Origin of the sequence: Streptomyces sp. NPDC056061 (assembly GCF_042266885.1) — a bacterium.
Classification (GTDB): Bacteria; Actinomycetota; Actinomycetes; order Streptomycetales; family Streptomycetaceae; genus Streptomyces.
Genome location: NZ_JBHJWQ010000001.1, coordinates 767,535 through 825,205, shown reverse-complemented (window position 1 = coordinate 825,205; position 57,671 = coordinate 767,535). Strand labels below are relative to the sequence as shown.

The following is a 57,671-nucleotide window of genomic DNA, read 5'->3' as shown; positions in this document are numbered from 1 at the left end:
GTCGAGCAGCGGATAGGCCAGCGAGAGCGCCGCGCGGGCCACGCTGGGGCCCTCGGTGTCCGTGAGCTGCGCGGTGTGCGCGAGGGCGAGGCTCCAGGAAATGGTGAGGAGCGAGCCGCCGATCAGCCAGGAATCCAGTGCGAGACAGAGCCAGCCGGCCCGGCTGACGGGGCGTTTGGCGAGGACGAGCAGTCCGACGATGGCGGGTGGTGCGAAGCAGAGGAAGAGGGCGTCGGCGAGGGAGGGGCTGGGCACCCCGCCCCCTCGCACGACCTCGTACCAGCCCCAGACGGCGTTGCCTCCGGCCGCCATCAGCGAGGAGACCGAGAACAGCAGCCAGGCGGGCCGGCACCGATTGCCGTCGGACCGGGCATACAGGAAGCAGGAGACGGCCGCGACCAGCGCGGCGACGCTGAGGCCGAAGTCTCCCATGAGGAAGGCCATTTCCGGCGATCCCCAGCCGAGGGCCGCCCCTACCGCGTATCCGCCGCAGACGAGCCCGAGCAGAACCTGCGAGACCACCCCGAACGTGCCGCCGACGGCCGATCGCCGGGCGAGGAGCGCCCCGAGGGCATCGGTCGGCGCGCTCACCGGGACGCACCCGGAACCGCGGGACGCGCACCCACCGGGCACCCCGTCGGGGCCTGTCCGTGACGGGCCGGGCACCCGGCGACACCGGGCGGACGGATCCGTCGTGCGGGCGGGGCCGCCGGCGCGACGCCGCGGCGTTCCACCCGCCTCGCGCGCCGCCGTACCGGCGTGCGGCCGGCGCGGGGAGGTGCCGCCGGGCCGGGGCCGCCCTCGGCCGTCGCCCCGCGGACGGACCGCGGATGTCCGGTGGCGGAAACCGGTCGCCCCCGACCGTCCCGTGGTGTCGGATCGTTCGCCCCTCGGCCGTACATCGCCCGTCGCCCCCTCGCGTGTCGCCGTCCTCCCCGGCGCCGTCCCTTCCCCGGCGCAGCGCCCCTTTCGGGACGATACACCAGACCAGTCACTCAGGGACATAGCTCATATACGCTCCGTGACGATCAAGGTCGTTGTCGGGACGGAGTGCAATCGAACCGACCCGTAGCGTGGTCAGCCCGTGGTGCGCACGACGTTCCGCAGCGGCTCCCCGGCAGCGAAACGGCTCAGCTGTCCGGCCATCAGCCGCTTGGCCCGGGGCAGGAACGCCGAGGTGCTGCCGCCCACGTGCGGAGTGATGAGGACGTGGGGAGCATGCCAGAGCCGATGGCCCGCGGGCAGGGGTTCCGGGTCGGTGACGTCGAGGGCGGCACGCAGCCGGCCGGACTCCAGCTCGACCAGCAGGGCCTCGGTGTCCACGACGCCGCCCCGGGCCACGTTCACGAGCAGCGCCCCGTCCGCCATCGCGGCGAGGAACTCCGCGTCCACCAGCCCCCGTGTGGACGGGTTCAGCGGGGTGGACAGGACGACGACATCCGCCTCGGGAAGGAGCGCGGGCAGGTCGTCGAGCGCGTGCACGGGGCCGTGTGCGGCCGTCCGTGCGGAGCGGGCGACGCGTGTCACGCGCGCGCACTCGAAGGGTGCGAGCCGGTCCTCGATGGCGGCGCCGATCGATCCGTATCCCACGATCAGCACGGACTTGTCGGCGAGCGCGGGGTAGAAGCCGTCCCGCCACTCCTCCACGCCCTGACTGTGGACGAATCCGGGGATGCCGCGCAGCGAGGCGAGGATCAAAGTGAGGGCGAGTTCGGCGGTCGACGCCTCGTGGACCCCCTGGGCGTTGCACAGCCGCACCCCGGCGGGGAGCTGGCCGAGGGCCGGCTCGACGTGGTCGATTCCCGCGGTGAGCGTCTGCACGACCCGGATTTGCGTCATGGCGGCGAGCGGGCGGACCGACACCTCGCCGCCCCTCATGTACGGCACGACGTAGAACGTGCAGTCGGCCGGGTCCGCGGGGTAGTCCTGCCCGCCGTCCCAGAAGTGATAGGTGAGCCCCTCGGGAAGGCCCTCGATCTCGTCGGCCGGGAGCGGCAGCCACACGTCGGGATTCTGCTTCGCAATCATGGTCAGCAGGCTAACCATCCGGTGGGCGATGGGGGATGGCCCGGTGAGCGGTGTCTCGCCGCTCCGACCGCCGGGCGCGGGAGGCCGCGCGAGGCCGCGGGGCGCAGGGAACCCACTCCCGCTCGTCGGCGGGACCGCAACTGCCCGGCCCACGAAAGGGCGTGGGAGAAGGAGCGGCACGGAGCGGCCTCCGGTTCGGCGGCGGAGCCGCGGACGAGTGTGCCGGGAGGCTGCGCGAGGGGACGGAGTCGGCAGAGGTTACTTTGGGGTGCGTCGTGGTCCCGTGAGGGCGGGGCCCAGGTCGTGTCGTCACACTGCCGTCTGCCGCACGACGCCCGGCACGCATGCTCGCCGCGCCACCGGACTCGTCCGGGTACGTCCGCACGTGGACGATTCGCCGCCTCGCGACCGCGCGCCGGACGCCGCACGGCACGGCCCTCGACCGGACGACGGCGGTGTGACGGCACGACCTCAGGAAGGGTACGGGGAGTTGGAGCGCAGGAGTCTCGGTGCGGCGGCGCTCGCCGTGGGGGCGGTCGGACTCGGCTGCATGCCGATGAGCTGGGCATACAGCGCGTCGCAACGGCGTGGTGACCGTGCGTTGCGCACGGTGCACGCCGCGCTCGACGCGGGCGTCCAACTCCTCGACACCGCCGACATGTACGGCCCCTTCACCAACGAACTGCTGGTGGGCCGGGCGCTCAAGGGCCGCAGGTCCGATGCCTTCGTCTCCACCAAGTGCGGTCTGCTGGTGGGCGATCAGCACATCGTCGCCAATGGCCGTCCCGGCTATGTGCGGCGGGCCTGCGATGCCTCGTTGCGGCGGTTGCAGACCGATGTGATCGATCTGTACCAACTGCACCGGCCCGATCCCGAGGTGCCGATCGAGGAGACCTGGGGCGCGATGGCCGATCTGGTGACGGCCGGGAAGGTGCGGGCGCTGGGTCTGTGTGCGGTGGGTGCGCGGGCTTCGCGCCGTCCGGGGGCCCGGATGTACGACGAAACGATCCGTCAACTGGAGCGGGTGCAGCAGGTCTTCCCGGTCGGCGCGGTGCAGGCCGAGCTCTCGGTCTGGTCGCCGGAGGCACTGGAGTCGTTGCTTCCGTGGTGCACGACCCGGGGCGTGGGGCTGCTGGCGGCGATGCCGCTGGGAAGCGGCTATCTGACCGGCACGCTGACCCCCGGCCAGGGCTTCGAACGAGACGATCTGCGGGCCAGACACCCACGGTTCACGGCCGAGATGATGGCCGCGAACCAGCCGCTGGTGGTGGGCCTGCGTCGCGTCGCCGAGCGGCACGGGGCGACCCCGGCACAGGCGGCGCTGGCCTGGGTGCTGCGGCAGGGGCCGCACGTGGTGCCGGTTCCGGGGACCAAGCGGGAGTGCTGGGCGGTGGAGAACGCGGGCGCGGCGAGGCTGACACTGACCGAGCGGGATCTCGTGGAACTCGCCCGGCTGCCCCCGGCGCAGGGGTCCTGGGACTGACGGCGGGGCACCTGCCGCCGCCGGTGGGCGCGGTCGGGCGGACACGGCCGTGGTCGTGACGGGAGCGCGATAGCGGTGGCGATTGGGGCGTGCCCGGGGTCGTGGTCACGATTGGGGCGGGGTCGTGGCCGGGCGTACGCGGGCCGGGGGGCGTGGGTGTCGGCCGGGCGAGAAAATCGGCCGGTCCGGGCGTGCCCCGGCGGGTTCGCGGTGTAAGAACGGTATCCGGGCGGTTGTCGCAGGGGTTGAAGGGACCGGTGCTGTGCGCGGTGTTCTGTTCACAACGGTACGAGGCTCTGCCGGTCGTGGCCGGCGGCCGGGAGGTGTGCGCCGCGGAAGGGTTGCCGCGCTGGCCGTCGGCTCGCTGCTGCTGACCGCGGGCTGCGGTCCGGGGAACGGCTCCGGCGACACGGCGGGCGTCGGCGGCAGAACACCGTCCCGGCCCGCCCCCTCGTCCTCGGGCCCGCCGTCGGCCTCGCCGTCCCCGTCGGTCTCCTTGGCACCGGCGAAGGGTTCGGTGAAGGTGGTCACCACGCTCACCGGGGGTCTCGACTCGCCCTGGGGGCTTGCGGAACTGCCGGACGGTGACCTGCTGGTGTCGTCGCGCGACAAGGGCACGATCACCCGGGTCGACGGCAGGACCGGGAAGAAGACGCTGCTGGGCAGTGTGCCGGGGGTGGCGGCCGGCGGGGAGGGCGGACTGCTGGGCATCGCGGTGTCCCCCACCTACGGCACGGACCACCTGGTGTACGCGTACTTCACCACCGCGTCCGACAACCGCATCGCGCGCATGCAGTACGACGAGAACGGCACGACGCCCGGCCGACTGCTCGGTGCACCGGACACGATTCTCCGGGGCATCCCCAAGGGCTCGGTCCACAACGGCGGACGGATCGCCTTCGGCCCGGACCACATGTTGTACGCGGGCACCGGGGACACGGGGGACGGCGGGCTCGCGCAGGACAAGAAGTCACCGGCCGGCAAGATCCTGCGGATGACTCCGGACGGTCAGCCGCTGCACGGCAATCCGGAGGCCGATTCCGTGGTGTATTCGTACGGACACCGCAATGTGCAGGGGCTCGCCTGGGACGAGCGGAAGCAGCTGTGGGCGTCCGAGCTCGGACAGGACACCTGGGACGAGCTGAACCGGATCGTGCCGGGCGGAAACTACGGCTGGCCCGGGGCCGAGGGAAAGTCCGGGAAGAAGGGTTTCATCGATCCCGTGGCACAGTGGAAGACGTCCGAGGCGTCCCCGAGCGGGATCGCCTTCGCCGAGGGATCGATCTGGATGGCGGGCCTGCGAGGTGAGCGACTCTGGCGGATTCCGCTGTCAGGCAAGGAGGACGCGGAACCTCTGGCGGCCCCGCAGCCGTTCCTGGAGGGGAAGTACGGCCGTCTGCGCACCGTGCTCGCCGCGGGCGGCAACAGGCTCTGGCTCGTCACGAGCAATACGGACACGCGCGGCACCCCGAAGCCGGGAGACGACAGGATCCTGGTGCTGGAGGTGCGGTAGCGCAGACGGCGGTGAAAGGGCGTGCGGCTGGTGTTCAACTTCTTCGAGGAGATCTTCGCGCCGGGTCGCAGGCACGCCGCCGAGGAGCGGAAGCGACTGGAGCTGTCCCGAGTCGATCTCGGCGTCGGCGACCCGGGCCGCGGGCCGATAGACCTTGCCTCCGGCAAGGTGGTCGTCCGGGCACCCGGCGCGGACGGCGCCCCGCGGGCGGAGCACGAAACGGAACCGCAGGACGGGACCGACGAGCAGGCCGGTCCCGTACCCGGGAACGGCACCGACGCGATCCCGACCGCGGATCCGGAACCGGCACCCTGCACCCTCGCGGACGGCCCCGCCGGGGAGCCCCGGGCGGACGTCCCACGACCTCCGGGGACCGGGCGGGACGTCCGGCCGTAGCGACGGGACCGGACCGGACGCGCGGTCGGACCGACGGGACCGACGGGATTCAGCTCGTGCGTTCGATGTCGGTTCCGGTGATGGTGGCGGTGTGCCCCGGCCGCTCCTGCTCCGTCGGGAGAACGGCCCGTCGCGGGCTCAGTTGGCCCGGTCGAACTCGGCCCCCAGCCGGGTCATGTAGTCGTCGAGCGCGGGGGCCCAGCAGCCGTAGTTGTGGCCGCCGTCGCACGTCGGCGAGAGTGCCGACCCGTCGCCGTAGTCGACGAGCCGGGTGCGGAGCCCGAGTTGGTCCGCACGGGTCTTGACGTGGTCGGCGGCGATCGCGGTGAAGTGGTCGATGAGCCCCTGGTCGCCGGTGTAGAGCGTGATCTCGGTTTCGCCGAGCCGGGCCAGGTTGGCCGGGGCCGCGGGGTCGACGGCCTTCCAGACCCGGTCGGCGTCGAAGATCGGGTAGGGCGAGCCGAAGATCGCGTCGCTGTCGACTATCGGCCCGTACCCGGTGCACCGGCCGGTGCCCGCGGGAGTGGAGGTGCTCAGGGCGCACCAGACGCCCGTGAGGTTGAGCTCCGTGGCCAGGACCGCGGCGCGGACCTCCGCCATGCCGAAGTCGATGCCCCCGGACAGGGAGCCGGTGTGGCCGAACAGATCGGGCCGGGACTCGGCGTAGTGCAGCGCGCCGGTTCCCCCCATCGAGAGGCCGACGACGGCCCGGTGGGACCGGTCCGCGAGGGTGCGCAGGTTCGCGTCGATGAAGGGGACGACCTGTTCGAGGTGGAAGGTCTCCCAGTTCGCCGCCCCCACAACGGTGTTCTGCATGACCCAGTCGGCGTACCAGCCCTTCAGACCGCCGTCCGGCACCACGGTGATCATCGAGTCCGAGTGGAGCGCGGGCGCGGCCGCGGCGTCGTCCACGGTGCCGCCGCCGCCGTGCAGGAAATAGGCAACGGGCCATCGCTTGCCGGGCGTGGACGCGTAGTCGCGCGGCAGGAAGATACGGATCCGGTGCGGGCCCGCCACCTGCGGTGTGGTCACGGTGATCGTGAAGTCGGTGCTGGAGTGCACCTCGGTGCCGCCCGCGACCTGGGTCAGTCCGAACCCGTCGGTCAGCACGGGCGGGGCGGCGTCCACGGCGTGCGCCGGTGGTACCGCGAGCGTCGCGGCCGCGGTCATGACCGCGGCGACGGCCGTCGCCCTCGCGTGTCGTCGCCAGGCGATCAGCGGTGATGCCATCGGTGGTCCTCTCCGGGAGCGGTCCGCTCCCCGATGCGAAGGGTCGGGCCGGGCCGTCCGTGCACGCGGCGCGGACGGCCCGGCCGGTGCCGGTCCGGCCTTGCGGGGGAAGAGCCTTGCAGGTCTCGGCCGTCAGAGCGCGCAGAACGCGTCCGTCATGGCCTTGCCCGTGTCGGCCTGCCCCTGTGTCCCGGCGAGCATGTGGAACTCGTTGTTCGCGTGCAGTGCCTGCTCGGTGCCGTCCTCGCTGGTCAGCCACTCGCTGAAGTAGCCGAGCACCGCGCCGTTGTGCCCCCAGGCCCACTTCCCGCAGGGCAGCTTCATGTGTTCCAGACCCAGCCCGTAGCCGACGTTGCCCGCGGCGTCCACCGGCACCGTGGTCTTGAGCTCGGCCAGCTGCGCGGGGGCCAGGAGCTTTCCGGTCAGCAGCGCACGGGAAAAGGTCGCCAGATCGTCCAGGGTCGACACGATGGCACCGGCGCTCCCGGAGACCTGGACGTTGGAGACCGTGACATCGTCGATCAGGATCAGGCGGATGGCGTGCCCGTGCAGGTAGTTGCCGTACAGAGCGGGGTCCGCGGTGGGGAATTCGGTGTCGCGCAGACCGAGTGGTTCGATGATGCGCCGCTGGACCTCAGCAGCCGGTTCCGAGCCCGTGACGGCCTTGATCACCATGCCCGCGAGCAGGTAATTGGTGTTGGAGTAACCGAATTTCTCCCCCGGCGCGGACTGCGGTGCCTGCCGGGCGAGCCCGATGTCGACCAGCTTCTGCGGCGGCAGGACCTCCCGCGGGTTGGTGTTGAGGAAGTACGGTCCGGAGACCTGAAGGGTGCTGAGGTAGTCGGGCAGGCCCGAGGTGTGGTTGAGCAACTGACGGATCGTGATCTTTCCTCCGTCGTAGCCGTTGGCGGCGACCGCCCCCGGCAGCCACCGGGCGACGGTGTCGTCCAGCGAGAGCCGGTGCTCGCCCTCCAGTTGGAGCAGGACGGTGGAGATGAACGCCTTGGTGTTGCTGCCGATCCGGAACTTCGCCTTCGGGTCCGCGGGCACCTTGGTCGCACGGTCGCCGACACCCGCGTGCACGTACTGGGCGTTATCCCCCTGGCGCACCATGCCGATCACGCCCGGGTATCCGTCGGCGACGCCCTTCTGCGCGCCGGCCCGGAGGATGTCGGCCGGGGCCGGTTCGGCGGCGCTCGCCGAGCCGACGCCGGTCAGCAGGAGGCAGGCGGCCACGGCGGCCGGCAGCAACCACCGCCGGTGTCCCGATGCCCGCGAGGGCCGCCCGGTGCCCGCCGGGAGGCCGTTCCGGGAACCATCGAGCACGTTCGTCATCTGTCTCTCCGTTTCGACTTGGATGTCAGATTTCGTTCGGGTGACGCAATCCGGATGCGCGCCGCATTCGGTGCGTGTCGGGTTCGGGTGCGGGATGGATTCGGCGCGTGTCGGCTTCGGGTGCGGGGCGGATTCGGTGCGTGTCGGCTTCGGGAGCGGGGCGGATTCGGTGCGTGCGGACTTCGGGAGCGGGGCGGGAGGGAGAATCGATCAGCGGTTGCACGCCGCCGCAATGATCAGCAACAGGGCGAATATTCCGACCAGTTGTATGCATCCGATTCCACCCTCCGGATTCTTCCGGTTCGCTTCCACATGACCACCGGGAGGAATTCCGGGATGGCGTTGGGCGTAGTGCTGCAACTGGCGCTTTTCACCCTCGGACTCACTGAGCCACGGCGTCTTGAAACCGCATTCACCACACCAGTAGCGGTATGCCATGCCGACTCCTCCTGTGTCGTGGCGGGTGGCGTTCATGAGCCCTGATCCGGTTCGGCGCCGGAACGGGTCCGACGGTCGGGATCCACCGCGGCCGCCTGCCGGACGGCCGGTCGGCAGGCGGCCGTGTGGCCCCCGTCGCCGGTCGCCGCGGACCCCCGTCGGTTCCCCGGGAGGGTTGCGCGGTGCGCTCCGTCCCGGGTCCCCGCGCCGACCGGACATCTCCGATCGTGGCGTTCGCGCCGCTCACTGGACAGGTCAACGCACCGGTCACATATGACCGGTCGTCACGATAGGCTCACCGGCGGCCGCACTCGGTGGTGGAGGGATGTCGAAGTGACGGATCGGCTCGGCGTGTTGTTGCGCCGACTGCGTGCTCAGGCGGGACTGACGCAGGAGCAGTTGGAGGCCCGGTCCGGAGTGAGTGTCAGCACCATCCGAAGACTGGAGACGGGTAGATCCGGGGACCATCGGCTCGGAACGCTGAATCTGCTGGCGGACGCCCTGGAGGCCGGGCCCGAGGATCGTCGGCGCATTGCCGCCCTGCTGGCAGGGGCCCGGGGCGAACCGGCACCCGTTTCCCCCGAACCGGATTCCGGCACGCCTCGCCCGAAGACGCTTGCACCCGAACCGGATTCCGGTACACCCCGGCCGAAGGCGCAAGCACCCGAATCGGATTCCGGTATGTCCCGCCCGGACGACCGGGTCCCCGAATCGCCTTCCGCGACGTCCCGACCGGCCTCCGACGCAAGCGAATCGGCCGAGCGGCCATTACCGCGGCGTTCACGAACGGTACGGGCGGGGTCGTCCGCCCTCGGCGCACTCGCCGCCCCCGCCGCCGCATTGTCGACGGAAATCAGACGCCGTTGGCAGCACGAAGAGGAACAACGCCGGGTTCATGACCCGTTCCCCCTGCCGGTGCGCTGGCAGAAGGCGCCCGCGTCCCTCATCGACTACCCGGCGAACGTTCAGCGCCTGCCGTCGGGAGCGACTGCGCGCCCGCTGGATCTCAGCGGTGATGTCCGGAGCGTCACCGAGGTCTACCGGCGCATCCGGTCCGGGCGGCTGGTGGTGCTCGGCCGGGCCGGCTCGGGCAAGTCGATCCTGACGATCAGGTTCGTCCTGGATTTCCTGGAGGCCGCGGACTTCGTCGACCGGGTGCCGGTGATCTTCAGCCTCGGTTCCTGGGACCCCACGGCCGTCGCCCTGCGGGACTGGCTGATCGACCTGCTGATGCGTGATCATCCACATCTGTCCGGACGGGCCCCCGGCGGCGGGACGCTGGCCGCCGCGCTGATCGACGCCGGTGTCGTGCTGCCGGTCCTGGACGGGTTCGACGAGATCGCGGAAGGGCTGCGGCGTGCCGCCCTGGAGGCACTCAACACCACCTCGCTCCCCCTCGTGCTGACCAGTCGGCGCGCCGAGTTCGCCGAGGCCGTCCAGGCCGTGGGGGCTCCGCTGGTCTGGGCCGCCGGCATCGAACTCACCGACCTCACCCTCGACGACCTCGCGGCCTACCTGCCGAGGACGGCCCGGCCCGTGGCCCGGGACGACGGCGGACCCGACGAGTCGGTGTGGAAACCCGTTCTGCAGCAACTGCGGGCCCCGAAGGACCCGGTGGGCGCGCCGCTCGCCCAGGTGCTCACGACTCCGCTCATGATCGTGCTGGCGCGGACGATGTACAGCGAGGCCCCCGACCGGGATCCGATCGAGCTGCTGGACCCCGAACGGTTCCCCGACGCGAACGCGCTCGAGGACCATCTGCTGGCCGGCTTCGTGCCGACGGTCTACCGGCGTCATGCCGCCGAACGCGGCGTCGTCGGCCGCCGTTCCGGAGAACGGAACCGGGATCCGGAGGAGGCCGAGCGCTGGCTCGGCTATCTCGCCCACCATCTGGCCCGGCTCGACCGCGACCAGCAGGACCTCGCCTGGTGGCGGATCGGCGACTCGCTACGGCTCTCCACGCGTCTCCTGACGGTCGTGGTGACCTCCGCGCTGTGCGTGACCGTGGCCGAGTGGCTCGTCACTCTGCTCACCCCGTCGTTCGTCGTCGGCGAGGCGCTGCTGCTGGGGAGTTCGATGGGGGTGGTCGCCGGGCTCGCCTTCGGGTGCGTGCACGGGATCCTGGTCTCGCTCGGCGGCGGGGTCTTCGCGCCGTCCCGGGTCCGGTTGCGGATGCCCGGCACGGCCGCGGGCCTCGCCCGGAGACCGGGCCGCACGTTCGCCGCCCGGTTCGGGGCCGTTCTGCCGGGCGGATTCGTGATGGGCGTCGGCTGCGCGTGCGCCCTCGCCGTCCAACGCCAGGTGTACCACGGGATCCCGCTCACGAACGGCCTGGTGATCAGAGGCACGCTCATCAACATGCTGGTCCTCGGGCTGATCTTCGCGGCGGGCGCCGGGCTGGTCTTCGGGCTCACGGCCGCGCTCGAAGCACCCCTGGACGTGGCCTCGGCGGCCACCCCGGTGAGCCTGCTGGCCTCGAACCGTGCGACGGTGGTCCGGCAGGTCCTCGTCCTCGTGCCGGCCCTCACCCTCGCGATCGCCGTCGGCGGCCGTCTGATCACCGGGCTGCTCAGCAAGATCCTCGGGCCGATGGGCTGGGGGCTGGCGGACGGGCTCGCCATCGGTGCCGTCGGCGGGCTCGGCGGCGGGCTCTCGTACGTGTTGTCGTTCACCGCCTGGGGACGGTGGGCGGTCCTCTCGCGCATCTGGCTGCCCCTGACGGGCAAGCTGCCCTGGGACACGGTGGCCTTCCTGGACGACGCCTACCGTCGGGGAGTACTGCGGCAGACCGGTGCGGTGTACCAGTTCCGCCACATCCGGCTCCAGCATCACCTGGGCCGCACGTACCGCGAACGCCGGGCCGAATACGCACCGGCCAGATTCGGCCGCGGGGCATAGCCGCCGGCCGCGGTGCGCGGCACGCGCCTCACGCCCGCTCCCGGGCCGCCTCCGCCGTCTCCACCGGCTGCGCGGCCTCGCCCGGTTCCGCCGGTCGCCGCGTCCCCGAACGCGGCACACCGCACTCCGGCGGTTCGATGCTGATCCGCGGCAGCCACCGGTCCAGCCGACGCGGCAGCCACCAGTTCGCCCCGCCGAGCAGGTGCATCAGGGCCGGGACCAGCAGCGTACGGAGGACGAAGGCGTCGAGGGCCACGGCCGCGGCCAGCGCGATGCCGAACATCGCGATGACCCGGTCGCCGCTGAGGACGAACGCGAGGAAGACCGAAATCATGATCACGGCAGCCGAGTTGATCACTCGCCCGGTCTCGGCGAGGCCGACCCGGACCGCCCGCCGGTTGTCACGGGTCTCCAACCACTCCTCGTACATCCGCCCCACCAGGAACACCTGGTAGTCCATGGAGAGCCCGAAGAGCACGGACACCATGATCACCGGCAGGAACGGTTCGATCGGACCGGCGCCGCCCAGTCCCAGCAGTTCGCTCCCCCACCCCCACTGGAAGACCGCCACGACGACCCCGAACGAGGCGGCGACGGCGGCGATGTTCATCACCGCGGCCTTGAGCGGAATGCCGACGGACCGGAAGGCCAGCAGCAGGAGCAGGCAGCCGAGCCCGACGACCACGCCGACGAAGAGCGGCAGCTTGCCCATGACGGTCCGGGCGAAGTCGTCGTAGCCTGCCGTCACCCCGCCCACGTGGGCCCGGAGCGAGGTGTTCGCCTCGGCCGCCGGAAGGACGTCGGTGCGCAGCCGGTCGACGAGTTCGCTGGTGTCCCGCGACTGCGGGGAGGACGTCGGCACGACGGTGACGAAGGCCGTGTCGCCGCTGCCGTTGTACGTGACCGGCCCGACCGAGGCCACGCCGTCGGTGGCGCGCAGCACGGCGGGCAGGCCGTCCATCGCGAGCCGGTCGTCGGCGCCGTCGAGCTGCGCCGCGACGGTCAGCGGACCGTTGACGCCTGGCCCGAATCCGTCGGCCAGCAGGTCGTACGCCTGCCGGGTGGTCGACGACGTGGGGTTGTTCCCCTGGTCGGAGGTGCCCGGGTGCAGTGAGAAGGTGGGCAGCGCCAGCACCAGCATCACCGCGGCGGCGAGCACCCCGAGCAGCTTGGGGTGGCGTTCGACGAACGCGGACCAGCGGGCGGCGAAGCCGGTGGGGAGTTCGGGTTGCGGCCCGTGCTCGGCGAGCCGGGCACGTTCGCGGCGGCTCAGTGCCCGCATGCCGATGAAGGACAGCAGCGCGGGCAGCAGGGTCACCGACGCGGCGACGGTGAGGACCACGGTGAGCGAGGCCGCGATCGCCACGCCGTTGAGGAAGTCGAGCCGCAGGACGAGCATGCCGAGCAGCGCGATGCAGACGGTGGCCCCGGCGAAGACGACGGCCCGGCCGGTGGTCGCGACGGCTTCGCGAGCGGCGTCGGGCACGGACCTGCCTCTGCGCAGGCCGCTGCGGTGCCGGGTGACGATGAACAGCGCGTAGTCGATGCCGACGCCGAGCCCGATCAGCATGCCGAGCATCGGGGCGAAGTCGGCGACGGTCATCACGTGGCCCAGCAGCGTGATGCCCGCGTAAGCGGTGCCGACGGAGACGAGGGCGGTGGCGATGGGCAGCAGGCTGGCCGCGAGCGAGCCGAAGGCGAGGAACAGGACGACGGCCGCGACGACGACGCCGATGATCTCGCTGAAGTGGACGGCGGGCGCCTCGGTGAGGGCGACCGCCGAGCCGCCCAGTTCCACCTGGAGGGAATGGCCCTCGGCCGCCTTCGCGGTGTCCACGAGCGCCCGGGCCTGCTGGGCCGAGATCTCGTCGGAGGGGCGGTCGAAGGTGACCGTGGCGTAGGCGGTGCGCCCGTCCTCGCTGATCTGTCCGGTGCCGGAGGCCCCGTACGGTCCGGTGACGGCACCGACACCGGGCAGCTGCTCCACCTCGTGCAGGGTGCGGGTCATCGTCTGCCGGACGTCGGCGGCCCGCACGGTGGAGTCGGCGGTGTGCCAGACGATGGTGTCGGTGTCCCCGCCGAGGTCGGTGAAACCGTCCTTCAGGAGCTCGGCGGCCCGTCCTGCCTCCGTTCCGGGCACGTCGTACTGGTTGGTGTACGCGGAGCCCGCGAGGCCGGCGGCGGTGGCTGCTCCGCCGAGTGCGAGGAGCCACATGAGAACGGTGACGAGGCGGTGACTGATGCACCAGCGGGCAATGGCGGCCAACGGACGTGCTCCCTGACGGCTCGTGGCTCTTCGGCACGACGGGGCCGGGGCCACCTGCGAAGAACACATGTCCTGAGAACACCACTCTTGCAGCCGATAGTGATCCTTTGCCCCTTTCGTGGCAATACTCACAACGCCCGTGCCGCCGTGCCCGCCGGACCGGCCACGGGCCCGGCGGGGTGCTGCGCGTGACCGCCCGGTTCCGGGTCAGCCGGAGATGCTCGCCCTGCCGTTCTCGATGTGTCCCATGAGCCGGCGCCGGAAGACGTCGTCCCCGTCGACGGTGACCTCCAGGTCGTACCAGCCGTGCGCGTCGGCCGCCGAGTGCACCACCGTACGGCTGCGTCCCGGCTTGACCCTGACGGTCCTGGTCCAGTCCCGCAGGTCCGCCTCGTCGACGTAGCCCAGCGGCCGCACCGTGAAGGTGAGCGTGGACCGCCCGTCGTTGCGCAGGGTGAGGTGCAGGTCGCGCTCGTGCGCGTCTGTCCGGGAGGCGACCTCGGCACCGGCCGACGCGCCGTTCCCCGCCGGGCCGGCGAACTCGCGCCGGAAGCCGTTCGGTCCCGTCACCGTGAACCGGTACGCCGCCCCTGCGACGGGCACGGTCCACTGGTCCGTGCCCCTGACGTCCCGGTGCTGCGGTACGGGGAACTCGCCCGCGTACGGGTACAGCGCGAAGTGCGCGGACGAGCGGCCGGTGTTGCTGAGCGTCACCCGCACCGCCCCGTCCACCAGCCGGGCCTGGGCGTCCGGCTGGTACGGCAGTGCGCGGGCCGGACGGTGTCCGGGCTCCTGCACGGGCATGCGCTGCTCGGCCGGGGGCCTGGGCGCCCAGCGCCCGCTGAACGGCGGAATGGCGCCCGGCTGCTCCACATCGGGCCGCCTGCGCGCACGCCCGAAGTCGAAGGCCGAGGTCAGGTCGCCGGTGACGGTCCGGCGCCAGGCGCTGATGTTCGGCTCCTCCACACCCGTCCAGCGCTCCAGGAAGCGGATCACGGAGGTGTGGTCGAAGACCTCGGAGCAGACGTAGCCGCCCACGGTCCACGGCGACACGACGAGCAGCGGCACCCGCATCCCGAGGCCGGTGGGCTTGCCCTCCCACTGCTCCTCGGCCACCTCGGGCGGTGCGACCGGCGGCGGCACGTGGTCGAAGAAGCCGTCGTTCTCGTCGTAGTTGATGATGACGGCGGTGTGCCGCCACACGTCGGGGTGCTTGCCCAGCGCGTCGAGGACCTTGTAGACGATCGTGGCGCTGTGGATCGGCGAGGAGACGCTCGGGTGCTCGGAGTCGACGGCCGACGGCACCAGGTACGAGACCTCGGGCAGGGTGCCCGCCGCCACGTCCTTGGCGAACTCGTCGGCGAGCGTCCCGGTCTCCACCCGGCGCAGCGCCCGCTCGAAGAGGCTGCGCTCGGTCCTGTCGAGGGTGGCGACCCCCTCTTCGAGCAGGCCGAACAGCCGCTCCCGCTCGGCCGCGTCCGCGTCCCGGACCGCCGCGTAGAAGGACTCCATGTACGTGTGGCCGCCGGTCCTCGCCAGGGCCTTGCGGGCGACCGCCTTGAAGGTGGCGAAGAACTCGATCTGGTTGTCGGTGAAGTTCTCCCACTCGGTGTACGTGCGCCAGCTGCGCCCGGCCTTCTCCAGCCGCTCCGCGTAGGTGCCCCAGTCGTAGCCGGGATGCGTGCCCTCGTCGTAGGCGTCGTTGTCGACGGCGCGCCTGCCGTTCGGCTCGTTGCCCGTCTTCCCGCTCCACAGGTGGTTGCGGTTGGGGCTGGTCGAGGAGTGGATTGAGGAGTGGTAGGCGTCGCAGACCGTGAAGGTGTCGGCGAGTTCGTAGTGCAGTGGTATGTCCCGGCGGTCGTAGTACGCCATGGTGGCGGCGGTCTTCGCGCTCACCCAGCCGTTCATCCACCCGCCGGCCCACGCCTTGCCGCCGCCGTTCCAGGAATGGTCGAGCGCGCCGATGTACTGGAGGTCCTTCTTCTGCGTCTCGGCGGCGCCGCGCACCGGGAACGGCAGCACGGACGCACCGAGCGGGGCGGGCTGCTCGAAGACAGAACCGCCGGAGGGCAGCTCGACGGCGTTGCGGTCGCCGAATCCGCGAACGCCCCGGAGCGTCCCGAAGTAATGATCGAAGGAACGGTTCTCCTGCATCAGGATCACCACGTGCTTGATGGCTCCGAGCCCGCCGCGGCCACCTGACCCGGCCGCGGCGGGCTGGGCGGCCATCGCGGCCCGCAGCGACGGCGGCAGCAGCGAACCCGCCGCCGCGGTGCCGAGCGCGCCGCCGCCGAGTGCGAAGAGCCGCCGCCGTGAAATGTCCGTGGTCACGTGATCCTCCCGAGTCGGTGGTACAGCGGGAAATTAATCAAGCCGGGTGGCCCGGGGAAGGACTGCGGACGGCCCGGCGGTGAACGTCCAACACGTCGGCCGGAAAGTCCAACCGCCGCCCGGCCGTCTCCGGGCGCCCCGGCGGCGTCCCGGCGCTTCTCGCGCGTTGACCGGGGCGGGCCCGCGCGGCAGTCTTGCTCCCCAGGTCATTACTGGCCGTCAATTACCTTTGCTGGGGGAACAGTTGAACAGTGGGTCGCACCATATCGGACCGGATTCCGCACCGGACAGATACCGCCTGCTCAATTCCATCGGGAGGGGCGGCGAGGCCGTCCTCTACCGGGCCGAGATCGAGCTCGACGGTGCGCCCGAGACGGTGGTCGTGAAGGTCCTGGACTCCCGGACCACGATCAGCATCGAACAGTTCCAGCGGCTCAGTGCCAAGTGGCTGGACCAGGCGGAGCTGCTGCGGTTCGTGAACCGTCCGGGCGTGGTAGGCGTGCGCGAGCACTTCGAGGGGCCGCCGATCCACGGGCGCGGCGACGCGTCGACCGCGGCCGGGCGCTCCCTCGTCCTGGTCATGAACCATGTGGACGGCCTCGATCTGCGCGACTGGCGGGAGGAGCGCACCCTCGCCACCCACGCCGAGCGCAGGGAGGTGCTGCGGACCCTGGAACAGCTCGCGGACGTGCTGGACTGGCTGCACTCCGGGCGGGCGACCCCCTCCGGCCGGACCGTCGTGCACGGCGACCTGTCCCCGGGGAACGTGATGGTCGACGCGCACGGCCAGGCCACTCTCGTCGACTTCGGGCTGAGCAAGCTGACGGCCGACCACCAGACGGCGGAGGTCTGGTTCACCCCCGGGTACGCGGCGCCGGAGGTCTTCGAGGGCAAGCGGACCCCGAACACCGACCGGTACGCGTTCGGCGCGATCGCCTACTTCCTGCTGAGCGGTCAGGCCCCGCCGGGCACCCCCGAGCAGCTGCGGGCCGCCCTGGCCGCACTCCCCCAGGTGACGGCCGCGGCCCCGGACCGGGTGGAGCGGGTCCTGCGTATCTGCGCGGCCGAGCCCGACCGGCGCCCGGAGAGCCTGTCGGCGTGGGTGAAGGACGTGCGGTCGGCGGTGGTGTCGACGACGGTCACCGGTTCCGCGGCCGCCGCGGTGCACGACGCGGTACCGGGCGCGGCCGCCGTTCCGGCCGTTCCGCCGCCGCCCCTCCTGCCGCCGCCCGGCGCCCCGCCCGCGGTCCCCGGCGAGGACACCCGGCCGGGCTTCCCGCCACCGATCACCGCCTCCGCCGACCCGGGCGTTCCGCTGCCCGCCACGGTGAACCCCGACCCGGCGACGGCGCCCCTCACGACGCCGGAAACCGTGCCGGACCAGGACCAGGAGGCGACGGCCGGGGAGCAGCCGTACGCCTCACCACCCCCTCACCCCGCGCCGGTCCCGCAGTCCGCACACGGTCAGCAGCCTCCGCACGCGCCGAGGGAGAAGCGGAAGCGGCGGACCGTTGTCCTGGCGGTGGTCGCCGTGCTGATCGCCGGCGCGCTCGGCGCGGGCGGGGCGTGGGCACTCCTGCGCAACGACGACGACGGCAACCGGCGGGCGGGCGGAGCCGCCGCCTCGTCGTCCCCGGATTCCGACGCGGCCGAGTCCGACGCCGCAACGCCCGACGCGGATTCCGGGGACCAGGACGGCGCGGGCGACGGCCCGTCGGCGGATCCGACGGCGCCCGGTACCGCCGCCGACGCCCCGGAGGTGTCGCTGACCACGCTGACCCCGATCGCCGAACCCGTCGGCTTCGAGGTGGGGTCCGCGACTCTCGACGCCCAGCAGCATGCGGACGCCTATGTGGCGTCGCCCGACTGCAACGACGGACCGTACATGGAGTTCAATCTCGGCAGGGCCTGGAAGACCTTCGACCTGACCGCAGGCATCGACGACAACTCGAACTACGAGTCGGGTCGGCTGACCATCAAGGCGGACAGAACCACCCTGTGGGTCGGCACCCTCGAACTGGGCAAGCCCCAGAAGCTGTCCCTGAACATCGAGAACCGGCTGCGACTGCGCATCCAGGTCGACGAGAACTGCGACGGCGCGCAACTCGCGCTCGGCACTCCCGTGCTCAGGCGTTAGACCCCTGCCACATCGGTCCGTGTCCCGGGACGGCACCGGCCCTGCTGCCTGGGAACGGAACCGGCCCGGCCGCCGGGAAGCGCCCGGACCGCGCGGGGAAACGTCGCAGACCCCGCACGCACGCGGCGAACGGGGTCTGCGAAACGGTCGGGCGGGTCAGCCCTGGACGCCGAGCTTCTCCAGGATCAGCTCGCGCACCCGGGCCGCGTCCGCCTGGCCGCGGGTGGCCTTCATGACCGCGCCGACGAGCGCGCCCGCCGCCGCGACCTTGCCACCGCGGATCTTGTCCGCGACGGCCGCGTTGGCGGCGATGGCCTCGTCCACGGCCGCGCCCAGCGCGCCCTCGTCGGAGACGACCTTCAGGCCGCGCTTCTCGACGACGGTGTCCGGGTCGCCCTCGCCCGCGAGGACGCCCTCGATGACCTGGCGGGCCAGCTTGTCGTTGAGGTCGCCCGAGGCGACGAGCTCGGCCACCCGGGCGACCTGCGCCGGGGTGATCGGCAGCTCGTCGAGGCCGCGGCCGGTCTCGTTGGCGTTGCGGGCCAGCTCGCCCATCCACCACTTGCGGGCCTGGTCCGAGGGGGCGCCCGCGTCGGTCGTGGCGACGATCAGGTCGACCGCGCCCGCGTTGAGGATGGACTGCATGTCGTGCTCGGAGACACCCCACTCCTCCTTCAGCCGGTTGCGGCGCACCCGCGGCAGCTCGGGGAGGCCGCCCCGGAGCTCCTCGACCCACTCGCGGGACGGGGCGACCGGCACCAGGTCGGGCTCGGGGAAGTAGCGGTAGTCCTCGGCGTTGTCCTTGATGCGGCCGGCCGTGGTCGAGCCGTCCTCCTCGTGGAAGTGCCGGGTCTCCTGCACGACCGTGCCGCCCGAGGACAGCACTGCGGCGTGGCGCTGGATCTCGAAGCGGGCGGCGCGCTCGACGGAACGCAGCGAGTTCACGTTCTTCGTCTCGGAGCGCGTACCGAAGGTCTCGGTGCCGTTGGGGCGCAGCGACAGGTTGACGTCGCAGCGCATCTGGCCCATCTCCATCCGGGCCTCCGAGACGCCGAGCGCCTTGATGAGCTCGCGGAGCTCGGCGACGTACGCCTTGGCGACCTCGGGGGCGCGGGCGCCCGCGCCCTCGATCGGCTTGGTGACGATCTCGATGAGCGGGATGCCTGCCCGGTTGTAGTCGAGCAGGGAGTGCGAGGCGCCCTGGATGCGGCCGGTGGCACCGCCGACGTGGGTCGACTTGCCGGTGTCCTCCTCCATGTGGGCGCGCTCGATGTGGACCCGGAAGACCTCCCCGTCCTCCAGCTGGACGTCCAGGTAGCCGTCGAAGGCGATCGGCTCGTCGTACTGGGAGGTCTGGAAGTTCTTCGGCATGTCCGGATAGAAGTAGTTCTTCCGGGCGAAGCGGCACCACTCGGCGATCTCGCAGTTCAGCGCGAGGCCGATCTTGATGGCCGACTCGACGCCGATCTCGTTGACGACCGGCAGGGCGCCGGGCAGGCCGAGGCAGACCGGGCAGGTCTGGGAGTTGGCGTCCTGCTTGAGCTCGGTCGAGCAGCCGCAGAACATCTTGGTCTTGGTGCCGAGCTCGACATGGACCTCCAGGCCCATGACGGGGTCGTAGGACGCGAGGGCGTCCTCGTACGACACCAGGTCGGTGACAGTCACGGTGAAACTTCCCTCTCAGCCCAGCAGTACGTCGTCGTCGCCGATGCGCTTGAGCTCGCGCAGCAGCAGGGCGATACCGGTGGCGATGGCGGCGGCGGAGACGACGGCGTCGACGAGTCGGAGCGTGTCGTGCTCGTTGCGGGCCTGCTTGGCCTGCCTGATGACGCCGAGTGCCCCGAAGGCGGTGGTGCCGATGGACAGGTACGTACCGGTCCGGGACTTCTTGAAGCCCTTGGCCTTGGTCAGTGCGCTCACAGTGACGGTGCCTCCTCCAGCAGCGGGTGACCCCACTTTTCCACGAAGGCGGCCTCGACGGCGGCGCCGACCTTGTACAGCCGGTCGTCCTTCATGGCGGGGGCGATGATCTGCAGGCCGACCGGCAGGCCGTCCTCGGGAGCCAGGCCGCAGGGGAGCGACATGGCGGCGTTGCCGGCGAGGTTGGTCGGGATGGTGCAGAGGTCCGCGAGGTACATGGCCATCGGGTCGTCGGCGCGCTCGCCGATCGGGAAGGCGGTGGTCGGTGTCGTCGGGGAGACGATGACATCGACGCCGTCGCCCTGCGCGAAGGCCTTCTCGAAGTCCCGGGTGATCAGGGTGCGGACCTTCTGGGCCGAGCCGTAGTACGCGTCGTAGTAGCCGGAGCTGAGCGCGTACGTGCCGAGGATGACGCGGCGCTTGACCTCGTCGCCGAAGCCGGCCTCGCGGGTGAGCGCGGTGACGTCCTCGGCGGACTTCGTGCCGTCGTCGCCGACCCGCAGGCCGTAGCGCATGGCGTCGAACCGGGCGAGGTTCGAGGAGCACTCGGACGGCGCGATCAGGTAGTACGCGGACAGCGCCAGGTCGAACGACGGGCAGTCCAGCTCGACGATCGTGGCACCGAGCGACTTCAGCAGCTCGACCGACTCGTTGAAGCGCTGGACGACACCCGCCTGGTACCCCTCGCCGGAGAACTGCTTGACGACGCCGATGCGCATGCCGTCGACGCTGCCGTTGCGGGCGGCCTCGACGACCGGCGGGACCGGGGCGTCGATGGACGTGGAGTCCATCGGGTCGTGCCCGGCGATCACCTCGTGCAGCAGGGCCGCGTCCAGGACCGTGCGGGCGCAGGGACCGCCCTGGTCCAGGGAGCTGGAGAACGCCACCATGCCGTAGCGGGAGACGCTGCCGTAGGTGGGCTTGACGCCGACGGTGCCGGTGACGGCGGCGGGCTGGCGGATGGAGCCGCCGGTGTCCGTGCCGATGGCGAGCGGGGCCTCGTACGAGGCGAGGGCGGCCGAGGAGCCGCCGCCGGAGCCGCCCGGGATGCGGGTGAGGTCCCACGGGTTGCCGGTCGGGCCGTAGGCGCTGTTCTCGGTGGAGGACCCCATGGCGAACTCGTCCATGTTGGTCTTGCCGAGGATGACGACGTCGGCGGCCTTCAGCCGCTTGGTGAGCGTCGCGTCGTACGGCGGGATCCAGCCTTCGAGGATCTTGGAACCGACGGTGGTCGGCACGCCCTCGGTGGTGAAGATGTCCTTGAGCGCGAGCGGGACGCCGGCCAGCGGGCCCAGCTTCTCGCCGGCCGCCCGCTTCGCGTCGACGGCACGGGCCTGCGCGAGCGCGCCCTCGCGGTCGATGTGCAGGAAGGCGTGGACCTTCTCGTCGACCGCGTCGATCCGGGCCAGGTGCGCCTCGGTGACCTCGACGGCGGTGAGCTCGCCGGAGGCGATCCTCGCGGCGATCTCGGCGGCGGTGAGCTTGATGATGGTGCTGTTGTCCGTCATGGCTTTCAGTCCTCCCCCAGGATCTGCGGCACCTTGAAACGCTGCTGCTCCTGGGCCGGGGCGCCGGAGAGCGCCTGCTCGGGGGTGAGCGACGGACGGACCTCGTCCGCGCGCATGACGTTGGTCAGCGGCAGCGGGTGGGAGGTCGGCGGTACGTCTTGGTCGGCGACCTCGGAGACGCGGGCGACCGCGCCGATGATGTCGTCGAGCTGACCGGCGAAGTGATCGAGCTCTTCGCCCTTCAGCTCCAGACGCGCCAGCCGGGCGAGGTGGGCGACCTCCTCGCGCGTGATGCCAGGCATGCAGCGATCCTCAGGGGTTGGTGTGTGGTTTTGGCCCAATCCTATGGGGTCGCCCGCGACCGCTCCCGCCACCGGGGCGAAGACCCTGGTCGGGCGGGAGATCCGGCCCCTCGGGGGCGCGCACCCGGCCGCGCCGCGGGTGCGCGCCGGACGACGCCCGCCCGCCGGCCGAGGACGTCCCCGCGTCAGGTCGTCGCGGGCCGTGAATCGACCGCCCGCCCCGGCGGCCGTTGCTCCAGCTCGGGGTTCTTGGCCACCGCAGCGGCCGCTGCCGCCGCGGCCGCGGCGGCCAGCTCGGCCGGCCTGCGCCACCCGTGCTCGCCCCGCGCCCGCAGCCAGGCCGTCGTCTCCTGCGGCGGCATCGCCGCGGCCACCAGCCAGCCCTGCACCGCGTCGCAGCGCAGATCGCGCAGCCGCTCCCAGGTCACGTCGTCCTCGACGCCCTCCGCGACCACCAGCAGGCCCAGCGAATGCGCGAGGTCGATGGTGCAGCGGACAATCTCCGCGTCCTCGTTGTCGACGGCGAGACGGGCCACGAACGACCGGTCGATCTTCAACTCGCTGACCGGGAGCCGACGCAGGTGGACCAGGGAGGAGTAGCCGGTGCCGAAGTCGTCGAGGGACATCTTCACGCCGTGCCCGGTGAGTCCGGCCAGGGTGTCGGCCGCACGCTGCGGGTCCTCCAGCAGCACGTGCTCCGTTATCTCCAACTGGAGCGCCCCGGCAGGCACGCCGTGCCGGGCGAGCCGGGCCGCGACGCCGCCCGCGAAACCGGGGGTGTGGACGTCGCGCGGGGAGACGTTGACCGCGACCGGGACGAACAGCCCCTGCGCCCGCCACCGGGCGACCTGGGCCAGCGCCGTCTCCAGGACGTACTCGGTGAGGTGCGGCATCAGCCCGGACGACTCGGCGATGGCGATGAACTCGTCCGGGGGAACCCGGCCGCGCTCCGGGTGCACCCAGCGCACCAGGGCCTCCAGGCCCGCCACCTGGCCGTCGAAGCGGACCTTCGGCTGGTAGTGGAGTTCCACCTCACCGGCGTCCAGCGCGCGGCGCAGGTCACCGAGGAGCCCGAGCCGGTCGGGGGTGTTGCTGTCCCGCTTCGACTCGTACACCTCGACGCCCGTGCGGTCGCGCTTGGCCTGGTACATCGCCACGTCGGCCCGGCGGAGCAGCCCTTCGGCGTCCGGCGCGTGGTCCGGGTGGACGGCGACACCGGCGCTGGCCTCCAGCACCAGGGTCAGGCCGTCCAGGTCCAGCGGGGAGGACAGTTCCGCGACGAGGTGGCGGGCCACCCGCTGGGCGCTGGTGGTGGAGTCGGTGGTCGGCAGCAGCACGGCGAACTCGTCGCCCCCGAGCCGCGCCGCCTCCGCCCCGCGCGGCAGCGCGAGCTTGAGCCGCTCCGCTATCTGGAGGAGCAACCGGTCCCCCGCCAGATGGCCGAGGGTGTCGTTCACCGCGCGGAACCGGTCGAGGTCGATCAGGACGAGTGCGGATCTGGCCCCGATGGCTTCGGCGTCCTCCAGCGCCGTCCAGATGCGCTCCAGCAGCCACTGCCGGTTGGGAAGTCCGGTGAGCGGGTCGCGCAACTGCTCCTCGGCCCGGGCGCGGGCGATCCAGAGGGTGGAGTCCAGGGCGATGAGCGGGACCGCGAAGAGCGGCAGGAGCACGGGCATGGCCGTCGCGACGACGCAGATCAGCGGCGCGATGCCGAGCAGCGCCACCACGACGAGGCCCTGCCGCAGCAGCGCGGTGCGGGCGACGGTCGGCAGTCCGTTGCCCTGGGGCGTCCCCGCGTACCACAGCAGGGCACGGGTGACCAGAAGGTAGGTGGTGGCGGCGAGCAGGACCTCGGGAACGGCGGCGATGCCCCAGTCGAGTGGCTGCCAGGGCGACTCGACGGTCTGGACGTCGCCGAACGCGGCGAGCACCAGGGCCGCCGCGGCTATCCCCAGGATGTCCACGGCGCCGTGCAACAGCCCCTGCCACCAGCGGTGTCTGCGGGCCACTCCGACGAGCACGACGACGACCAGGCTGACCAGACCGGCGGGCACCCAGCCGTAGAGGAGCAGTACGGCGAGCGTCAGGGCGGCCCCGGAACCGGTGCCGCCCCACCAGCGATCGCGTCCGAGCGCCACCAGATGGCCGACGATCACGCCGGTGAGGACGGCGAGGGACCAGCCGACCTCACCGGCGGGAAAGAGTGCGTGTCCTTCGTTCAGAGTCCGGTAGAAACCGGTCGTGATCAGAAGGAAGGCGAACGCCACGACGACGGCACTCACTTTGGGGGTGAGGCCGACGAAACCTTGCAGCCGCGACACCGGTGCGGCGCTCTCGGTCGGTTTCATTCCGTCCCTCTCACAGCCGGCGGTGCCGATGTCACCCGACGATTCAGCCCCATGCCACCGCGCCCCGGTCTCCGCCCGTGGCCGGGCGTGGCAGGCGCACATCTCAACAGTAGGCCGCGAAGGGCCGCCAGGGGCAGCGCTCGGCAGCTCTTGCCCGAATGCGAACCGACCGTCCGTGAGCATCCGATATGCGCTGTTCGGGTGAACTCCCCTTCCCGATGACGACACTTGCCCCCGTACGCGCCTCCACAACCTTTCCGCTCAATTTTGTTCAGGAATCAAACGCGGATCGCCCCCTCCCGATCCCTCCGTCAACGCAGAGCACCCCTCTGCCAGCGGAGACCGCCCTTCCATCCGCGAAGTTTCGCCCCTTCGACCACAAATGCCCATCTCCGGCCGCGAATGCCCGTCCACAGATGTCCGTCCACGACTGCGGATGCCCGTGTCCGACCGGGGATGCCAGTCCCCGGTTGCGCCGCCGTCCGGCGGAGGGCGCGTCCCCTTCAGCGCCCACCCGGCGACGGTCCGCCCCGACGACCCGCCCCCGATGCCCCGCCCCCGACGGTCCGTTCCGGCGGCCATCCGTCCCGGCCGGCCGGACAGTTGACGGCGACTTGTCCTATTCCGTCGGTTCCTCGACGGGGACGGCCGACTCGCGTGCGGCATCGGGCCCCTGTTCGAGCAGCACGGTGAAGCCGTCCTCGTCGAGGACGGGCACCTTCAGCTGCATCGCCTTGTCGTACTTCGAGCCGGGGTTGTCGCCGACGACCACGAAGGAGGTCTTCTTCGAGACGGAGCCCGTGACCTTCGCCCCGCGGCTCTGGAGCGCCTCTTTCGCGCCATCCCTGGTGTGGCCGGACAGGGTGCCGGTGACGACGACGGTGAGCCCTTCGAGCGGGCGCGGTCCCGTGTCCTCCCCCGCCTCCTCGTCGGCCATCCGGACACCGGCCTCCCGCCACTTGCGCAGGATCTCCCGGTGCCAGTCCTCGGCCAGCCACTGCTTCACCGATGCGGCGATGATCGCCCCCACCCCGTCGGCCTCGACCAGCTCCTGCTCGGTGGCCTCGTCGATCCGGTCGATGGACCGGAACTGGCGCGCCAACTCCGCGGCCGCGATCGGCCCCACGTGCCGGATGGACAGCCCGGTGAGGATCCTGGCCAGCGGCGCCTCCTTGGCCGCGGCGATGGCGTCGAGCATGGCGAGGGCGTTCTTCTTCGGCTCGCCCTGCTGGTTGGCGAAGACCCAGGCGGTCTTCTCCTCGCCGGTCTTCGGGTCGCGCCTGGGCAGTCCGCTGTCCGGGTCGAGGACGTAGGCCCGGATCGGCAGCAGCTGTTCGACGGTAAGGCCGAAGAGGTCGCCCTCGTCGCGCAGCGGCGGCTCGGCGGGCTCCAGCGGCTTGGTCAGCGCGGCTGCCGCCACATAGCCGAAGTGGTCGATGTCGAGGCTCTTGCGGCCCGCGAGATAGGCGACGCGCTCCCGCAACTGCGCAGGGCAGGAACGCGCGTTGGGGCAGCGGACGTCGACGTCCGCCTCCTTCATGGGCTTCAGCTCCGTGCCGCACTCCGGGCAGTGCGTCGGCATCACGAACTCCCGCTCGGTGCCGTCGCGCAGATCGACGACCGGGCCGAGGATCTCCGGGATCACGTCACCGGCCTTGCGGAGCACCACCGTGTCCCCGATCAGGACGCCCTTCGCCTTCACCACGTTCTGGTTGTGCAGGGTGGCGAACTCGACCTCGGAGCCCGCCACCTCGACCGGCTCGACCTGCGCGTACGGCGTGACCCTGCCGGTGCGGCCGACGCCGACGCGGATGTTCACCAGCTTGGTGTTGACCTCCTCCGGCGGGTACTTCCAGGCGATCGCCCAGCGCGGGGCGCGCGAGGTGGAGCCGAGCCGGCCCTGGAGCGGGATCTCGTCGAGCTTGACGACGACGCCGTCGATCTCGTGCTCCACGGAGTGCCGGTTCTCCCCGTAGTACGCGATGAACTCCCGTACCCCGTCGAGGGAGTCCACCACCCGGTTGTGCCTCGCGGTGGGCAGGCCCCATTCGTGCAGCAGCTCGTAGGCGTGCGAGAGCCGGTCGATCTCGAAGCCCTCGCGGGCACCGATGCCGTGCACCACCATGTGCAGCGGTCGGGTGGCGGTGACCTTCGGGTCCTTCTGCCGCAGCGAACCGGCCGCCGCGTTGCGCGGGTTGGCGAACGGCTTGTCGTCGGCCGCGACGAGCCGGGCGTTGAGCTCCTCGAAGGCGTGCATCGGGAAGAAGACCTCGCCGCGGATCTCGACCAGCTCCGGGATCCGGTCGCCCTTCAGCCGGTGCGGGATCTCGGCGATCGTGCGGACGTTGGGGGTGATGTCCTCACCGGTGCGCCCGTCGCCCCGGGTCGCCGCCCGGGTCAGGCGCCCGTGTTCGTAGGTGAGGTTGACCGCGAGGCCGTCGACCTTCAGCTCGCACAGGAAGTGGTGGTCGGGGGTACCGACGTCCTTGGCGATCCGCTCGCCCCATGCGGCAAGCTCCAGGTCGTCGAAGGCGTTGTCCAGCGACAGCATCCGCTCCCGGTGCTCGACGGAGGTGAATTCCGTCTGGTACGGACCCGCGACCTTCTGCGTCGGCGAGTCCGGCGTGCGCAGCTGCGAGTACGTCTCCTCCAGGCCCTCCAGCTCGCGCATCAGCCGGTCGAACTCGGCGTCGCTCACGACCGGCTGGTCCTTCACGTAATACCGGAAGCGGTGCTCCTCGATCTGCTCGGCGAGGAGCGCGTGCCGCTCCCGGGCCTCCGCGGGCGCCGTCGTCTGCTGTTCGCCGGCCATGGTCTCGTCCTCCCGTTACCCGTTGCCCCGTCACTCAGGGTTGTCTGCGAGCGATTTCGCGGCCCGGGCGCAGTGGGCGAGCGCGGCGCGCGCGTAGGAGGGCGAGGCGCCCGCCAGCCCGCACGACGGGGTGATCACCACGGACTGCCTCAGCGTCCCCGGATTCAGCCCCAGCCTGCGCCACAGCGTCCTGACACCCATGACGCTACCGCCCGGGTCCGACAATCCGCCCGAGGCCGGGTCGGTGCCCGGCACCACCCCGAGGAAGAGCCGGGTGCCGCCCTCGACCGCTTCCCCGATCGCCTCCTCCTCACGCTCGGTGAGCAGACCGAAGTCGAACGAGATGCCGTCGGCCCCGGCCCTGCGGAGCAGGGCGAACGGCACGTCGGGGGCGCAGCTGTGCACGACGGTCGCCCCGTCCCCGGCCGCGGCCAGGACGTCGCGCAGGGCGCCCTCCACGACCTGCCGGTCCACGGCCCGGTGGGTGCGGTAGCCGCTCGCCGTCCGGATCTGTCCGCGCAGCACACCCGTCAGCGACGGTTCGTCGAGCTGGAGGATCACGTCGGCGCCCGGCATCCGGCGCCGTACCTCCGCGAGATGGGCGCGGAGCCCCTCCGCGAGGGAGGCCGTCAGGTCCCGGCAGGCGCCCGGGTCGCCGAGGGCGGCCTCGCCGCCACGCCGTTCCAGCGCCGCGGCCAGCGTCCAGGGGCCGACGGCCTGGACCTTGAGCGGTCCCTCGTAGCCCTGGGTGAACTCCTCCAGGGCGTCGAGGTCCTCGCCGAGCCAGGACCTGGCCCGGCGGGTGTCCCGGCCGGGCCGGTCGCTGACCCGCCAGCCGCTGGGCTCCACATGGCCGTACAGGTCGACGAGCAGCCCGACGGTCCGCCCGATCATGTCCGCGCCGGGTCCGCGGGCCGGGAGTTCCGCCAGGTACGGCACTCCCTCACCGTTCCCGAAGGACCCGGTGACGGTCTTCGCCGCCTCCCTCGCGTCTCCGCCGGGCATGGAACCGATCCCGGTGGCCGGGCAATCGCTGAACTTGTTCGTCTCGCTCACGGGGGAAGCCTAAGGGCGTGCGCCGAAAGCGGCGTCGTCCGCCCGGAGGGCGGGGCCGGGGACGTCCGGCACACGCCCCAAAGGGCCTCGGGAACGGGAGGCAGCGGGCTCCCGGTGTTCCCGGCTCAGCGGCCGGGACGCACCGTGAGGTCGTTGACCTCCGCGTCGCGCGGCAGGTCGACGGCCATCAGAATCGTGGTGGCGACCGACTCCGGGTCGATCCAGCGTGAGGGGTCGTACTCCTTGCCCTCCTGCTGGTGCACCTTGGCCTGCATGGGGCTGGCGGTGCGTCCCGGGTAGACGGAGGTCACCCGGACCCCGTTCGCGTGCTCCTCGTGGCGCAGCGCGTCGGCCAGCGCCTTCAGGCCGTGCTTGCTCGCGGCGTACGCGCCCCATTCGGCGTGCGCGGCGAGGCCGGCACCCGAGTTCACGAAGACGACGTGGCCCTGGGCGACCCGCAGCTGCGGCAGGAGGAGCCGGGTCAGCTCGGCGGGTGCGACAAGGTTGGCGTTGAGCTGGAAGTGCCATGCCTTGGGCGTGAGGTCGCCGATCGAGCCGAGTTCGACGACGCCCGCGACGTGCAGCAGCGTGTCGACCCGCTCCGGCATCGCCTGCTGGGCGAACGCCCAGGACAGCCGGTCCGGGTTGCCGAGGTCGCCGACGAGCGTGCGGGCACCGGGGTGGAGCACCGCCAGTTCCTTGGCACGGGCGGCGTCCCGGGCCAGCAGCACGGCCTCGTCGCCGCGTTCCAGAAGACGACGGGTGACGGCTGCGCCGATGCCGGAACCGGCACCGGTGATCACATGGGTGGGCATGGCACCCATGTTCTCACCCCGCCGGGCCGCCCGGCCTCCTTGCCCGTCGGGTCACTGCAGGCCGGACCATTCCTCCAGGTAGGCCAGGGCGCCCACGCCGTCCTTCGCGAAGAACACCAGGTCGGTGAGCGGGACGGGCAGGAAGCCCTCGTCCTCCATGCGCTGGAACTGCTGGCGCAGCCCGTCGTAGAAGCCCGCGGTGTTCAGCAGGACCACCGGCTTGTCGTGCTTGCCGTGCTTCTTCAGTTCCAGGATCTCGGTCGCCTCGTCGAGCGTCCCGGTACCGCCGACCATGATCACGATCGCGTCGGCCTTCTCCAGGAGCAGCGCCTTGCGCTCGGCGAGATCGCGGGCGATCACCATCTCGTCGGCGTTGGTGCGGGCCTTCGCGGCGAGGAAGTCGACCGACACGCCGACCAGCCGTCCGCCCGACTCCTGCACGCCGTCGGCGACGACCTTCATCAGTCCGCTCTCCGACCCTCCCCAGACCAGGGTGTGCCCGCCCCTGCCGATCAGTTCGGCGAATTCGCGGGCGGGGCGGGTGTAGCGGTCGTCGAGGTCGGCGGCGGAGAGGAAGACGCAGATGTTCATGCGGCAACCGTAGAGGCAGGCACCGACAGCCCCGCCCATGGGGCCCGGTTCCGGCCATCGGCACGGGAACGCGGCGGGGCACGGGAAGAAACCGGCCCGCGCCCCGGCTGAACCGGACATGACCTCCACACAGGGACACCACATCACCGTAGAGCGCGGCACCGAGCACGTACGGGTGGTCCGCGACGGGCGGGTGCTCGCCGAGAGCCGCCGCCCGCTCGTGCTGCGCGAGACCGGCTGTCCGGTCCGCCACTACCTCCCGCCCGAGGACGTCCGTACCGAACTCCTGACCCCCTCCGCCACCCGGACCCACTGCCCCTTCAAGGGCGACGCCTCCTACTGGTCGTTGCCGGACGCGCCCGATCTCGTCTGGGCGTATCCGGAGCCGAAGCCGGACGTCGCCGCGATCAAGGACCACTTCTGCTTCTACGACACCGAGATCGTCGGCGGCTGACCGCGGCCGGGAGGCCGCCGCCTCCGGCCCGCCACCTGCCGGAACGAGGAATCGCAAAAAATCTTCGACCGGAGCGATGAGTTCGCCCCGCGGGCACGGTCTGCCCTCGCATGGACAAGACTCTCTCCCGCGACGGCACCGTGATCGCTCATCGGCGCCGGGGTGAAGGCCCGCCGGTGATCCTGGTCGGCGGGGCATTGAGCACGGCGGAGACCGAGGCGCCCCTGGCCCGCCTCCTCGCGCCGCGTTTCGCCGTGGTCACGTACGACAGACGCGGCCGCGGCGCCAGCGGCGACGACAGGCCGTACGCGGTGGAGCGCGAGGTCGAGGACCTCGCCGCGCTGGTGACCGCGGCGGGCGGGAGCGCCTCGGTGTTCGGCGTGGGGGCCGGCGGGGCGCTGGCCCTGGAGGCCGCGGCCGCCGGAGTGCCGATCGACCTGCTGGCGGTGTACGAACCGCCGTACACCCCCGGCGCCGCGGGGTCGCATTTCAAGGCAGGCTGCACGGCTCGGCTGGACCGGTTGCTCTCCGCCGGGGACCGGGCCGGTGCCGTGGAGCTGTTCCTCTCCGTGACGGGCGTGCCGACCGACACGATCGCCCGGATGCGCCGCACGCCGCTGTGGCACGGCCTGGTGTCCTCGGCGCACACCCTGGCCTACGACGACGCGCTGCTCGGTGACGGCTCGATCCCGGCCGCGCGCCTCGCCGCCGTCGGGGCGCGCACCCTGGTGGTCTGCGGCGGTTCCAGTCCCGCCCGCGCCGGACTGGCAACCCGCGCCCTCGCGGACGCCGTCCCGCGCGCCCGCCACCGCACCCTGACGGGCCAGACCCGCGATCTGGCACCGCATGCGATCGCCCCGGTGCTGGCGGACTTCTTCGCCGGGGACGCACACCTGGTGCGCCGGGCCTCCTGACCCGGCGGTTCCGTCCCGCGCCGTCACACCCGCACAGCGGTCACGCCCGTACAGGGGTCGGACGTGGCCGCGCGGTACCCGGGGCGCTCGCCCCGCGGCGGTCCGGCCGGTCGCGCCCGGCCGGTCAGCCGGACGTCGCCGCGGTCCGCCGCGCCGTCGTGGCGATGGTCGCCGATCCGACGACGCGGGTGCCGTCGTACAGGACGATCGCCTGGCCGGGGGCCACGCCGCGGACCGGTTCGGTGAAGGTGACGTCCAGGGTGCCGTCGACGAGTTCCGCCGTCACCTCGGTCTCGCCGCCGTGGGCGCGGAGCTGGGCGGTGTACGTGCCGGGGCCGGCCGGGGCGGTGCCGCACCAGCGGGGCTTGATGGCGGTGAGCGCGGTGACGTCGAGGGCCTCGGCCGGACCGACCGTGACCGTGTTGTTCACCGGGGAGATGTCCAGGACGTAGCGCGGTTTGCCGTCGGGGGCGGGGTGGCCGATGCGCAGGCCCTTGCGCTGGCCGATGGTGAAGCCGTACGCGCCGTCGTGGGTGCCGAGCTTGGTGCCCGCCTCGTCGACGATGTCGCCCTCGGCGGTGCCGAGGCGGCTCGCCAGGAAGCCCTGGGTGTCGCCGTCGGCGATGAAGCAGATGTCGTGGCTGTCCGGCTTCTTGGCGACGGCCAGGCCGCGGCGCTCGGCCTCGGCGCGGATCTCGTCCTTGGTGGTGAGGGTGTCGCCGAGCGGGAACATCGCGTGGGCGAGCTGCTTCTCGTCGAGGACACCGAGGACGTACGACTGGTCCTTGGCCATGTCGGAGGCGCGGTGCAGCTCACGGCCGCCGTCCTCGTTCAGGACAACGGTGGCGTAGTGGCCGGTGCACACGGCGTCGAAGCCGAGCGCGAGGGCCTTGTCGAGCAGCGCGGCGAACTTGATCTTCTCGTTGCAGCGCAGGCACGGGTTGGGGGTGCGACCCGCCTCGTACTCGGCGACGAAGTCGTCGACGACGTCCTCGCGGAAGCGTTCCGCCAGATCCCAGACGTAGAACGGGATGCCGATGACGTCCGCCGCGCGGCGGGCGTCGCGGGAGTCCTCGATCGTGCAACAGCCGCGCGCCCCGGTGCGGAAGGACTGCGGGTTCGCGGAGAGGGCGAGGTGCACACCGGTCACGTCGTGCCCCGCCTCGGCGGCGCGGGCCGCGGCGACGGCGGAGTCGACGCCGCCCGACATGGCGGCGAGCACACGGAGGGGGCGCTGGGGAGTCTGAGTCATAGCTCTCCCAGGGTACGGGGCGGCGGGAACCGAACGCCCACGGATATGCGTTGGGGATCACATGGGCAGCAAGGGGTCGGCGGGCGGCGGGCCGTCCGCGGCGGCGAATTCCGGGCACGGCATCAGTCGGCGCGGGCTGCTGATCGGCGCCGCCGTCACGGCCGCCGCGGCGGGCGCGGCCGTGCTGGCACGGGACGAGCTGGAGCGGGCCTGGTGGCGGCTGCCGGGGGTGGAGAAGCCCCGGAAGCCCGGCGAGGTGGATTACGCGAGCGCCGAGTGGATAGCGGCGTCCTCGGCGAACTGGCGGCGGGCCGACCGCCCCGACGACTACGTGATCGACCGGGTCGTCGTCCATGTCACCCAGGGCAGCTATCAAAGCGCGGTGAAGGTCTTCCAGGACCCGGGCCACGGGGCGGCGGCGCACTACGTGGTACGCCGGGACGGTCATGTGGCGCAGATGATCCGTGAGCTGGACGTGGCGTTCCACGCGGGGAACAGGTCGTACAACGAGCGCAGTGTCGGCATCGAGCACGAGGGTTTCGTGGACCGGCCGCAGGATTTCACCGCGGAGATGTACGGGGCCTCGGCCCGGCTGACGGCCGTGATCTGCGGGCGGTACGGGATACCGGTCGACCGCGAGCACATCGTCGGGCACGTGGAGGTCCCGGGCACGGACCACACCGACCCCGGGAAGCACTGGGACTGGGACCGGTATCTGAAGCTGGTCCGCGCGGCGGCGCGCACGTCCACCGCCTGACGGCCCGCCCGGCCTCGTAGGAGTGCGGCCCGGGGCGTTCCGGGACCGGGGGGCGGGCAGGGACCCGGGCCCCGGCCGGACGGGGGCCGTTCCGGCCCGGCGGTCGCGGTCCGCTCAGCTGAGCCCCGCCGTGCGGGCCCGCTCGACCGCCGGACCGATCGCGCGGGCCACCTCGTCGATGTCCTGCTCGGTCGACGTGTGGCCGAGCGAGAAGCGCAGGGTGCCCCGGGCCAGGTCCGGTTCGGTGCCGGTGGCCAGCAGGACGTGGCTGGGCTGGGCGATCCCCGCGGTGCACGCGGAACCGGTGGAGCATTCGATGCCCTGGGCGTCCAGCAGCAGGAGCAGCGAGTCGCCCTCGCAGCCCGGGAAGGTGAAGTGTGCGTTGGCGGCCAGCCTGCCGCCCGGCGCCGGGTCGCCGCCGAGGACGGCGTCGGGGACGGCCGCTCGTACCGCGGCGACGAGGTCGTCCCGGAGCCCGCCGATCCTGTGCGCGAACTCCTCGCGGTTGTCGGCGGCCATGCGCCCCGCGACGGCGAACGCGGCGATGGCGGGCGTGTCGAGGGTGCCCGAGCGGACGTGCCGTTCCTGGCCGCCGCCGTGGAGCACGGGCACGGGGGTGTACTCGCGGCCGAGCAGCAGCGCGCCGATGCCGAACGGTCCGCCGATCTTGTGCGCGCTCACCGTCATCGCGGCAAGCCCGGACCGGGCGAAGTCGACATCCAGCTGCCCGAACGCCTGCACCGCGTCGGCGTGCATCGGGACGTCGAACTCGCGGGCCACGTCGGCGAGTTCACGTACCGGCATGACGGTGCCGATCTCGTTGTTGGCCCACATCACGGTGACCAGCGCGATGTCGCCCGGGTCGCGGAGGATCGCCTCGCGCAGGGCATCGGCGTGGACGCGCCCGTGCCGGTCGACGGGAAGGTACTCGACGTTCGCGCCCTCGTGCTCGGCGAGCCAGTCGACGGCGTCGAGCACGGCGTGGTGCTCGACCGGGCTGGCCAGCACCCGGGTGCGGCGCGGCTCGGCGTCGCGGCGGGCCCAGTACAGGCCCTTCACCGCGAGGTTGTCGGCCTCGGTGCCCCCGGAGGTGAAGACCACCTCGCTGGGGCGCGCGCCGAGGGCGTCGGCGAGGGTTTCTCTCGACTCCTCGACGGTACGACGGGCCCGGCGCCCCGCGGCGTGCAGCGAGGACGCGTTGCCCGCGACGGCGAACTGGGCGGTCATCTCGGCGATCGCTTCGGGAAGCATCGGCGTGGTCGCGGCGTGGTCGAGGTATGCCATGGTGGGGCCGATTCTACGAGCCCGCCCACCCACCCGTGGCGGGGCGTATCCCGGGCGCACCGCTGCCCGGCGTCCGCGCACGGGACGGGTCGCCCGCCCGAGCACGACGATCCGGAACCCGGCGGGGCCGACGGGACGGCGCCGCGGACCGGAACCGGCGCCCCGGACGACCCACCCGTCAGCCGGCGAAGTTCCAGGAGACGGTGCCGGAGGCGGTGAACAGCACGGCCAGCACGACGAGGTCGGCGATGCCGAGCACGAGCCCGAGCAGGGCACGGCCGCGGCGCGTGGTGGAGCGGCCGAGCGCGAGGGCCGCCATGACGATCGCGGCCGGACCGAGCAGGATGTTCATCACCAGCAGGCCGACGAGCCCGAGCACGAAGGAGGCGACGGCAAGTGCGTCGGCGTCCCGTTCGCGGCTTCCGCGGGCATCGCTGCTGCCGCGCCCACCGGACCGGGGCCCGGCTGCGACCCCGGATTCCGCACCGGCACCGGGTCCGGTGTCGCCGTGGGTGTCGCTGCGGGTGGCGGGTTCGTCGGCGGCACCGTCGCCGGTCTCCGCGGCGGGGCATCGCAGGAGCGTGGTGAGGGTCATGGCATGAGCTCCTTCGTTCCTGTGCGTGGTCGGGAGCGGTTCGGCCGCCGCGCCGGGGCCGGACCGGCGGTCATCGGGGCCTTCGCCTGCCGCAGGCCCGTTCCCGCACGGCGAAGATCAGCAGCCAACAGCCGATCACGGCGGCGAGCGCGAAGCTCAGCGGAAGCGGAATCTGGACCACGGCTCCGAGCACGAGTCCGAGCAGGAGCAGGGCGGCGACCAGGGCGATCATGTTCAGCCTTTCTGCGGGCCCTTCACGAGCCTTTGAGATTACGACTGTTCACTGACTCCTCAGTCTAGACCCGCATCGTCCTTCCCCACTCAGGAGAACAGTTGTTTACTGAATGGCATGAGTCACACCGACGGCGTCCGCCGGACCCAGAAGCTGAGGACCCGCCAGGGGCTGCTGGACGCCGCGCTCGGACTGCTGGAGCATCAGAGCCTCAGCAGCCTGGGGCTGCGCGAGGTGACCCGGGCCGCGGGTGTCACCCCCACCGCCTTCTACCGGCACTTCGACGACACGGCCGCCCTCGGCGTGGCACTCGTCGAGGAGGCGCTGGAAAGTCTGCACGGGATGATCGGCGCGGTCCTCGACGACACCGGTGACAGCTCCGAACGGCTCGAACGCAGCGTTGAACTGATAGCTCGTCATGTGCGCGAGCAGCCGGCCCACTTCCGCTTCATCGCCCGCGAACAGCACGGCGGCGTGGCACCGGTCCGGGAGGCCATCGCCGCCCAACTGCGGCAGTTCGGCCGCGAGGTGGCGGTCGCCCTCGCCGCGGAGCCGCAGTCGCGGGGCTGGGGCGAGGAAGACCTGTTGATGCTGGGCGGCTTCTACGTCGACCACATGGTGATCACCACCTCGGCACTCCTGGAGGCGGGGCCGGAGGGCGAACGGCAGGTGTTCGCGATGGCCCGCCGACGGCTGAGGCTGATCACGCTCGGCAGGCTCCACTGGCTGGACGACACGGACGGCACGGGCGGCCCCGGACGCCCGTGACCGCACCTCCGGCCCGGACGCCCACGACACCGCACCCTCCGTCCCGGACGACGGACGTCCGGCGGGCCCCACGACCTTCAGGTGCCGGTGCCGGGACCACTGCCGGCCCCGGCCGCACCCCCTCGCTATCCGAGCAGGCCGGGCCGGTAGCCGCCGGCGGGCTGCTGCGTGATGACGTTCAGACGGTTGAAGGCGTTGATCAGGGCGATGAACGCGACCAGCGCGGCGAGCTGGTCCTCGTCGTAGTGCTCGGCGGCGTCGGCCCAGACCTCGTCGCTGACCCCCCCGGCCGCGTCGGCGATGCGGGTGCCCTGCTCCGCGAGCTCCAGCGCGGCACGCTCGGCGTCCGTGAACACCGTGGCCTCGCGCCAGACGGCGACCAGGTTGAGGCGCTCCCATGCCTCCCCGGCGTGCACGGCGTCCTTGCTGTGCATGTCGACGCAGAAGCCGCAGCCGTTGATCTGACTGGCGCGGAGCAGCACCAGCTCCCGCGTCGAGGCCGGGAGTGCCGCGTCCGCGACCGATGTGCCCGCGGAGACGAGGTGCTTCAGGAATCCGGTGGCGACCGGGTTGGTGAAGAGCTTCAGGCGCGCTTCCATGGTGTCCTCCTTGCCGTGACGGGCGATGACACCTCTCTGACGGAAGCCGCCGGGCAGATGTGACACGAGCGGGATGTGGCCCGCACCTCACGGCGGGCACGAACCCGGTGACGGTCGCACCCGCGCCCGACCGCCCTCACCCATCGAGGGCGAGGGCGGGGCGGACCACGCGTCAGGAGCGCGGCGCCCGGGCGAACTGGCGGGACTGGGCCACCAGCCGGTCGGCGCTGTCCCAGACCTCCGCGTCCTCCTCCAGGAAGCCGCCCGCGAAGTTGCGGGTGGTCAGGGAGACGCGCAGCGGGCCCGGGGCGGGGCGGCAGCGGATGTGCGTGGTGAGCTCCACGGTCGGCGTCCACCCCCGGAAGCCCAGCTCGAACGAGGTGGGCGGCAGGGCGTCGACGGTGAGCAGCAGCGAGAGCGGGTCGGGGTCGCGGCCGTCCGCGAGACCGAACCAGCCGCGCATCTCCCCCTTGCCGGACGGAGCACCCACGGCCCAGCCCACCGTTTCCGGGTCGAGCTTGATGTCGAGCCGTTCGGTGATGGCGGAGCCGCCGGCGATGGGGGTCGGGCCGTCGCCCGTGCCGAGGCAGTGCATGGCCGGCGGGATGGCCGGCGGTTTCGCCGAGGTGCGGACATCGTCGGTGAGGGAGTCCAGGTCCCCGTAGGTGGCGAGGACGCGGATGCGCTCGATCTCGGTGCCGTCGTCCGCGAACTGGTAGAGGGACGCCTGCCCGGTCGAGAGCGTGCGCCCGGTGCGGACGGTGCGGGTACGGATCACCGCGGGTCCGGGCACGGACGCCGTGAGGTAGTGCGCGGAGATCGAGAAGGGGTCCGGATGGGGCAGGGCCTCGCCGAGCGCGCGGCCGAGCATGGCCAGCAGATAGCCGCCGTTGACCGCGCGCATGATCGTCCATCCTGCGGAGAGTTCGGCGTCGTAGACGCCTTCCTCGCGGAGGACGACGGCGGTGTCGCGGTCGAACTCGCTGTCCCCGATGATTGCCTGCGCGGTGAGCGCTGCCTCAGCTGCCTGTGCCATGCGATGCACGGTACACCGACAGTATTACTGAGCGGTAGCTTTTTTGGTCGGCCGGGAACCGGGCGACCTCGCACCCGGCCTCGCCACTCCCGGCCCGTCCCGCCGTCGCCGGGGCCGCTCTCAGGTGGCCGCGGACCCCTCCTCGGCCGTCGACGACCGCCGGTTGTAGGCGCGCGGGGCCCGCCAGTGGTAGCGCATCGCGAGCAGCCGCAGCACGAACGTCACGATCACCGCGGCGCCGCTGGTGAGGGCGTTGAGCACGTCGAAGCGGATGCACAGCACGATCATGGCGGCGCCGACGATCGCGGGCACCGCGTACAGGTCGCGGTCCCAGCGCAGCAGCGACGGCACCTCGTTGGCCAGGACGTCGCGCAGCACGCCGCCGCCGACCGCGGTCGCCAGCCCGAGCGCGGCCGACGCGGTGAGGCCGAGGCCGTAGCCGTACGCCTTGACCGTGCCCGTGACGCAGAACAGCCCGAGGCCGGCCGCGTCGAAGACGTTGACGCCCACCTGGATCCGCTCGACGTGCGGGTGCAGGAAGAAGACCAGGGCGGCGGCGAGCAGCGGGGTGGTGAAGTAGCCGAGGTCCGTGAACGCCGCGGGCGGGACCGCCCCGATGACGATGTCACGGAGCAGCCCCCCGCCCAGCGCGGTCACCTCGGCGAGAACCGCGATGCCGAAGACATCGAAGTTCTTGCGTACGGCGAGCAGTGCGCCGGAGATCGCGAAGACGAAGATCCCGGCGATGTCGAGCGCGTGCTGGACGGAGGGCGTGAACAGTTCGTTGAGCACCGGGCAATTGTGCCGGTACTACTCCTTCGGACCGACCTCCGGCGTATCGGACGACGTCGTCCCGGACGAAGGGGCATCGGACGCCGGGGCCTCGGACGCCGGGGCCTCGGGCGCCGGGGTCTCGGGCGCGGCGCCTTCGTCCGTGGCCGATGCCGATGCCTCGTCGGCTCCCGGCTTCTCCACCGAGACGATCTCGATCGCCTCGCGCGCCGCCGCCGTCACCGTCTCCCCCGGCACCTGGTCCGCCGCGTTCTCCGGGTGGTGGCAGGCCACCTGGTGCCCGGTCCGCAGCGCCACCAGCGGCGGTTCCTGCGTCTTGCAGGTCTCCGTCGCCTTCCAGCACCGGGTGTGGAAGCGGCAGCCGCTGGGCGGCGAGATCGGCGACGGCACGTCGCCCTTCAGCAGGATGCGCTCGCTCTTGGCCGACCGGCGCTTCGGGTCCGGGATCGGGACGGCCGAGAGCAGCGCCTTGGTGTACGGGTGCATCGGCGCCTTGTAGAGCGCCTCGCGGTCGGCGAGCTCCACGATCTTGCCGAGGTACATCACCGCGATCCGGTCCGAGACGTGCCGGACGACCGACAGGTCGTGGGCGATGATCACGTAGGTGAGGCCCAGCTCGGTCTGGAGGTCGTCGAGCAGGTTCACCACCTGCGCCTGGATGGAGACGTCCAGCGCCGACACCGGCTCGTCCGCCACGACGAGCTTGGGCTTGAGCGCGAGCGCGCGGGCGATCCCGATGCGCTGGCGCTGGCCGCCGGAGAACTCGTGCGGGTAGCGGTTGTAGTGCTCGGGGTTGAGGCCCACCACCTCCAGCAGCCGCTGCACCTCCTTCTTGACGCCGCCCTCGGGCGTGACGCCCTGGAGTTTGAAGGGGGCGCCCACGATCGTGCCGATCGTGTGCCGCGGGTTCAGCGAGGAGTACGGGTCCTGGAAGATCATCTGCATGTCCCGGCGCATCGGGCGCATCGCCCCGACGCCGAGGTGCGTGATGTCCTGTCCCTCGAACTCGATCTTCCCCGCGGTGGGTTCGAGGAGTCGGGTGATCAGCCGGCCCATCGTCGACTTGCCGCAGCCGGACTCCCCGACGACGCCGAGGGTCTCGCCCGAGTGCACCTCGAAGTCGATCCCGTCGACCGCCTTCACGGCGCCCACGGTGCGCTGGAGCATCCCCTTCTTGATGGGGAAGTGCTTCTGCAGCCCGGTCGCCCTCAGCAGCACCTCGCGGGAGGAGGTGTCCCCGCCCGCCGATGCCGCGTCCCCGGCGGCCCGCTGCCCGGGAACGTCCACACCCTTGTCCTGGCTCGTCACTGCCTTTTCCTCGCTCACAGCTTGGGCGCAATCTCTTCGGTCCAGATACGCTCCCGCTGCTCCTGCGACATGTGGCAGGCCGCCCAGTGCCGGCTGCCGACCTCCTGGAGCTCGGGCCGTACGGTGCGGGTGACGTCGTCCTTGGGCACGTCCGCGTACGGGCAGCGCGGGTTGAAGGCGCAGCCGGACGGGATGTTGATGAGCGACGGCGGGGAGCCCTTGACCGGGATGAGCCGGTCGGTCTGGTCGCGGTCGAGGCGCGGCATCGAGCCCAGCAGACCCCAGGTGTAGGGGTGGCGGGGTTCGTAGAACACCTTCTCGGCCGGTCCGCGCTCGACGCAGCGCCCGCCGTACATCACCAGCAGGTCGTCGGCGAGCTCGGCCACCACGCCCAGGTCGTGGGTGATGATGATGACGGCGGAGCCGAACTCCTTCTGCAGGTCGCGGATCAGGTCGAGGATCTGCGCCTGGACGGTGACGTCCAGTGCGGTCGTCGGCTCGTCGGCGATCAGCAGCTCGGGGTTGTTGACCAGCGACATCGCGATCATCGCGCGCTGGCGCATCCCGCCGGAGAACTCGTGCGGGTAGCTGTCGACGCGCTTGTCGGGCTGCGGGATGCCGACCCGGTCGAGCATCTCGACAGCACGCTTGCGGGCGGTCTTCTTGTCCACGTCGTGGTGGACGCGGTACGCCTCCACGATCTGCTTGCCGATCGTGTAGTACGGGTGCAGCGCGGACAGCGGGTCCTGGAAGATCATCGCCATGTCGCGGCCGCGCAGTCTGCGCACCTCGTCGGGGTCGGCGGACAGCAGTTCCTTGCCGTCCAGCCAGATCTCGCCGGAGAGCCGGGCCTTGCGCTTGCCGTACTGGCCGGCGGTGTGCAGGCCCATGATCCCGAGGGAGGTGACGGACTTGCCCGAGCCGGACTCGCCCACGATGCCGAGGGTCTTGCCCTTCTCCAGCGTGAAGCTGAGCCCGTCCACGGACTTGACCAGACCGTCGTCGGTCGGGAAGTGCACCTTGAGGTCGCGCACGTCCAGGAACGCGGTGGGGGCGGGCGAGTGGTCGGTGGGCTCGCCCAGCGCGGCACCGCTCTTGTGCAGTTCGGTCATCCCAGCCTCACTCGCGGGTCGATGACGGCGTACAGAATGTCGACGACGAGGTTGGCGAGGGCGATCGCGAGCGCCGCGAACAGCGTGACGCCGAGGATCACGGGCAGGTCCTTGTCGCTGATGGCCTGGACGGCCGCGAGCCCGAGACCGGGCAGGTTGAACGTGGACTCGGTGAGGACGGCGCCCCCGAGGAGCACGCCGATGTCCAGGCCGAAGACGGTGAGGATCGGCGTCATCGCGGAACGCAGCGCGTGCCGGGTGATGACGGTGCCCTCGCCCAGGCCCTTGGCGCGCGCGGTGCGGATGTAGTCCTCGCCGAGCACGTCGAGCATGGTGGCTCTGGTGAGGCGGGCGTACATGGCGGCGTTCAGGAAGGCGAGCACGATCCACGGCAGGACCAGGGTCTGGAACCAGACGCCGATGCCGTCGTCCGTCGAGAGGTTGTCGGCGATGTGCACCCAGCCGAGGGTGTGCACGAAGAGGCCCATCGCGACCATGCCGGTGAAGAAGATCGGCAGGGAGACGCCGCCGAGGGCGGTGGTCATCGCGGCCCGGTCCCAGATGGTGCCGCGCTTCAGCGCGGACACGACACCGGTGGCGACACCGCCGATGAGCCACAGCACGCAGGCGCCGGCGGCGAGCGCGCCGGTGACCGGCAGGGCGTCCTTGAGGGTGGTCCAGACCGGCACCTCGGTGCGGAAGGAGTAACCGAAGCAGGGCGCGGCGCAGTGGGTGATGTCGTCACCGTTCGCGTAGTCGCGTCCCATCGGGATGCCCTTGACGAAGTCCCAGAACTGGACGAGAAGGGGCTCGTCGAGCCCCAGCTTGATCCGGATGCCCGCGAGCTGCTCGGCACCGGATGCCTTGCCGGCGAAGAGGACTGCGACGTCCTGACCCGCCCACTTGGGCAGCATGAAGAAGATGGTGAAGGTCGCGAGCAGTACGACGAGCACCATGATGACTACGGCGAACAGGCGCCGGATGAGATAAGCAAGCACTGTGCGCGGCCCGGCGGTGGCCGGAATCCCTCGTGGGGCTCCCGGCCACCGCCCCGGCCATCACCTGCCCTTCGGACTGGCGGGTTTCGGCGGCGGTTTGGCAGTCGACGGGGTCGACTGCGGGTGCTGTTGACTACAGCGACTACTTGACGACGCCGAGCGAGACGTAGTCGTAACGGCCGTTGTAGGCGTCGGACATGTAGACGTTCGTGAGCCGGTTGCCGCGCCAGGTGATGTTCTTCTCGTAGATGAACGGCAGCCAGTCGGCCTGGTCGAGGATCAGCTTGTCGAGCTGCTGGTAGATCGCGCCGGCCTTCTCCGGGTCGGTCTGCGCGATCGCGTCGTCGAAGAGCTTGTCGATCTTCGGGTCCTTGAGCTGCGACTCGTTGTAGTTACCGGTCTCCGAGAGGAACCGGCTGTCCCACAGCGGCTGTCCGTAGCCCTGGCCGGACGGGAAGTCCGGGCCCCAGCCGCTCATCGTCATGCCGTAGCCGCGCTGCTTCACGACGGAGGGCGAACCGGTGATGCTGGCCACCTCGGTACCGTTGATCGCGTCGACCGAGATCTTGATGCCGACCTTGCCGAGCTGCGCCTGGAGCGCCTCGGCGGTGTCGACCTCACCCGGGTTGTTGTTGCGGGCGGTGAGCTTGGTGGAGAAGCCGTCCGGGTGACCGCACTGCTTCAGCTCCTCCTTGGCCTTGGCCACGTCCGGCTTGCCCTTGCGGGCGAGGACGCCGTACGGGTCGTAGTCGCTGTGACCCTTGATGGAGGCCGGGAGGGTGCTGTTGGCGATCCCGCCACCGGCGATCTCGCCACCGCGGGTCTGCTGCAGGGCGGCGAAGTCCGTGGCGTAGAAGACCGCCTTGCGGCAGTGCACGTCGTCGAGCGGCTTCGCGGTGTGGACGAGCGCGACGTAGCGGACGAAGGACGTCTGCATGTTGTCGACGCTGTCCTTGTGCTTCTGGATGGCGGTGACCCGGCCGGACTGGGTCATGCCGGTGCCGTTGAGGTCGACGTCGTAGTCGCCCTCCATCAGCTTCTTGTCGTTCTCCTCCAGGTTGGCGGAGATCGTCACGGTGATCTTGTCCGGGAGCGCGGCGCGGACCGGGTCCGAGGACTTCTGCCACTTGTCGTTGCGGACCAGGACGATGCTCTTGTTCGGCTTGTACGACTCGAACTTGTACGGGCCCGAGGAGAACGGCCGCTGGGTGTACTTGGCCTTGGTGTCCTCCGACGCCTTCACCGGCGAGCCGGACGGCATGGCGAGGAACTGCTCGAAGTCACCGTTGGGCTTGGGCAGCTTGAAGATGATGGTGTTGTCGTCGGGCGTCTCGATCGCCTTCAGGCCGAGCTTGTCCGGGGACGAGTCCTTGTACGGGCCCTTGTACTCGCCCTTCGGGTCCAGCGTCTGCTTCAGGTACTGCGGGCCACCGGTGATGGTGTCCGTCGCCCAGACGCGCTCGATGCCGTACTTGACGTCCTTGGAGGTCAGCTTGGAGCCGTCCTCCCAGGTGAGCCCCTCGCGCAGCTTGTAGGTGTACGTCTTGCCGCCGTCCGTGATCACGCCGGGACCGGTGGCGAGGTCGCCGACCAGCTTGGTGGAGGCGACGCCCGGCTTGGTGTCGTACGTGACCAGCTGGCGGGTGTAGAAGCGCATGAAGTCCCACGCCATGCCGTAGTAGGCACGCTGCGGGTCGGCGGAGTCCAGGTCCTGCTTGCCGACCATCTTCAGCGTTCCGCCCTTTTTGGCGGACGGGTTGGCGATCTTGTTGAACGCCGCGTTGTAGCCGGCGGCCTTCGCCTTGCTGTCGCCGCTGTCGCCGTCGCCGCCGCACGCCGTGGTGGTCATCAGCGCCGCGACCACGAGGGCCGCACCAGCGGTGAGCCGTCGTTTCGTGGAAACTGTGGACATTTTCTCGCAACCTCCGAGATCGAGGTCCCAGGCCGTTGCTTGCCGGAGAACCATGGGAAGAGCCACCTGACAGTGCGGCAGGGGCAAGTCGTGGGCTATCGGGTCCCCTTGGGGTCCAGGGCGTCGCGCAGCCCGTCCCCGAAGAGGTTGAAGGCCAGTACCGTGATGAAGATCGTCACACCGGGGAAGACCATGAACATCGGGTCGTGCTCGTACGTCTCCAGGGCGTCCCGCAGCATGCCGCCCCAGGAAGCCGTCGGCGGCCGGACACCGGCGCCGAGGAAGCTCAGCGCCGCTTCGGTGAGGATGTTGGTGGGGATCATGAGCGTCGCGTAGACGGTGATCGGCGCCACGAGGTTCGGCAGCAGTTCGCGGAAGAGGATGTGTCCGCGCCCGCCGCCGAGGCTCCGCGCGGCCTCCACGTACTCGCGTTCGCGCAGCGACAGCGTCTGGCCCCGGACGATGCGTCCCACATAGGGCCAGCCGAAGAAGCCGATGACGGCGACGAGTACGGCGATCCGCACCCCGCTGCCGGTGAGGCCCAGCAGGTCGTCGGGCAGGACCGAGACCAGGGAGATGATGAAGAGCAGCTGCGGGAAGGAGAGCAGCACGTCCATCACCCGGCTGATCACCGCGTCGATCCAGCCGCCGAAGTAGCCGGCGACGATCCCGAAGAGGGTGCCGAGGGCCACGGCGACCACTGCGGCCAGGAAGGCCACCAGCAGCGAGATCCGGGCCCCGTAGACGATCCGGCTGAAGACATCCCGGCCCTTGTTGGGCTCGACGCCGAAGAGGAAGTCGCTGCTCATGCCGCCCAGCGACCCCGTGGGCAGGTTGGTCAGCGGATCGAGCTTGTCCTGGTGGAAGTCGTTGGGCGGGTGCCCCAGCAGGCCGACGATCAGCGGCGCGAAGATCGCCACCGCGATCAGGACGAGGACAACGATGCCACCCGTCAGAGCGACCTTGTCCTGCTTGAGGCGGTTCCAGGCGATCTGCTTGAGGGACCGGCCCTCGACCTTCTTCGCCCCGGAGTCGGCCGCGGGACCACCGGTCGTCTGCGGATCCGCTTCCGTGGTCGGCTCGTGCAGTGGTGCCGTCATCGTGGCAAGGACCCCTCTCAACCGGCGGTGGCCGGGCCGAACTGGCCGCTGTGGCGGCGCGGATCAGTCAGTCGTACGCGGAGGCGGCAAGACGCCCTTGCTGCGGGAGTCTTCATTGCGGGCGCGCGACGTAGCCATACCGACAGGCGAATGGATGCCTAACCGTGATGCGGTCCGGTGTGTTCCGTTATCCGGACGCGCGTGAACGCCCGTCGAACACAGGTCACTTGAGGTTCAACAGGACGCCGAACCACATATGTTTCGCTTTCATCGCCCAACGGCACCAGCACGGAGATACCCGACATGCGGGCCGTGTGGCACCCGATCCGGGCATCATCGACCCGTGATCGCGTTCCGGGTGCCGCGACCGGCGCAACGTCCCGCCGGGCAAGGGGCCTTGTGGCAGCCGTAAGGGCCGGCCGAAGAAACCGGGGCGTGTCCCGCAGGACGGGGGGTCCCGCAGGCCCGGGGCGCGTCCCGGCGGGCTCAGTACGCGCCGGGGGACGGCGGGTAGCCGTACCCGGGCGCCGGGGCGTGGGCCTCGCGGTCGTAGAACGGGCGGGAGTTGGCGCGCAGCCACATCGCGACGGGGTCGTACTCGTCGGACATCGCGACGGTGGAGACGGGCAGCCCCTCCGGGACCGCCCCGACCGACTGCCGCATCATCGCGCGCACCGCGTCGACGGAGGGCCGGCTGGTGTCGTACAGATCGAGGCCGATGGCGAGGTACGCCGTGCCGAGGGCGGGCTGCACCCAGACGCGGCGCAGCGAACGGATCGCGGGGGTGCGATGGGCGTTCTGCGCCAGCAGCGCGTAGAACTGCGGAATCTCGATGGCCGGCTCGGTGAGGCGGAGCGGACCGGCGGGCATCCGGTCGAGGCCGGTGGCGATCCGGCGCAGGTCCAGCCAGGGGATGCCGACCCCACCGCCCGGAGCGTGCGGGTTGATCCAGATCCCCCAGCGGTCGGGGAACAGGGCGCGGGCGATGTCACGGCCGGTGACCACTTCGTGGGACCGGTTCCAGCCGCTGGCCGAGAGCTCCTGGGCGGAGGTCACGCAGGGGGCGTAGCCGAGGCCGTCGATCTCCATGTTCCCGTACTGGGCATCGGGCGAACCGGCCCGGCCGTGCCAGAGGAGCATCCAGATGCGGCCGTCCGCGAGGGCCTGGAGCAGCGCCTCGTACGCGTCGTAGCGTCCGGGCGTCACCTGGCGCAGCATGTGCTCGACCTGTCCGGCCGCCGCGGTGCCTGACGCTCTCACCTGGTCCCGCCCCTCCTCGTTCCACTGTGCCGGCGCGCCGCTCCCGGGGCACACGGGTGCGGCGGATGCCGTGGCACCCGCCATCAAACCAGCTTAGGTGCCGGTGCTGACACCGACTTGACGCCTCGGGCCGGTACGGTGCCCCGCCCCGGCCGCCCGCGGCACGGTCCGCGCGCCCGTGCCCGTGCCACCGTTCCGGGCCCGGCTACCGCTCCCCGCGCCGGTAGAACGGGCGGAGCTTCTCCCGCATCCAGTCGCCGACCGGATCCTGGGCCACGTCGAGCAGGACCAGATTGACCGGCCAGGGCACCGCCACGCGGCCCAGTGCCCGGCCCAGCGCGTCCATCGGGGCGCTCTGGACGGTGCCGTCCCGGTCGGACAGCTCGACGCCGACGAAGAGGGCGGGCTCGGCGCCCTCGACGCTGGCCAGCGCCCGGCGGGCGGTGATCACGACGCCGCTCTCCTCGAACTCACCGGCCGCGGCGGAGAGGAAGTCGATGGGTTCCTCCTGCCAGTCCGGTTCGTACAGGCGGACCCGGCCGCCGCTCGCGGGCCCGTCGAGCGGGGTGCGCCCGGCGCGGCAGAGCTCGGCCACGGCGGGCGGCGGCAGCGGCATCCCGACCGCGCCGCCGGGGTTCACGGCGATGCCGAGCTGCGGGGGCAGGCCGCGGGCGAAGTCGCGGGCGGGTGCGACGGCGAAGGACATCCGGTCGCCGACACAGCTGAGGAACTGCTGCTCGGAGCTGTACACGGGGACGAACGCGGCGCCGTCGATCTCCAGCGTCGGCAGGTCGAGGTCGGTTGATTCGGGACCACCGCCGTTCGGCAGGGGCACCCAGACCTGACTGCGTCCGAGTACCTCGACGAGGCGCCCGCCGGCCTCCGCCACACCCACCGAGGCCATCAGCACCTCTTCGAGCTCGTTGGCCGGCCATCCGTGCTGCGGATGGGGCTGGACCTGTGCCGGAACGTCCACTGCTTTCCCTTCTCGTCCGAGCCTGTTGGCAGAAGGTTAGCGACCTCGTCCACGGCGGGCGGCGGAGCAGTCGCCGGACACCGCGACGCCGCCGCCCGTCGGGGGCGGGGACGGGGCGTCCGTCCCGGGCGGACCTCCGGGGCCTGGCGGAACCTGCGCGAAGGCGATCCGGCGCAACAGCCCGGCCGCCTCCCGGTCCAGCAGCACCACCGAGGCGCAGCCGGGCGGCGGCAGTCCGTCCCCGGCGTCCCGCAGCAGCCTGCCGACGGCCCTGCGGTGCCGGGCGAACGCGTACCCGGAGACGCCCCGGCCGCGTTCCCGCTGCCCCTCCCGCGCGGTCTGCGGCGTGACGTCCAGCAGGAGCAGATGGAGGGCCCGGCCCCGTCGCCGCGCGTGGCGGGCCAGCCAACTGCGTACCCATGCCTGGGTTCCGCAGTCGTGGACGACGACGGACTCGCCGGAGCACAGGCACTTCCACAGCCCCGCGTAGTGGGCGAGGCGGACGAGCGGGCGGTAGAGGGCGTAGGGCAGCGGGCGGGGCATCAGCCGCGCCCAGCGGTCCCGGGTGTCCTGGGAGTCGACGGCGCGGACCGTGGCCACCCGCCGGATCAGTGTCGACTTGCCGCTGCCGGGGAGGCCGGAGACCACCACCACGTCGCCCACGGCGAAGCGCAGGGAGTGCGGCTCCCGCCCGCCGCCCCGCCGCAGGTCGCGCACGACGGGCGGGGGCCGGTCGAACGATTCCGCGGCCGGTCCCCCCGGCTGTGCGGGCATCGCGCCAACGGGCCCCGGGCTCGCCGCATACCGCCGTAACGTCATCGCGCTCCCCCTGCCGGGTGTCCACCCATGCATCGAAGTGTAAAGAAAAGGTAATGCGGCACAACCGTCCACGCCGCCGGATCCGGTAAGGGACCACCTGCCGATTTCCGTCCGGGACCGACGCCCCGCTCCGGCGCGATGCGTGCGATGATGACCCGGCCAACTGCATAACGGCCGTTTGAATCCGCGCGGGAGAGTTCCGGTCACTGCATGTGCCGGGCGCCGAAGGAGCAAGTTCCTCCCTTGAATCTCTCAGGCCCCGTACCGCGCGGATGAGGCAGATCTGAAAAGCGGGCCGCTTCGCGGCTCCACCCAAGGTGCAAGCCGAACCCTTCGGGGGCTCTCGGCGAACCTCTCAGGTTCCGATGACAGATGGGGAGGGTTCGTCCTCGTCGTCATGCCCCGGGAGCCACATTCATGAGCACCGCACCCCGCCAGACCGCACTCGATGCCCTGCACCGTTCGCTGGGCGCGACCATGACCGACTTCGCGGGCTGGGACATGCCGCTGCGGTACGGCAGCGAGCGCGAGGAGCACCAGGCGGTCCGTACCCGGGCCGGTCTCTTCGACCTGTCCCACATGGGCGAGATCACCGTCACCGGCCCGCAGGCCGCGGACTTCCTCGACTACGCCCTGGTCGGCAACATCGGCACCGTCGCCGCCGGCCGCGCCCGCTACACGATGATCTGCGCCGAGGACGGCGGCATCCTGGACGACCTGATCGTCTACCGGCTGGGAGAGGCCGAGGCCCCCGAGTACATGGTCGTCGCCAACGCGGGCAACGCCCAGATCGTGCTGGACGCGCTGACCGCCCGGGCCGAGGGTTTCGACGCCGAGGTGCGCGACGACCGCGACGCGTACGCGCTGCTCGCCGTCCAGGGCCCCGAGTCCCCCGCCATCCTCGCCTCGGTCACCGACGCCGACCTGGACGGTCTGAAGTACTACGCCGGTCTGCCGGGCACGGTCGCCGGGATCCCCGCGCTGATCGCCCGGACCGGCTACACCGGCGAGGACGGCTTCGAGCTGTTCGTCGCCCCCGAGCACGCCGAGCGGCTGTGGAAGGCCCTCACCGAGGCGGGCGCCGGGCACGGCCTGGTCCCGTGCGGCCTCTCGTGCCGGGACACGCTGCGCCTGGAGGCGGGCATGCCCCTCTACGGCCACGAGCTGACCACCGAGCTGACCCCGTTCGACGCCGGGTTCGGCCGGGTCGTGAAGTTCGAGAAGGACGGCGGCTTCGTCGGCCGCGAGGCGCTGGTGGCCGCCGCCGAGCGCGCCGAGACCGCCCCGCCCCGCAAGCTGGTCGGGCTGATCGCCGAGGGCCGCCGGGTCCCGCGGGCCGGCTACTCCGTGGTGGCCGGGGGCGAGGTCGTCGGCGAGGTCACCTCGGGCGCCCCGTCCCCCACCCTGGGCAAGCCGATCGCGATCGCGTACGTGGACGCCGCGTACGCCGCCCCCGGCACCGAGGGCGTCGGCGTGGACATCCGGGGCAACCACGAGCCGCTCGAGGTCGTGTCCCTGCCGTTCTACAAGCGTCGGAAGTGACGTCTTCACAAGCGTCACAGCGACATCCGCGCCACGGGCGTCGGAAGTGACGACGGCACCCACGGGCCCCGCAGGCCGCGCCGGAGCCGGAGATCGACATCCGTACGCCGCAAAAGTGACGCAGTCTCGTCTCACACCGTAAGACCACCGTTCATCAGCACTCCCCCACGTACAGGAGAATTCAGGTCATGAGCAACCCCCAGCAGCTGCGTTACAGCAAGGAGCACGAGTGGCTGTCGGCCGTCGAGGACGGCGTGGCCACGATCGGCATCACCGAGTTCGCCGCCAACGCGCTCGGCGACGTCGTCTACGCGCAGCTCCCCGCCGTCGGCGACACGGTGACCGCGGGCGAGACCTGTGGCGAGCTGGAGTCGACCAAGTCGGTGAGCGATCTGTACTCGCCGGTGACGGGCGAGATCACCGCCGCGAACCAGGACGTCGTGGACGATCCGTCGCTGGTGAACTCCGCTCCCTTCGAGGGCGGCTGGCTGTTCAAGGTACGTGTCGCGGAGGAGCCCGAGGACCTGCTCTCCGCCGACGAGTACACCGAGTTCTCCGGCAACTAAAGACCCCAAGGGACCACCTGATGTCGCTTCTCAACTCATCCCTCCACGACCTGGACCCGGACGTCGCCGCCGCCGTCGACGCCGAGCTCCACCGACAGCAGTCCACCCTCGAGATGATCGCCTCGGAGAACTTCGCTCCGGTAGCGGTCATGGAGGCCCAGGGCTCCGTCCTCACCAACAAGTACGCCGAGGGCTACCCCGGCCGCCGCTACTACGGCGGCTGCGAGCACGTCGACGTCGTCGAGCAGATCGCCATCGACCGGATCAAGGCGCTGTTCGGCGCCGAGGCCGCGAACGTCCAGCCGCACTCCGGTGCGCAGGCCAACGCCGCGGCGATGTTCGCGCTGCTGAAGCCGGGCGACACGATCATGGGCCTGAACCTGGCCCACGGTGGTCACCTGACCCACGGCATGAAGATCAACTTCTCCGGCAAGCTGTACAACGTGGTTCCGTACCACGTCGACGACAGCGGGCTCGTGGACATGGCCGAGGTCGAGCGCCTGGCCAAGGAGAGCAAGCCGAAGCTGATCGTCGCCGGCTGGTCCGCGTACCCGCGTCAGCTGGACTTCGCCGCCTTCCGCCGCATCGCGGACGAGGTCGGCGCGTACCTGATGGTCGACATGGCGCACTTCGCCGGGCTGGTGGCGGCGGGCCTGCACCCGAACCCGGTGCCGCACGCCCACGTCGTCACGACCACCACGCACAAGACCCTGGGCGGTCCGCGCGGTGGCGTCATCCTGTCGACGCAGGAGCTGGCCAAGAAGATCAACTCGGCGGTCTTCCCGGGGCAGCAGGGTGGTCCGCTGGAGCACGTGATCGCGGCCAAGGCCGTCTCGTTCAAGGTCGCGGCGACCGAGGAGTTCAAGGAGCGCCAGCAGCGCACCCTGGACGGCGCCCGCATCCTCGCCGAGCGCCTGGTCCAGCCGGACGTCGCCGAGGCAGGCGTCTCCGTGCTGTCCGGCGGCACGGACGTGCACCTGGTCCTCGTCGACCTGCGCGACTCCGAGCTGGACGGCCAGCAGGCCGAGGACCGGCTGCACGAGATCGGCATCACGGTCAACCGGAACGCCGTCCCGAACGACCCGCGGCCGCCGATGGTCACCTCGGGCCTGCGGATCGGCACACCGGCCCTGGCGACCCGCGGTTTCGGCACCGAGGACTTCACCGAGGTCGCGGAGATCATCGCGGCCGTGCTCAAGCCGTCCTACGACGCGGACGCGCTGAAGGCCCGGGTCGTCGCCCTGGCCGAGAAGTTCCCGCTCTACCCCGGCCTGGGCTGATCCGGCGGAGACCGCGCACACGGCGGTCTCCTGGACGCGTCCGCACGGCGGCTGTTGCGGACGCGTCCACACGGCGGCCTCGGGGACGCGTCCGCACGACAGCCCCTGGGACGCGTCCGCACCGCAGCGATCCGGAGAACACCCGGGGTCATCCGGGAGAAAATCGACACTCTCCGGAAAGCAGACCGGAGCAATCCGGCACAGAATGGACACGGTCCGCCATCCTTCGGACGGGGCATCGCGCACACTGGTCGGTGAGTGCGGTGCCCCATCCCTTGCCCCCCGCACGCCCGGCCCACCGGCCCGTCCCCGCACCACCCGGCAGACAACGGCGTCTACCAACCCCCTGAGGAGTCACCCGTGGCCATCTCGGTCTTCGACCTGTTCTCGATCGGCATCGGCCCGTCCAGCTCCCATACGGTCGGCCCGATGCGCGCCGCACGTATGTTCGCGCGTCGGCTGAAGAACGAGGGCCTGATCGCCCATACCGCCTCGATACGCGCGGAGCTGTACGGCTCGCTCGGGGCGACCGGGCACGGCCACGGCACCCCCAAGGCCGTCCTGCTCGGCCTGGAGGGCGAGTCGCCCCGCACCGTCGACGTGGAGTCCGCCGACGACCGGGTGGAGCACATCCGCACCACCGGCCGGATCAACCTGCTCGGCATGCACGAGATCGACTTCGACGCCGACGAACAGTTGGTCCTGCACCGCCGCAAGGCGCTTCCCTACCACGCCAACGGCATGACGATCGCCGCCTTCGACCGCGACGGCGCCCTGCTGCTGGAGAAGACCTACTACTCGGTCGGCGGCGGCTTCGTCGTCGACGAGGACGCGGTCGGCGAGGACCGGATCGTCCTCGACGACACTGTGCTGAAGCACCCCTTCCGCACCGGCGACGAACTGCTGCGGCTCTCCCGGGAGACCGGCCTGTCCATCTCCTCGCTGATGCTGGAGAACGAGAAGGCATGGCGCACCGAGGACGAGATCCGCTCCGGGTTGCTGGACATCTGGCGGGTCATGCAGGCGTGCGTCGCGCGCGGCATGTCCCGCGAGGGCATCCTGCCCGGCGGGCTCAAGGTCCGTCGCCGCGCCGCCACCACCGCCCGCCAGCTGCGCGCCGAGGGCGACCCGCAGGCCCACGCGATGGAGTGGATCACCCTCTACGCCATGGCGGTCAACGAGGAGAACGCGGCGGGCGGCCGCGTCGTGACCGCGCCGACCAACGGCGCCGCGGGCATCATCCCGGCGGTGCTGCACTACTACATGAACTTCGCGGCCGGCGGTGCCACCGAGGCGGAGAAGGAGGACGGCGTGGTCCGCTTCCTCCTGGCCGCCGGGGCCATCGGCATGCTCTTCAAGGAGAACGCCTCCATCTCCGGCGCGGAGGTCGGCTGCCAGGGCGAGGTCGGCTCCGCCTGCTCCATGGCGGCGGGCGCACTGGCCGAGGTCCTCGGCGGCAGCGCCGAGCAGGTCGAAAACGCCGCCGAGATCGGCATGGAGCACAACCTCGGTCTCACCTGCGACCCGGTCGGGGGTCTCGTCCAGATCCCGTGCATCGAGCGCAACGGCATGGCCGCGGTCAAGGCCGTCACCGCGGCGAAGATGGCGCTGCGCGGCGACGGCAGTCACAAGGTCTCCCTCGACAAGGTCATCAAGACCATGAAGGAGACGGGCGCGGACATGAGCGTGAAGTACAAGGAGACGGCGCGCGGAGGTCTCGCGGTCAACATCATCGAGTGCTGAGGAAATAGGCTCTGACCAGCGCGTTTCTATCTTTCAGCGCTGTCAGGGCCTTCCCCGCCCACGCGGCGGGAAGTCCCTGGAACCTCCCTGGGACAGACGCGAAATCCCCCGAAAAGTCCCCGGCATCGTCCTGCCACAGCCCGCCCCACAGGGGGAAACCGAACCGCTTCGGACGCTCCTCACGTCCTGGGGCCGCCGGTTCGTGAGCACGGCTGCCGGGAAAGCCGGTCTTGCCACACGTGCTGCGGGGTGAGGTGCCCGAAGTACTTCGGTACCTCACCCCTGACCAGGGGCTGGTACGCGGGAGCACTCAAACTCCCCCTGATTCACACCGGCGTATGGCCGAGGTTGGCGCTACACCGACGTGTCAGCCGTAACGACGAGCGTTCGGACCGGCCCTGCCGCCCTTACGGGACGACCAGTATGCGGCCCAGCTGAGCACGGCTCTCCAACAGCCGGTGCACCGCGCTGGTCCCGGTCAGCGGCAACCGGGCGCGGACCGCCGTGCGCAGCAACCCCTGGGCCGCGTACTCCGTAAGCCGGGCGCGCCCAGCCCCGGATGGAGACGCGGGCGCCCTGGCGTACGGGCCGAGTCAGGCGACATCGGGCTCTTCCAGCGCCACCACGACCATCACCGGAAGATCGGCGTCCTGCTGGATCACACCGGCGGTCAGGATCCGGCCGTCGAGGGTCCACTTCTTCACCGCGATGAACTCGTCCCTGTCCGCCGCCGTCTGCTCGGCCTCGACGAGGTGACCGGCGAGAGAAGATTCCTCGATCTCGGGCAGGAAGTCGGCCAGCGCCTGCTCCCCCTGCTCGTAGACGGCATCCACGTCGTCGAAGTAGCCCGACTCGTCGACATCGCGGATCCAGACGTAGAACTTGACGCTGACCGCCCCGCCGGTGAACGTCTGGATCCAGCCCCCGACGCCGTCCTTGTGCCACGACGTCTCCACGCCGTCACGGCGCTTACCCCTGGGCGTCCACTCCTGGGCCGAGAACCGCGCCGCCGCACCCTCGGCCCTCAGCGGCGTGATACCCCTGAGCCCTTCCAGCATTGTGATCACTACAGCCATGAACTCATTCCACTCATGCCGTTGCCGGGCACGTGATACGCCCTCAGCTGCCCGCCGACACGGGCCTCCGGGAAGGCATTGGACAGCACTTCGTTCACATGCGCGGCACCCCATTCATTGGGCACCGTATAACGGACCCCCTTGCCTCCGAGATCCTCGTTGAGGGCGAGCAGCTTGTCCGTCAGCCGGCACGGTGAACGGGTTGTGCACAGGGGCGACCGGATTCGACGCGGGCGTCGGTGGCGCTCCTCGGCGTTTGCGCCCTTGCTCGCCTACTTCAGGTAGCTGCCGACGAAGGCGCCGTCGAAGCCGAGCGCGACGAGGCACTGCTCGACGCTGGGGTAGTTCGTGACGTCCGGGCTGTCGATCAGGGCGTCGACGTCGGCGCGGCCGACCTCGGGTTCGAGCCACTGGTTGCTGCACCGGCAACGGGTCCAGACGTTGCGGCCGTGGTTGATGAGTGGCCAGTCACGTCGGGCCCGACAGTTCGAGCACGTCGCGGGGATGCCGTCGAAGGCCGGCTCGCGTGGGTGACCGAGGCAGCGGGTCGCGCCGGGACCGGTGGCCGACTGCACCTCGTACTTGAGTTGCACAGCAGGGAATCGGTGCCGACGGGGAGGACGGGCAGGACGGGTGCCGGCTCCGCGGTGCGGTGATGGTTCTGAGCACGAGCGTCCTCTCCCGGCCGTGGGCTTCCTGTTTCCGCCCGTGGCAGCCGGTGGAACCGGCTGCCACGGCATTTCGTGGAGCCCCGGTGCCGATCACTGAGTACGGCACGGGCCCTGACGACCTGGGGGACGACTCCTCCTGCCCGCCAGGTCGTCAGGTGCGGCTGCCGCCCTTCCTGCGCTCCTTGGCCGCCGCGCGACGGATCTCCTCCTGGTCCCACAGCTCCTTGAGTTCAAGGGTTCGCTCGTCGAACTCGACCGGCTCGTCGTCGTTCGGCTCCTTCCACAGCCCCTGTTCCTTCAACTGCCGTGTGTGGACCTCCACCGGGGGCTCCGGGTCGTAGTCACTGGGCCGCGGCCCCTCCGGCCCGTCGGGACCGACGCGAACCAGCCGCTCGACCCGGGTGATGCGGTACCTGACTCCGTCCACGACGAGGTTGTTCTTGCGCTTCTCGTCAAGTCCGTCGGCCGCCCGCGCATACTCCGCCCGCTTCTCGTCCGAGAGCCTCAGCGTGAACGGCGCCATCACGCGCAGCCACGACCCCAAGCTGTCGCGGGCTCCCTGCGGCGTCGCGTCCGAGGCCCCGGGGTTGTGCGCCTTCCACTGCCCGTCCTCCCGCTCGGAAATCATGAAGACGGCCGGCAGCAGCACACCGCCCGGATAGTCCTGGGCCGCCCGCACCGCGTCGTCGCGCACCTCCACCGGTGCGCCGGGGGAAGATCCGACGAACTGCACGAGATCGAGTTTCAGCAGGCTGTCGGACAATCCGGTGCTGACGTACGGGTCGACGACGAACCCCTTGGTCCGGGACCGCACCCGATATGCCTCGCCGACCTCCGCCTGGTCGGGGTCTGAGGGGCGCGGCCCCTCGGGGCCGCCGCGACCCATGCGGATGAACTTCGAGGCGCGCACGATCCGGAAGCGTTCGCCGTGGACCCGGAGATCGTCGACGACCTCGCGGTCCATACGCAGGGCGGCAGCCATCCACGCCTTCTGCCCCTGCGCGTCTTCGGCCTCCTGGGCCTCCGCGGCGCGCCTGCGGAAATACGATCCCAGGGAATCCCTGGCGCCCTGTGGCGTGTCGGTGCCGTACTCGGACAACTCCCAGCCGCCGGCGTCATGTTCCCTCGCGTGGAAGAACTCCCCCAGCCCGACCCCCAGCAGGTGGGGATAGAGCTCCCGCGCCTGCCACGCCTCCTGCTCGGCGAAGGCCGCGATGGGGCCCTCCTGCGGGGAAACCCGGAAGGTGAGGTATCCGGGGATCCTGTCTTCGTAACCGGTCATGTACTCAATGTGCCCGACACGGGATGCCCTCGCCGGGGAACCAGCAGAAGTGATCAGTTGACGCACACAGTCGGTCGGATTGGGTCATTTCGGCCACCTCCTGCCGGGCCGCCCTGCGCCCGGCTGTTCCCTGCCCCGGCCACCCCGCACCCCGGCTGTTCCCTGCCCGGGCCGTCCGCGCCCCGGCAGCCCGCACCCTGACCGCTCCGCCGACACGCAGGTCGGGGGCCGGTGTTCCCCACTCCCGCGCCGTCGCCCACTCCCCGCCGCACCGTCGCCCTCGCCCTCGCCCTCGCCCTCGCCGTCACGCTCGCGCCGGAACGAGCGCGTCCGTGCGTGTGCCTCACCGCCCGTCGCCGGTCAACCGGTCCCGGCGTGGCTCCGGGCAGCGAGGAGGGCCGCCGCCGAGCGGACCGTCGCCCCGTCCCCGCGGCCGAGGCGTTCGGCGGCACGCAGGACCTCCGCCAGCACTTCCGGGTCATGTGCCTGAACCGCCAGCACCAGCAGCGGGTCGAGACAGGCGGCAAGTTCCGCGCGCACTGCGGCCGGGGCCGACCCGGCCGCGTCGGCCGCCCGCCGTGCCCACCGCCGGACCTCCTCGGGACGCGCGCGGGGCAGCGGGAAGCCGACGGGGCCGGGGAGCCTCCCGGCCGCCGGCCCCGACACCTGCCGCGGCACGTCCCGCGACGCGGCGTCCGGCCTTCGCGCGGCGGCGGCGAGCGCGGACGCGAGCGTGGTGTGGTAGCAGGTGCCGAAGAGGTAGGCAGTGGCCTTGTCGCCCGTCAGGCCGCCCAGGACCCGGGTGCGGTGGACCGGGCCGGGCACGGCGCCGTCCACGCGCTGGGCGGCGGCGAGCGCGTGCCAGCCCGCCCGTCTCCACGCTCCCGGCCGGAACTCGCGCCCGTCTCCGCCTTCTCCCGTCCTTCCTCTTCCGTCTTCTCCTGCGCCTTTCCCTTCGTCCGCTCCTGCGCCGGCACCTTCGCCTTCTCCGCCGCTCGCACCTCCGCCTTCTCCTGCACTCGCACCTGCACCGTCTCCTGCGCTTCCGCCTTCACCTCCGTCGTCCAACGCCTCGTCGCAGAGCAGCAGTTCCGCCAGGAGGTCGAGACTGCTCCGGGCGAGGTGGACGCCGAGCAGGACCCGTACGGTCTCGCGCACCTCGCTCACCGCACCGCTCCGGCAGGGCAGCAGACGCCGGTGGCCGAAGTCCGTCGCGTAGAAGAGGGCATGGGTCAGCGCGTAGGTCTCGCTCGCGGTCAGCTGGAGCACGTCCGCGCCCGTGGCCGCGACGCTCTGCCGGTAGAGCGGACCGATGCCGGGCAGCAGGTCGGGGGCGGTGAAGCCGCCCCGGTCGACGAAGTAGCGCAACTCGATCCGGGAGAGCACCGGTTTGTACGGCCGGCAGTGGCCGCCCGCGTCCGCCTCCAGCAGCGCCTGGCAGGCCGCGCGCAGCGCGGGGTGCGGGCGGCCGAGCAGTTCCAGGAGCGCGGTCAGGTTGAGGTGGTAGGGGAAGAAGCCGTCGCCGCGGTGCAGTCCACGCACGAACTCCGGCTCGCCGACCGCCTGTTCGGCGAGGTCGAGGGCGCGGCCGGGCAGCGACGCGGTGACGGGGACGATGCCCGACCGGTCCAGCACCCGGATCAGTCCCAGGAGTTCGAGGAGTGGCCCGGGCCGGAAGGGGCGGCGGGGCAGGAACTCCTCCCAGCGTCGCGGTGCGAACCATTCCAGATGTGCTTCGATCCAGCGCAGCGCGCCGGTCAGCACCCGTCGGGCGGCCTCGCCCTCCTCCTCCGGGGGTGCGACCGGGTGCCCGCCGTGCGCGGGGAGCTCCGGCCAGTCGGTGTCCTCGGCCCCGGATGCGCCGCTCATCGTCCGCTCCGCAGTCGCAGCACCGTCAGCGCGAGGACGAGGATCGCGGCGAGCGCACCGAGATCCA

49 protein-coding genes and 1 riboswitch (2 of these 50 cut by a window edge) are annotated in these 57,671 nt (G+C 71.5%); of the genes, 13 read left to right on the top strand and 36 right to left on the bottom strand.

Features of this window, described 5'->3' with window-relative positions; translation table 11 throughout:
- Together ACFC79_RS03535 and ACFC79_RS03530 are read right to left on the bottom strand one after the other, a co-directional pair.
- A protein-coding gene (locus ACFC79_RS03535) for a putative bifunctional diguanylate cyclase/phosphodiesterase (RefSeq protein ID WP_376234600.1) crosses the window boundary here: on the bottom strand, positions 1-591 show its 5' end (the start). The gene continues 2,244 nt to the left of window position 1, outside the view; only the first 591 of its 2,835 coding nucleotides appear in the window; its start codon is at positions 589-591; the stop codon falls past the left edge of the window.
- 486 nt (positions 592-1,077) lie between these two features.
- Positions 1,078-2,028, bottom strand: a complete 951-nt coding sequence (locus tag ACFC79_RS03530) for a 2-hydroxyacid dehydrogenase (protein ID WP_376234598.1) — start codon at positions 2,026-2,028, stop codon at positions 1,078-1,080.
- Between the two features lie 526 nt (positions 2,029-2,554).
- Between ACFC79_RS03530 and ACFC79_RS03525 the strand changes: the two genes are divergently transcribed.
- The 3 genes from ACFC79_RS03525 (at position 2,555) to ACFC79_RS03515 (ending at position 5,420) form a co-directional block, all read left to right on the top strand.
- Complete coding sequence (locus tag ACFC79_RS03525; protein WP_376234919.1) at positions 2,555-3,511, top strand: aldo/keto reductase; 957 nt, start codon at positions 2,555-2,557, stop codon at positions 3,509-3,511.
- A 325-nt stretch (positions 3,512-3,836) separates the two neighbouring features.
- On the top strand, positions 3,837-5,024 hold the full coding sequence (locus ACFC79_RS03520) for a PQQ-dependent sugar dehydrogenase (RefSeq protein ID WP_376234596.1): 1,188 nt from the start codon (positions 3,837-3,839) through the stop codon (positions 5,022-5,024).
- Between the two features lie 21 nt (positions 5,025-5,045).
- Positions 5,046-5,420: a DUF6191 domain-containing protein gene (locus tag ACFC79_RS03515; RefSeq protein ID WP_376234593.1), complete on the top strand. Its 375-nt coding sequence runs from the start codon at positions 5,046-5,048 to the stop codon at positions 5,418-5,420.
- Between the two features lie 138 nt (positions 5,421-5,558).
- On the opposite strand, the gene ACFC79_RS03510 is transcribed toward ACFC79_RS03515, so the two are convergent.
- The 3 genes from ACFC79_RS03510 to ACFC79_RS03500 form a co-directional block, all read right to left on the bottom strand.
- Positions 5,559-6,650, bottom strand: coding sequence for an alpha/beta hydrolase (locus tag ACFC79_RS03510; protein ID WP_376234590.1), 1,092 nt, complete (start codon positions 6,648-6,650; stop codon positions 5,559-5,561).
- Between the two features lie 132 nt (positions 6,651-6,782).
- Positions 6,783-7,985, bottom strand: a complete 1,203-nt coding sequence (locus ACFC79_RS03505; protein ID WP_376234587.1) for a serine hydrolase domain-containing protein — start codon at positions 7,983-7,985, stop codon at positions 6,783-6,785.
- 210 nt (positions 7,986-8,195) lie between these two features.
- Positions 8,196-8,423 (bottom strand): hypothetical protein, encoded by a 228-nt coding sequence (locus tag ACFC79_RS03500; RefSeq protein WP_376234584.1) that lies wholly within the window; start codon positions 8,421-8,423, stop codon positions 8,196-8,198.
- 273 nt (positions 8,424-8,696) lie between these two features.
- Between ACFC79_RS03500 and ACFC79_RS03495 the strand changes: the two genes are divergently transcribed.
- Positions 8,697-11,321, top strand: a complete 2,625-nt coding sequence (locus ACFC79_RS03495) for a helix-turn-helix domain-containing protein (protein WP_376234581.1) — start codon at positions 8,697-8,699, stop codon at positions 11,319-11,321.
- A gap of 28 nt (positions 11,322-11,349) precedes the next feature.
- Here ACFC79_RS03495 and ACFC79_RS03490 read toward each other — a convergent pair whose 3' ends face one another.
- Together ACFC79_RS03490 and ACFC79_RS03485 are read right to left on the bottom strand one after the other, a co-directional pair.
- Positions 11,350-13,587: an MMPL family transporter gene (locus ACFC79_RS03490; RefSeq protein WP_376234578.1), complete on the bottom strand. Its 2,238-nt coding sequence runs from the start codon at positions 13,585-13,587 to the stop codon at positions 11,350-11,352.
- Positions 13,588-13,794: 207 nt separating this feature from the next.
- Entirely contained in the window at positions 13,795-15,918 is a 2,124-nt protein-coding gene (locus ACFC79_RS03485; RefSeq protein WP_376234576.1) for a phosphocholine-specific phospholipase C, read from the bottom strand.
- A gap of 244 nt (positions 15,919-16,162) precedes the next feature.
- On the opposite strand from ACFC79_RS03485, the gene ACFC79_RS03480 reads away from it, so the two are divergent.
- A complete protein-coding gene (locus ACFC79_RS03480) occupies positions 16,163-18,055 on the top strand; it encodes a protein kinase (RefSeq protein ID WP_376234573.1) in 1,893 nt (630 codons plus the stop codon).
- Positions 18,056-18,211: 156 nt separating this feature from the next.
- Here ACFC79_RS03480 and gatB read toward each other — a convergent pair whose 3' ends face one another.
- From gatB to ACFC79_RS03435, 9 genes are all read right to left on the bottom strand, one after another.
- Entirely contained in the window at positions 18,212-19,720 is a 1,509-nt protein-coding gene (gene gatB / locus ACFC79_RS03475) for an Asp-tRNA(Asn)/Glu-tRNA(Gln) amidotransferase subunit GatB (protein WP_376234570.1), read from the bottom strand.
- A 15-nt stretch (positions 19,721-19,735) separates the two neighbouring features.
- A complete protein-coding gene (locus ACFC79_RS03470) occupies positions 19,736-19,975 on the bottom strand; it encodes a hypothetical protein (RefSeq protein ID WP_376234567.1) in 240 nt (79 codons plus the stop codon).
- The gene (gene gatA, locus ACFC79_RS03465; protein ID WP_376234564.1) at positions 19,972-21,483 is read right to left on the bottom strand and encodes an Asp-tRNA(Asn)/Glu-tRNA(Gln) amidotransferase subunit GatA; all 1,512 of its coding nucleotides are present in this window, start codon (positions 21,481-21,483) and stop codon (positions 19,972-19,974) included. Before gatA ends, ACFC79_RS03470 begins: the two co-directional genes overlap by 4 nt.
- 5 nt (positions 21,484-21,488) lie before the next feature.
- On the bottom strand, positions 21,489-21,785 hold the full coding sequence (gene gatC, locus ACFC79_RS03460) for an Asp-tRNA(Asn)/Glu-tRNA(Gln) amidotransferase subunit GatC (protein WP_015036350.1): 297 nt from the start codon (positions 21,783-21,785) through the stop codon (positions 21,489-21,491).
- 185 nt (positions 21,786-21,970) lie between these two features.
- The gene (locus tag ACFC79_RS03455) at positions 21,971-24,235 is read right to left on the bottom strand and encodes a putative bifunctional diguanylate cyclase/phosphodiesterase (protein ID WP_376234560.1); all 2,265 of its coding nucleotides are present in this window, start codon (positions 24,233-24,235) and stop codon (positions 21,971-21,973) included.
- 517 nt (positions 24,236-24,752) lie between these two features.
- Positions 24,753-26,945 carry an NAD-dependent DNA ligase LigA gene (gene ligA, locus ACFC79_RS03450; protein ID WP_376234557.1) on the bottom strand — a complete coding sequence of 731 codons (2,193 nt, stop codon included), beginning with the start codon at positions 26,943-26,945 and terminating at the stop codon, positions 24,753-24,755.
- 30 nt (positions 26,946-26,975) lie between these two features.
- Complete coding sequence (locus ACFC79_RS03445) at positions 26,976-28,001, bottom strand: methionine synthase (RefSeq protein ID WP_376234554.1); 1,026 nt, start codon at positions 27,999-28,001, stop codon at positions 26,976-26,978.
- Between the two features lie 125 nt (positions 28,002-28,126).
- Positions 28,127-28,816, bottom strand: coding sequence for an SDR family oxidoreductase (locus ACFC79_RS03440; protein ID WP_376234551.1), 690 nt, complete (start codon positions 28,814-28,816; stop codon positions 28,127-28,129).
- Positions 28,817-28,867: 51 nt separating this feature from the next.
- Positions 28,868-29,407, bottom strand: a complete 540-nt coding sequence (locus tag ACFC79_RS03435; RefSeq protein ID WP_376234548.1) for a TIGR00730 family Rossman fold protein — start codon at positions 29,405-29,407, stop codon at positions 28,868-28,870.
- A 118-nt stretch (positions 29,408-29,525) separates the two neighbouring features.
- Between ACFC79_RS03435 and ACFC79_RS03430 the strand changes: the two genes are divergently transcribed.
- Complete coding sequence (locus ACFC79_RS03430; RefSeq protein WP_376234545.1) at positions 29,526-29,861, top strand: DUF427 domain-containing protein; 336 nt, start codon at positions 29,526-29,528, stop codon at positions 29,859-29,861.
- Positions 29,862-29,971: 110 nt separating this feature from the next.
- Positions 29,972-30,775 (top strand): alpha/beta fold hydrolase, encoded by an 804-nt coding sequence (locus tag ACFC79_RS03425; RefSeq protein WP_376234543.1) that lies wholly within the window; start codon positions 29,972-29,974, stop codon positions 30,773-30,775.
- A gap of 124 nt (positions 30,776-30,899) precedes the next feature.
- Here the strand turns inward: ACFC79_RS03425 and mnmA are convergent, their stop codons facing one another.
- Positions 30,900-32,027 carry a tRNA 2-thiouridine(34) synthase MnmA gene (gene mnmA, locus ACFC79_RS03420; RefSeq protein WP_376234540.1) on the bottom strand — a complete coding sequence of 376 codons (1,128 nt, stop codon included), beginning with the start codon at positions 32,025-32,027 and terminating at the stop codon, positions 30,900-30,902.
- A gap of 61 nt (positions 32,028-32,088) precedes the next feature.
- Here mnmA and ACFC79_RS03415 point away from each other — a divergent pair, with 61 nt between their 5' ends.
- A complete protein-coding gene (locus ACFC79_RS03415; RefSeq protein ID WP_376234537.1) occupies positions 32,089-32,784 on the top strand; it encodes an N-acetylmuramoyl-L-alanine amidase in 696 nt (231 codons plus the stop codon).
- A 114-nt stretch (positions 32,785-32,898) separates the two neighbouring features.
- Here the strand turns inward: ACFC79_RS03415 and ACFC79_RS03410 are convergent, their stop codons facing one another.
- The 3 genes from ACFC79_RS03410 to ACFC79_RS03400 all read right to left on the bottom strand — a co-directional run bounded on the left by ACFC79_RS03410 (position 32,899) and on the right by ACFC79_RS03400 (position 34,895).
- On the bottom strand, positions 32,899-34,068 hold the full coding sequence (locus tag ACFC79_RS03410) for a cysteine desulfurase family protein (protein WP_376234534.1): 1,170 nt from the start codon (positions 34,066-34,068) through the stop codon (positions 32,899-32,901).
- A gap of 178 nt (positions 34,069-34,246) precedes the next feature.
- Positions 34,247-34,663 carry a DUF4190 domain-containing protein gene (locus tag ACFC79_RS03405; RefSeq protein ID WP_376234531.1) on the bottom strand — a complete coding sequence of 139 codons (417 nt, stop codon included), beginning with the start codon at positions 34,661-34,663 and terminating at the stop codon, positions 34,247-34,249.
- 70 nt (positions 34,664-34,733) lie between these two features.
- Positions 34,734-34,895 (bottom strand): hypothetical protein, encoded by a 162-nt coding sequence (locus tag ACFC79_RS03400; RefSeq protein WP_376234528.1) that lies wholly within the window; start codon positions 34,893-34,895, stop codon positions 34,734-34,736.
- Positions 34,896-35,012: 117 nt separating this feature from the next.
- Between ACFC79_RS03400 and ACFC79_RS03395 the strand changes: the two genes are divergently transcribed.
- Entirely contained in the window at positions 35,013-35,663 is a 651-nt protein-coding gene (locus ACFC79_RS03395; protein WP_376234525.1) for a TetR family transcriptional regulator, read from the top strand.
- Positions 35,664-35,788: 125 nt separating this feature from the next.
- Here the strand turns inward: ACFC79_RS03395 and ACFC79_RS03390 are convergent, their stop codons facing one another.
- From ACFC79_RS03390 to ACFC79_RS03340, 11 genes are all read right to left on the bottom strand, one after another.
- Positions 35,789-36,262, bottom strand: a complete 474-nt coding sequence (locus tag ACFC79_RS03390; RefSeq protein WP_376234522.1) for a carboxymuconolactone decarboxylase family protein — start codon at positions 36,260-36,262, stop codon at positions 35,789-35,791.
- 172 nt (positions 36,263-36,434) lie between these two features.
- Complete coding sequence (locus ACFC79_RS03385) at positions 36,435-37,298, bottom strand: thioesterase family protein (protein ID WP_376234520.1); 864 nt, start codon at positions 37,296-37,298, stop codon at positions 36,435-36,437.
- Positions 37,299-37,418: 120 nt separating this feature from the next.
- Positions 37,419-38,090, bottom strand: coding sequence for a trimeric intracellular cation channel family protein (locus ACFC79_RS03380; protein ID WP_376234518.1), 672 nt, complete (start codon positions 38,088-38,090; stop codon positions 37,419-37,421).
- An 18-nt stretch (positions 38,091-38,108) separates the two neighbouring features.
- Complete coding sequence (locus tag ACFC79_RS03375; protein ID WP_376234516.1) at positions 38,109-39,398, bottom strand: dipeptide ABC transporter ATP-binding protein; 1,290 nt, start codon at positions 39,396-39,398, stop codon at positions 38,109-38,111.
- 14 nt (positions 39,399-39,412) lie between these two features.
- Entirely contained in the window at positions 39,413-40,510 is a 1,098-nt protein-coding gene (locus tag ACFC79_RS03370; protein WP_376234514.1) for an ABC transporter ATP-binding protein, read from the bottom strand.
- Positions 40,507-41,508, bottom strand: coding sequence for an ABC transporter permease (locus ACFC79_RS03365; protein WP_376234512.1), 1,002 nt, complete (start codon positions 41,506-41,508; stop codon positions 40,507-40,509). Before ACFC79_RS03365 ends, ACFC79_RS03370 begins: the two co-directional genes overlap by 4 nt.
- Positions 41,509-41,650: 142 nt before the next feature.
- Positions 41,651-43,420: an ABC transporter substrate-binding protein gene (locus ACFC79_RS03360; protein ID WP_376234510.1), complete on the bottom strand. Its 1,770-nt coding sequence runs from the start codon at positions 43,418-43,420 to the stop codon at positions 41,651-41,653.
- A gap of 95 nt (positions 43,421-43,515) precedes the next feature.
- A complete protein-coding gene (locus tag ACFC79_RS03355) occupies positions 43,516-44,520 on the bottom strand; it encodes an ABC transporter permease (protein WP_376234508.1) in 1,005 nt (334 codons plus the stop codon).
- Positions 44,521-45,006: 486 nt separating this feature from the next.
- Positions 45,007-45,780 (bottom strand): enhanced serine sensitivity protein SseB C-terminal domain-containing protein, encoded by a 774-nt coding sequence (locus ACFC79_RS03350; protein ID WP_376234506.1) that lies wholly within the window; start codon positions 45,778-45,780, stop codon positions 45,007-45,009.
- A 205-nt stretch (positions 45,781-45,985) separates the two neighbouring features.
- Complete coding sequence (locus tag ACFC79_RS03345) at positions 45,986-46,756, bottom strand: enhanced serine sensitivity protein SseB (protein WP_376234504.1); 771 nt, start codon at positions 46,754-46,756, stop codon at positions 45,986-45,988.
- A gap of 36 nt (positions 46,757-46,792) precedes the next feature.
- A complete protein-coding gene (locus ACFC79_RS03340; protein ID WP_376234501.1) occupies positions 46,793-47,575 on the bottom strand; it encodes an AAA family ATPase in 783 nt (260 codons plus the stop codon).
- A gap of 179 nt (positions 47,576-47,754) precedes the next feature.
- Positions 47,755-47,852: riboswitch (glycine riboswitch) on the top strand.
- Between the two features lie 140 nt (positions 47,853-47,992).
- Between ACFC79_RS03340 and gcvT the strand changes: the two genes are divergently transcribed.
- The 4 genes from gcvT to ACFC79_RS03320 all read left to right on the top strand — a co-directional run bounded on the left by gcvT (position 47,993) and on the right by ACFC79_RS03320 (position 52,706).
- Positions 47,993-49,117, top strand: a complete 1,125-nt coding sequence (gene gcvT, locus ACFC79_RS03335) for a glycine cleavage system aminomethyltransferase GcvT (protein WP_376234499.1) — start codon at positions 47,993-47,995, stop codon at positions 49,115-49,117.
- A gap of 188 nt (positions 49,118-49,305) precedes the next feature.
- The gene (gene gcvH, locus ACFC79_RS03330) at positions 49,306-49,683 is read left to right on the top strand and encodes a glycine cleavage system protein GcvH (RefSeq protein WP_376234497.1); all 378 of its coding nucleotides are present in this window, start codon (positions 49,306-49,308) and stop codon (positions 49,681-49,683) included.
- Between the two features lie 20 nt (positions 49,684-49,703).
- Complete coding sequence (gene glyA / locus ACFC79_RS03325; protein WP_376234494.1) at positions 49,704-50,963, top strand: serine hydroxymethyltransferase; 1,260 nt, start codon at positions 49,704-49,706, stop codon at positions 50,961-50,963.
- Between the two features lie 360 nt (positions 50,964-51,323).
- A complete protein-coding gene (locus ACFC79_RS03320) occupies positions 51,324-52,706 on the top strand; it encodes an L-serine ammonia-lyase (RefSeq protein WP_376234491.1) in 1,383 nt (460 codons plus the stop codon).
- A 593-nt stretch (positions 52,707-53,299) separates the two neighbouring features.
- On the opposite strand, the gene ACFC79_RS03315 is transcribed toward ACFC79_RS03320, so the two are convergent.
- From ACFC79_RS03315 to ACFC79_RS03295, 5 genes are all read right to left on the bottom strand, one after another.
- A complete protein-coding gene (locus tag ACFC79_RS03315) occupies positions 53,300-53,782 on the bottom strand; it encodes a hypothetical protein (RefSeq protein WP_376234488.1) in 483 nt (160 codons plus the stop codon).
- A gap of 272 nt (positions 53,783-54,054) precedes the next feature.
- Positions 54,055-54,375 carry a hypothetical protein gene (locus tag ACFC79_RS03310; RefSeq protein WP_376234486.1) on the bottom strand — a complete coding sequence of 107 codons (321 nt, stop codon included), beginning with the start codon at positions 54,373-54,375 and terminating at the stop codon, positions 54,055-54,057.
- A gap of 229 nt (positions 54,376-54,604) precedes the next feature.
- Positions 54,605-55,735 carry a DUF5954 family protein gene (locus ACFC79_RS03305; RefSeq protein WP_376234483.1) on the bottom strand — a complete coding sequence of 377 codons (1,131 nt, stop codon included), beginning with the start codon at positions 55,733-55,735 and terminating at the stop codon, positions 54,605-54,607.
- A gap of 360 nt (positions 55,736-56,095) precedes the next feature.
- Positions 56,096-57,604 (bottom strand): DUF6895 family protein, encoded by a 1,509-nt coding sequence (locus ACFC79_RS03300; protein WP_376234481.1) that lies wholly within the window; start codon positions 57,602-57,604, stop codon positions 56,096-56,098.
- Positions 57,601-57,671: the end of an ABC transporter permease gene (locus ACFC79_RS03295; RefSeq protein WP_376234478.1), read on the bottom strand. The gene runs 733 nt beyond the window's last position; 71 of the gene's 804 nt are visible here — the last part of the coding sequence; the start codon falls outside the window, past its right edge — the gene reads right to left on this strand; the stop codon is at positions 57,601-57,603. Before ACFC79_RS03295 ends, ACFC79_RS03300 begins: the two co-directional genes overlap by 4 nt.

Coding starts and splice junctions, on each gene's coding strand:
- ACFC79_RS03530 (WP_376234598.1), bottom strand. CDS start 2,028: ATGATTGCGAAGCAGAATCCCGACGTGTGGCTGCCGCTCCCGGCCGAC.
- ACFC79_RS03510 (WP_376234590.1), bottom strand. CDS start 6,650: ATGGCATCACCGCTGATCGCCTGGCGACGACACGCGAGGGCGACGGCC.
- ACFC79_RS03505 (WP_376234587.1), bottom strand. CDS start 7,985: ATGACGAACGTGCTCGATGGTTCCCGGAACGGCCTCCCGGCGGGCACC.
- ACFC79_RS03500 (WP_376234584.1), bottom strand. CDS start 8,423: ATGGCATACCGCTACTGGTGTGGTGAATGCGGTTTCAAGACGCCGTGG.
- ACFC79_RS03495 (WP_376234581.1), top strand. CDS start 8,697: ATGACCGGTCGTCACGATAGGCTCACCGGCGGCCGCACTCGGTGGTGG.
- gatA (WP_376234564.1), bottom strand. CDS start 21,483: ATGACGGACAACAGCACCATCATCAAGCTCACCGCCGCCGAGATCGCC.
- gatC (WP_015036350.1), bottom strand. CDS start 21,785: ATGCCTGGCATCACGCGCGAGGAGGTCGCCCACCTCGCCCGGCTGGCG.
- ACFC79_RS03455 (WP_376234560.1), bottom strand. CDS start 24,235: ATGTGCGCCTGCCACGCCCGGCCACGGGCGGAGACCGGGGCGCGGTGG.
- ligA (WP_376234557.1), bottom strand. CDS start 26,945: ATGGCCGGCGAACAGCAGACGACGGCGCCCGCGGAGGCCCGGGAGCGG.
- ACFC79_RS03440 (WP_376234551.1), bottom strand. CDS start 28,816: ATGCCCACCCATGTGATCACCGGTGCCGGTTCCGGCATCGGCGCAGCC.
- ACFC79_RS03435 (WP_376234548.1), bottom strand. CDS start 29,407: ATGAACATCTGCGTCTTCCTCTCCGCCGCCGACCTCGACGACCGCTAC.
- ACFC79_RS03430 (WP_376234545.1), top strand. CDS start 29,526: ATGACCTCCACACAGGGACACCACATCACCGTAGAGCGCGGCACCGAG.
- ACFC79_RS03425 (WP_376234543.1), top strand. CDS start 29,972: ATGGACAAGACTCTCTCCCGCGACGGCACCGTGATCGCTCATCGGCGC.
- mnmA (WP_376234540.1), bottom strand. CDS start 32,027: ATGACTCAGACTCCCCAGCGCCCCCTCCGTGTGCTCGCCGCCATGTCG.
- ACFC79_RS03415 (WP_376234537.1), top strand. CDS start 32,089: ATGGGCAGCAAGGGGTCGGCGGGCGGCGGGCCGTCCGCGGCGGCGAAT.
- ACFC79_RS03410 (WP_376234534.1), bottom strand. CDS start 34,068: ATGGCATACCTCGACCACGCCGCGACCACGCCGATGCTTCCCGAAGCG.
- ACFC79_RS03405 (WP_376234531.1), bottom strand. CDS start 34,663: ATGACCCTCACCACGCTCCTGCGATGCCCCGCCGCGGAGACCGGCGAC.
- ACFC79_RS03400 (WP_376234528.1), bottom strand. CDS start 34,895: ATGATCGCCCTGGTCGCCGCCCTGCTCCTGCTCGGACTCGTGCTCGGA.
- ACFC79_RS03395 (WP_376234525.1), top strand. CDS start 35,013: ATGAGTCACACCGACGGCGTCCGCCGGACCCAGAAGCTGAGGACCCGC.
- ACFC79_RS03390 (WP_376234522.1), bottom strand. CDS start 36,262: ATGGAAGCGCGCCTGAAGCTCTTCACCAACCCGGTCGCCACCGGATTC.
- ACFC79_RS03385 (WP_376234520.1), bottom strand. CDS start 37,298: ATGGCACAGGCAGCTGAGGCAGCGCTCACCGCGCAGGCAATCATCGGG.
- ACFC79_RS03370 (WP_376234514.1), bottom strand. CDS start 40,510: ATGACCGAACTGCACAAGAGCGGTGCCGCGCTGGGCGAGCCCACCGAC.
- ACFC79_RS03360 (WP_376234510.1), bottom strand. CDS start 43,420: ATGTCCACAGTTTCCACGAAACGACGGCTCACCGCTGGTGCGGCCCTC.
- ACFC79_RS03355 (WP_376234508.1), bottom strand. CDS start 44,520: ATGACGGCACCACTGCACGAGCCGACCACGGAAGCGGATCCGCAGACG.
- ACFC79_RS03340 (WP_376234501.1), bottom strand. CDS start 47,575: ATGACGTTACGGCGGTATGCGGCGAGCCCGGGGCCCGTTGGCGCGATG.
- gcvT (WP_376234499.1), top strand. CDS start 47,993: ATGAGCACCGCACCCCGCCAGACCGCACTCGATGCCCTGCACCGTTCG.
- gcvH (WP_376234497.1), top strand. CDS start 49,306: ATGAGCAACCCCCAGCAGCTGCGTTACAGCAAGGAGCACGAGTGGCTG.
- glyA (WP_376234494.1), top strand. CDS start 49,704: ATGTCGCTTCTCAACTCATCCCTCCACGACCTGGACCCGGACGTCGCC.
- ACFC79_RS03315 (WP_376234488.1), bottom strand. CDS start 53,782: ATGGCTGTAGTGATCACAATGCTGGAAGGGCTCAGGGGTATCACGCCG.
- ACFC79_RS03305 (WP_376234483.1), bottom strand. CDS start 55,735: ATGACCGGTTACGAAGACAGGATCCCCGGATACCTCACCTTCCGGGTT.
- ACFC79_RS03300 (WP_376234481.1), bottom strand. CDS start 57,604: ATGAGCGGCGCATCCGGGGCCGAGGACACCGACTGGCCGGAGCTCCCC.